Annotated in this window: 52 protein-coding genes, 1 tRNA gene and 1 pseudogene (1 of these 54 running past the window's edge); 15 read left to right on the forward strand and 39 right to left on the reverse strand. The window is 34.2% G+C overall.

The genetic code is table 11. From position 1 onward, the window contains the following. Positions 1–613: 613 nt before the first annotated feature. From ACNQGX_RS02940 to ACNQGX_RS03005, 14 genes and pseudogenes are all read right to left on the reverse strand, one after another. Positions 614–685: transfer RNA gene (locus ACNQGX_RS02940), tRNA-Glu, on the reverse strand. 175 nt (positions 686–860) lie between these two features. Then, entirely contained in the window at positions 861–3,107 is a 2,247-nt protein-coding gene (locus ACNQGX_RS02945; RefSeq protein WP_417973868.1) for a multicopper oxidase domain-containing protein, read from the reverse strand. A 21-nt stretch (positions 3,108–3,128) separates the two neighbouring features. Next, on the reverse strand, positions 3,129–3,347 hold the full coding sequence (locus ACNQGX_RS02950; RefSeq protein WP_417974287.1) for a GDCCVxC domain-containing (seleno)protein: 219 nt from the start codon (positions 3,345–3,347) through the stop codon (positions 3,129–3,131). A gap of 51 nt (positions 3,348–3,398) precedes the next feature. Next, a pseudogene (locus ACNQGX_RS02955) lies at positions 3,399–3,728 on the reverse strand (MerC family mercury resistance protein); the annotation flags it as partial. A 1-nt stretch (position 3,729) separates the two neighbouring features. Then, entirely contained in the window at positions 3,730–6,264 is a 2,535-nt protein-coding gene (locus tag ACNQGX_RS02960; RefSeq protein ID WP_417973870.1) for a heavy metal translocating P-type ATPase, read from the reverse strand. Positions 6,265–6,349: 85 nt separating this feature from the next. After that, positions 6,350–6,913 carry a helix-turn-helix domain-containing protein gene (locus ACNQGX_RS02965; protein ID WP_470303502.1) on the reverse strand — a complete coding sequence of 188 codons (564 nt, stop codon included), beginning with the start codon at positions 6,911–6,913 and terminating at the stop codon, positions 6,350–6,352. A 1-nt stretch (position 6,914) separates the two neighbouring features. Continuing rightward, complete coding sequence (locus tag ACNQGX_RS02970) at positions 6,915–7,646, reverse strand: DUF3347 domain-containing protein (RefSeq protein ID WP_417973874.1); 732 nt, start codon at positions 7,644–7,646, stop codon at positions 6,915–6,917. Between the two features lie 90 nt (positions 7,647–7,736). Continuing rightward, a complete protein-coding gene (locus ACNQGX_RS02975; RefSeq protein ID WP_417973876.1) occupies positions 7,737–8,546 on the reverse strand; it encodes a hypothetical protein in 810 nt (269 codons plus the stop codon). Continuing rightward, the gene (locus ACNQGX_RS02980) at positions 8,546–9,076 is read right to left on the reverse strand and encodes a heavy-metal-associated domain-containing protein (RefSeq protein ID WP_417973878.1); all 531 of its coding nucleotides are present in this window, start codon (positions 9,074–9,076) and stop codon (positions 8,546–8,548) included. Before ACNQGX_RS02980 ends, ACNQGX_RS02975 begins: the two co-directional genes overlap by 1 nt. A gap of 6 nt (positions 9,077–9,082) precedes the next feature. Further along, positions 9,083–9,553 (reverse strand): TlpA family protein disulfide reductase, encoded by a 471-nt coding sequence (locus ACNQGX_RS02985; protein ID WP_417973880.1) that lies wholly within the window; start codon positions 9,551–9,553, stop codon positions 9,083–9,085. Positions 9,554–9,573: 20 nt separating this feature from the next. After that, entirely contained in the window at positions 9,574–10,449 is an 876-nt protein-coding gene (locus tag ACNQGX_RS02990) for a DUF3347 domain-containing protein (protein ID WP_417973882.1), read from the reverse strand. Positions 10,450–10,599: 150 nt separating this feature from the next. Next, complete coding sequence (locus ACNQGX_RS02995; protein WP_417973884.1) at positions 10,600–10,950, reverse strand: hypothetical protein; 351 nt, start codon at positions 10,948–10,950, stop codon at positions 10,600–10,602. A gap of 107 nt (positions 10,951–11,057) precedes the next feature. Further along, the gene (locus ACNQGX_RS03000; RefSeq protein ID WP_417973885.1) at positions 11,058–11,402 is read right to left on the reverse strand and encodes a phage holin family protein; all 345 of its coding nucleotides are present in this window, start codon (positions 11,400–11,402) and stop codon (positions 11,058–11,060) included. 54 nt (positions 11,403–11,456) lie between these two features. Then, complete coding sequence (locus tag ACNQGX_RS03005; protein WP_417973887.1) at positions 11,457–12,215, reverse strand: alpha/beta fold hydrolase; 759 nt, start codon at positions 12,213–12,215, stop codon at positions 11,457–11,459. 246 nt (positions 12,216–12,461) lie between these two features. Here ACNQGX_RS03005 and ACNQGX_RS03010 point away from each other — a divergent pair, with 246 nt between their 5' ends. Then, the gene (locus ACNQGX_RS03010; RefSeq protein ID WP_417973889.1) at positions 12,462–13,742 is read left to right on the forward strand and encodes a hypothetical protein; all 1,281 of its coding nucleotides are present in this window, start codon (positions 12,462–12,464) and stop codon (positions 13,740–13,742) included. 54 nt (positions 13,743–13,796) lie between these two features. Here ACNQGX_RS03010 and ACNQGX_RS03015 read toward each other — a convergent pair whose 3' ends face one another. From ACNQGX_RS03015 to ACNQGX_RS03025, 3 genes are all read right to left on the reverse strand, one after another. Then, the gene (locus ACNQGX_RS03015; protein WP_417973891.1) at positions 13,797–14,651 is read right to left on the reverse strand and encodes a DUF4249 domain-containing protein; all 855 of its coding nucleotides are present in this window, start codon (positions 14,649–14,651) and stop codon (positions 13,797–13,799) included. 3 nt (positions 14,652–14,654) lie between these two features. Next, positions 14,655–16,928, reverse strand: coding sequence for a TonB-dependent receptor plug domain-containing protein (locus ACNQGX_RS03020; RefSeq protein WP_417973893.1), 2,274 nt, complete (start codon positions 16,926–16,928; stop codon positions 14,655–14,657). An 81-nt stretch (positions 16,929–17,009) separates the two neighbouring features. Next, entirely contained in the window at positions 17,010–17,723 is a 714-nt protein-coding gene (locus ACNQGX_RS03025; RefSeq protein WP_417973895.1) for a pyridoxine 5'-phosphate synthase, read from the reverse strand. Between the two features lie 113 nt (positions 17,724–17,836). Here ACNQGX_RS03025 and ACNQGX_RS03030 point away from each other — a divergent pair, with 113 nt between their 5' ends. The 8 genes from ACNQGX_RS03030 to murI all read left to right on the forward strand — a co-directional run bounded on the left by ACNQGX_RS03030 (position 17,837) and on the right by murI (position 26,188). After that, complete coding sequence (locus tag ACNQGX_RS03030) at positions 17,837–18,496, forward strand: CBS domain-containing protein (RefSeq protein WP_417973897.1); 660 nt, start codon at positions 17,837–17,839, stop codon at positions 18,494–18,496. Positions 18,497–18,574: 78 nt separating this feature from the next. Beyond that, positions 18,575–19,459 carry an NAD kinase gene (locus tag ACNQGX_RS03035; RefSeq protein WP_417973899.1) on the forward strand — a complete coding sequence of 295 codons (885 nt, stop codon included), beginning with the start codon at positions 18,575–18,577 and terminating at the stop codon, positions 19,457–19,459. A 168-nt stretch (positions 19,460–19,627) separates the two neighbouring features. Beyond that, positions 19,628–20,311 (forward strand): type IX secretion system protein PorG, encoded by a 684-nt coding sequence (porG, locus tag ACNQGX_RS03040; protein ID WP_417973901.1) that lies wholly within the window; start codon positions 19,628–19,630, stop codon positions 20,309–20,311. Positions 20,312–20,315: 4 nt separating this feature from the next. Further along, positions 20,316–21,056: an isoprenyl transferase gene (locus tag ACNQGX_RS03045; protein ID WP_131915011.1), complete on the forward strand. Its 741-nt coding sequence runs from the start codon at positions 20,316–20,318 to the stop codon at positions 21,054–21,056. After that, complete coding sequence (bamA, locus tag ACNQGX_RS03050) at positions 20,989–23,718, forward strand: outer membrane protein assembly factor BamA (protein WP_417973904.1); 2,730 nt, start codon at positions 20,989–20,991, stop codon at positions 23,716–23,718. Before ACNQGX_RS03045 ends, bamA begins: the two co-directional genes overlap by 68 nt. Before the next feature lie 37 nt (positions 23,719–23,755). Next, positions 23,756–24,775, forward strand: coding sequence for an OmpH/Skp family outer membrane protein (locus ACNQGX_RS03055; protein ID WP_417973906.1), 1,020 nt, complete (start codon positions 23,756–23,758; stop codon positions 24,773–24,775). A gap of 21 nt (positions 24,776–24,796) precedes the next feature. Then, positions 24,797–25,297 (forward strand): OmpH/Skp family outer membrane protein, encoded by a 501-nt coding sequence (locus tag ACNQGX_RS03060; RefSeq protein ID WP_417973908.1) that lies wholly within the window; start codon positions 24,797–24,799, stop codon positions 25,295–25,297. Between the two features lie 111 nt (positions 25,298–25,408). Then, positions 25,409–26,188, forward strand: a complete 780-nt coding sequence (gene murI, locus ACNQGX_RS03065) for a glutamate racemase (RefSeq protein ID WP_417973910.1) — start codon at positions 25,409–25,411, stop codon at positions 26,186–26,188. A gap of 14 nt (positions 26,189–26,202) precedes the next feature. Here the strand turns inward: murI and ACNQGX_RS03070 are convergent, their stop codons facing one another. Next, positions 26,203–26,718 (reverse strand): gamma carbonic anhydrase family protein, encoded by a 516-nt coding sequence (locus ACNQGX_RS03070; RefSeq protein ID WP_417973912.1) that lies wholly within the window; start codon positions 26,716–26,718, stop codon positions 26,203–26,205. A gap of 21 nt (positions 26,719–26,739) precedes the next feature. Then, positions 26,740–27,738, reverse strand: coding sequence for a PorP/SprF family type IX secretion system membrane protein (locus ACNQGX_RS03075; RefSeq protein ID WP_417973914.1), 999 nt, complete (start codon positions 27,736–27,738; stop codon positions 26,740–26,742). A gap of 168 nt (positions 27,739–27,906) precedes the next feature. On the opposite strand from ACNQGX_RS03075, the gene ACNQGX_RS03080 reads away from it, so the two are divergent. The 5 genes from ACNQGX_RS03080 (at position 27,907) to ACNQGX_RS03100 (ending at position 32,743) form a co-directional block, all read left to right on the forward strand. Next, on the forward strand, positions 27,907–28,806 hold the full coding sequence (locus ACNQGX_RS03080) for a NifU family protein (protein WP_131915004.1): 900 nt from the start codon (positions 27,907–27,909) through the stop codon (positions 28,804–28,806). 121 nt (positions 28,807–28,927) lie between these two features. Then, positions 28,928–29,128 (forward strand): dodecin family protein, encoded by a 201-nt coding sequence (locus ACNQGX_RS03085; RefSeq protein WP_417973916.1) that lies wholly within the window; start codon positions 28,928–28,930, stop codon positions 29,126–29,128. Between the two features lie 107 nt (positions 29,129–29,235). After that, complete coding sequence (locus tag ACNQGX_RS03090; RefSeq protein WP_417973918.1) at positions 29,236–31,260, forward strand: thioredoxin domain-containing protein; 2,025 nt, start codon at positions 29,236–29,238, stop codon at positions 31,258–31,260. A 43-nt stretch (positions 31,261–31,303) separates the two neighbouring features. Then, positions 31,304–31,834 carry a YtxH domain-containing protein gene (locus ACNQGX_RS03095; protein WP_417973920.1) on the forward strand — a complete coding sequence of 177 codons (531 nt, stop codon included), beginning with the start codon at positions 31,304–31,306 and terminating at the stop codon, positions 31,832–31,834. 81 nt (positions 31,835–31,915) lie between these two features. Beyond that, positions 31,916–32,743: a mechanosensitive ion channel family protein gene (locus ACNQGX_RS03100; protein ID WP_417973922.1), complete on the forward strand. Its 828-nt coding sequence runs from the start codon at positions 31,916–31,918 to the stop codon at positions 32,741–32,743. Positions 32,744–32,753: 10 nt separating this feature from the next. Here ACNQGX_RS03100 and tsaB read toward each other — a convergent pair whose 3' ends face one another. The 7 genes from tsaB to ACNQGX_RS03135 all read right to left on the reverse strand — a co-directional run bounded on the left by tsaB (position 32,754) and on the right by ACNQGX_RS03135 (position 40,916). Beyond that, positions 32,754–33,422 carry a tRNA (adenosine(37)-N6)-threonylcarbamoyltransferase complex dimerization subunit type 1 TsaB gene (gene tsaB, locus ACNQGX_RS03105; protein WP_417973924.1) on the reverse strand — a complete coding sequence of 223 codons (669 nt, stop codon included), beginning with the start codon at positions 33,420–33,422 and terminating at the stop codon, positions 32,754–32,756. Positions 33,423–33,663: 241 nt separating this feature from the next. Then, on the reverse strand, positions 33,664–34,968 hold the full coding sequence (locus ACNQGX_RS03110; RefSeq protein ID WP_417973926.1) for an efflux RND transporter periplasmic adaptor subunit: 1,305 nt from the start codon (positions 34,966–34,968) through the stop codon (positions 33,664–33,666). Positions 34,969–34,974: 6 nt separating this feature from the next. After that, entirely contained in the window at positions 34,975–36,411 is a 1,437-nt protein-coding gene (locus ACNQGX_RS03115; RefSeq protein WP_417973928.1) for a TolC family protein, read from the reverse strand. An 82-nt stretch (positions 36,412–36,493) separates the two neighbouring features. Further along, positions 36,494–37,609 carry an efflux RND transporter periplasmic adaptor subunit gene (locus ACNQGX_RS03120; protein WP_417973930.1) on the reverse strand — a complete coding sequence of 372 codons (1,116 nt, stop codon included), beginning with the start codon at positions 37,607–37,609 and terminating at the stop codon, positions 36,494–36,496. Positions 37,610–37,652: 43 nt separating this feature from the next. Beyond that, entirely contained in the window at positions 37,653–38,918 is a 1,266-nt protein-coding gene (locus ACNQGX_RS03125; protein ID WP_417973932.1) for an ABC transporter permease, read from the reverse strand. Positions 38,919–38,920: 2 nt separating this feature from the next. Further along, the gene (locus ACNQGX_RS03130) at positions 38,921–40,165 is read right to left on the reverse strand and encodes an ABC transporter permease (protein WP_417973934.1); all 1,245 of its coding nucleotides are present in this window, start codon (positions 40,163–40,165) and stop codon (positions 38,921–38,923) included. Further along, positions 40,158–40,916, reverse strand: coding sequence for an ABC transporter ATP-binding protein (locus ACNQGX_RS03135; RefSeq protein WP_417973936.1), 759 nt, complete (start codon positions 40,914–40,916; stop codon positions 40,158–40,160). The genes ACNQGX_RS03130 and ACNQGX_RS03135 overlap by 8 nt, the downstream gene beginning before the upstream one ends. 173 nt (positions 40,917–41,089) lie before the next feature. Between ACNQGX_RS03135 and ACNQGX_RS03140 the strand changes: the two genes are divergently transcribed. Continuing rightward, entirely contained in the window at positions 41,090–42,499 is a 1,410-nt protein-coding gene (locus tag ACNQGX_RS03140; RefSeq protein ID WP_417973938.1) for a DUF4403 family protein, read from the forward strand. An 89-nt stretch (positions 42,500–42,588) separates the two neighbouring features. On the opposite strand, the gene ACNQGX_RS03145 is transcribed toward ACNQGX_RS03140, so the two are convergent. From ACNQGX_RS03145 to sov, 13 genes are all read right to left on the reverse strand, one after another. Next, entirely contained in the window at positions 42,589–42,909 is a 321-nt protein-coding gene (locus ACNQGX_RS03145; RefSeq protein ID WP_417973940.1) for a hypothetical protein, read from the reverse strand. Beyond that, positions 42,902–43,441, reverse strand: a complete 540-nt coding sequence (locus tag ACNQGX_RS03150) for a DUF420 domain-containing protein (RefSeq protein WP_417973942.1) — start codon at positions 43,439–43,441, stop codon at positions 42,902–42,904. Before ACNQGX_RS03150 ends, ACNQGX_RS03145 begins: the two co-directional genes overlap by 8 nt. A 2-nt stretch (positions 43,442–43,443) precedes the next feature. Next, positions 43,444–44,130, reverse strand: a complete 687-nt coding sequence (locus ACNQGX_RS03155) for an SCO family protein (RefSeq protein ID WP_417973944.1) — start codon at positions 44,128–44,130, stop codon at positions 43,444–43,446. A 6-nt stretch (positions 44,131–44,136) separates the two neighbouring features. Further along, a complete protein-coding gene (locus ACNQGX_RS03160) occupies positions 44,137–44,778 on the reverse strand; it encodes a hypothetical protein (protein ID WP_417973946.1) in 642 nt (213 codons plus the stop codon). A gap of 74 nt (positions 44,779–44,852) precedes the next feature. After that, positions 44,853–45,203: a cytochrome C oxidase subunit IV family protein gene (locus ACNQGX_RS03165; RefSeq protein ID WP_131914990.1), complete on the reverse strand. Its 351-nt coding sequence runs from the start codon at positions 45,201–45,203 to the stop codon at positions 44,853–44,855. 18 nt (positions 45,204–45,221) lie between these two features. Further along, positions 45,222–46,199 carry a cytochrome c oxidase subunit 3 gene (locus ACNQGX_RS03170; protein WP_417973948.1) on the reverse strand — a complete coding sequence of 326 codons (978 nt, stop codon included), beginning with the start codon at positions 46,197–46,199 and terminating at the stop codon, positions 45,222–45,224. 42 nt (positions 46,200–46,241) lie between these two features. Then, a complete protein-coding gene (locus tag ACNQGX_RS03175; protein WP_131914988.1) occupies positions 46,242–46,829 on the reverse strand; it encodes a cytochrome c oxidase subunit 3 in 588 nt (195 codons plus the stop codon). A 2-nt stretch (positions 46,830–46,831) separates the two neighbouring features. Then, positions 46,832–47,734 (reverse strand): heme o synthase, encoded by a 903-nt coding sequence (gene cyoE / locus ACNQGX_RS03180; protein WP_417973951.1) that lies wholly within the window; start codon positions 47,732–47,734, stop codon positions 46,832–46,834. A gap of 82 nt (positions 47,735–47,816) precedes the next feature. Continuing rightward, positions 47,817–49,970, reverse strand: coding sequence for an energy transducer TonB (locus ACNQGX_RS03185; protein WP_417973953.1), 2,154 nt, complete (start codon positions 49,968–49,970; stop codon positions 47,817–47,819). Then, positions 49,960–50,703, reverse strand: a complete 744-nt coding sequence (gene deoC, locus ACNQGX_RS03190; protein ID WP_417973955.1) for a deoxyribose-phosphate aldolase — start codon at positions 50,701–50,703, stop codon at positions 49,960–49,962. The genes ACNQGX_RS03185 and deoC overlap by 11 nt, the downstream gene beginning before the upstream one ends. A 233-nt stretch (positions 50,704–50,936) precedes the next feature. Next, complete coding sequence (locus ACNQGX_RS03195; RefSeq protein WP_417973957.1) at positions 50,937–51,314, reverse strand: VanZ family protein; 378 nt, start codon at positions 51,312–51,314, stop codon at positions 50,937–50,939. After that, positions 51,307–51,687: a glycine cleavage system protein GcvH gene (gcvH, locus tag ACNQGX_RS03200; protein WP_417973959.1), complete on the reverse strand. Its 381-nt coding sequence runs from the start codon at positions 51,685–51,687 to the stop codon at positions 51,307–51,309. Before gcvH ends, ACNQGX_RS03195 begins: the two co-directional genes overlap by 8 nt. Positions 51,688–51,781: 94 nt before the next feature. Next, a protein-coding gene (gene sov / locus ACNQGX_RS03205) for a T9SS outer membrane translocon Sov/SprA (protein ID WP_417973961.1) crosses the window boundary here: on the reverse strand, positions 51,782–57,671 show its 3' portion. The gene runs 1,277 nt beyond the window's last position; only the last 5,890 of its 7,167 coding nucleotides appear in the window; its start codon lies beyond the right edge, outside the window; it ends in the stop codon at positions 51,782–51,784.

Below are 57,671 nucleotides of genomic sequence, written 5' to 3' on the forward strand. Positions count from 1 at the left end.
TTTATCATTATCAGTGTAAAATTCATCTATTAATGTTTGGGAGAGTTTTTTAAAGACTTCTGGTCTTACCTTCATTCGAGCTTGAACAAATGCGCTCTTTGTAAACTTACTACCAATGTTGGGTTTTAGAAAACTTATGAAGTTATCTATTTCCATCGTGAGGCTTTTTCTAAGGAAGTTTAACATAAATAGTAAGATAAAAGGAAAATTCTGTTTTCTATTTCGTGTAAAGTGTTTTTCTGAAACTTTATATTCATTTTTCAATTCTTCACTAAATAATTGTGTTTGTATCTTTTTGAAGATAAAAATAGCTGTTTTTTTTCAAAGTTATAAATGATTGATTATCATATAAATATATGAAAAATTTTACAAATAAAACACATAATAACCTAAAAATCAGCGAGATAAATCCTTAACTTAATGACATTGCGCTCGCGCTAGCGGAGGCGATCTTGAATAGCGCACAATGATTTCATGATACTAATCTATATTTCTGAAAGCTGAAGTATTCTATTAATTCATAAAATTCTCAAAAAGAACAGCCAAATCCAGTATTAAAAAAAGCCTCGAAAAATAATTTTCGAGGCTTTTTAAGTTTTCTGTTTATGAATTGTAGCCCGTAGCGGAATCGAACCGCTCTTACATGGATGAAAACCATGCGTCCTAACCGATAGACGAACGGGCCCTGTTTTGTATTGCGGGTGCAAAAATAGCACTATTTTTGAGATGCACAAAGCCAAAATCAAAAACCTTCAAATAAAAACAGTCTGTATTGAACTTACAAATTGTAATCAATTCAGAATTAATACCTACCAAAAATAAATTTGCTTTTTTTATACAAGCTGAGTTTTTAGAATCAACTAATAATTCAAACTCACTCCAAAACCCATTCCCATATCACTGTCATAATGCGTGGTAATTCCGAAATTTCTCTTGACAATATACCGCAAACCCGCCATGTATTCTTTGTCCGTGTTCCACATTAAATTCATGCGCAATCTTTTGGAAACCGGAATATCCATGCGTTCAAATTGCAATCTGAAATTTCCGTCGGTAAATACTTCGGCTTGAGCTTTGATGAGCATGGGCAAAGTATATTCGACTCCGGCACTGAAAACAGCGCGATTGTCTTTGGTATTGGTTTGACCAAAAAGATTCTCTTCCATTGCTCCCATTTCCATTTTTCGATACCGCCAGTCAAAACCGATGAACGGCATCAGCCATTGCATTTTTCCGATGTATCGCCCAACATGCGTTTCGGTTTCATAACCATGATGATCGTTGTACCCCAAACGCCATTCGGCACCAATGCTCCAACGCGTATTTCCTAGCATCACCATTCCGTCATTTCCATTGGTGGCAAAATCATTTTCAGCCATCACATGAAAGGCTCTGTCATCCGAGAATAATTTGCGTTGGGCTAATTTTGGATTTGGAATCAAAGGATTTGGCTCTTGATTTTCATAACTAAAAACCCGTCCCATTCCAGCCATCATGTGATAGAGAATGTGACAATGAAAAAACCAATCGCCTTTAACATTCGCATTAAACTCAATCGTATCGGTTTCCATCGGCATAATATCGATGATGTTTTTCAGCGGCGCGTATTCTTCTTTTCCGTTGAGCACTCTAAAATCGTGTCCGTGCAAATGCATGGGATGGCGCATCATCGAACCGTTGAAGAGTACAATTCGGACGTTTTCGCCTTTTTTTATTAGAATTTTATCAGCTTCAGAAACCACTTTATTGTCCAGACTCCAAACATACCGATTCATATTTCCTGACAATTCAAACCGCAATTCTTTTACGGGTGCGTCTTTTGGAAGCGTTGTTTTAGTGGGTGATTTCAGCATCGCATAGTTCAACGTAGTAATATCCGAAAGTTCGTTAGAGTCATACTGATTATGATTGGCATGTTCCTCTTCCTTTTGACTTTTGACTTTCGCCTTTTGACTCTTTCCTGTAATTTCAGGATACATCACCACATTCATGTCCATTTGATTCAGTGACATTTGCATGCCCATATCATCTAAATCACCATTCATTTTCATCATGCCGTTCATCATCTTCATGCCCTCAAAATACTTTAATTTAGGCAAAGGCGAAATCAATTGCTTGATGCCATCTCCTAAATACAACGAAGCAGATTTCGTCCTGTCCTCCGAAGTAACTAAAAACTCATACGCCGTTTTATCCGCTGGAATGGTTACGACAACATCATACGTTTCAGAAACAGCAACGATTAATCGATCGACTTCAACAGGTTCCACATCGTTGCCATCACTAGCAACTACTGTAATTTTTCCTCCGGCATAGTTCAACCAAAAATAGGTAGAAGCACCACCATTGGAAATCCGCAATCGAACTTTATCCAACGCCTTAAAAGGTGTTGCCATTGAATTTGGAATTGTCAATTCATTTTTCCCATTGATCAGAAATTTATTGTAATACACATCACTTACGTCCATGGCGTTCATTCGTTTCCATTCGTTGGTGACTTTTGTCTTGAAATGTCCCGCTTTTATGGCTTCAGCATAACTTTGAGTGGTTCCTTTTTGAATCGCAAACCAGTCCGTCGCATTGTGTAACATTCGATGCACATTATTCGGGTTCAGATCCGTCCATTCGCTCAGAATAATTGGAATCGTTGGCAAATCATCAATTCCTTTTCTAAACGTTGGATCATCAGTTTTTTTATTCATAATAAAGGAACCATACATCCCAATTTGCTCCTGCAACCCCGTATGACTGTGATACCAATGCGTTCCGTGCTGAATAATTGGGAACGTATATTTATGCGTGGTATGTGGTTTGATGGGCATTTGAGTCAGATTAGGCACGCCATCTTCTTTATTGGGCAAAAACAATCCGTGCCAATGCAACGAAGTATCTTCATCCAACTCATTATGCACATAAATTTCGGCAATATCGCCTTCGGTAAAGGTGAGTGTTGGCATCGGAATTTGTCCGTTTACCGCAATCGCTCTTTTAGGGGTATCGCCAAAAGTGACTATCGTATCCCGAACATATAAATCATACCGAACCACTTTTTGAGCCTTAGCCTGTAATGCAAAAAGCAAGATTATAATTATGGAGTATCTTTTCATCTTTAATTTCTTTTGTGACTTTTAACAGCATTTATCTCCTGCCTGAATTGGCGGACATTTTACAGTTCCATAACTACAATAAACGCAACAATCTCCCCGTTTAGGTTTTAATACAGTCTTACAATTCTCGCATTCGTAAAAGAATTGACAAGCATCGGTAGGCATTATTTCATCTTTTTTATGTCCACAATTTGGACAGGCTAAAGTTGACTTTAGTTCTACTGACTTCCCGTTATAGATTACACAAGTATTACAAGTACCGTACAATTTATTTCTGTAATAATTAATTCCAGTTGCTAATAACAAACCAAACATCCCTATATAAATAAAATAAGCATTGCTGTTAAAATAGTATTCGTAATAAATTAATACAACCGATGGTATGGCAATTAATAGCGGAAAAACATTCCGATGCTTTTGATAAGAAATAATTAAACCTATAATTGAAATTAAAACCATGAAGAGAAATACCCACATTGTCCAACCGCCAAACAATTCAAAACTGCCTAATCCAAGTGTTGATGCTCCAAATGCAAAAAGCGGAAAACAGCAAGGTGAAAATAGTGCTGTCGTAAAGAGACCCACTGTTCCTAATTTGTCTATATTGTTTATTATTTTCATTTTATAATTTTAAATTTCTCAAACGTAAGGCATTTGCAATTACGGAAACTGAGCTGAAACTCATGGCCAAAGCCGCAATCATTGGCGAAAGCAAAACTCCAAAAAACGGATACAAAACGCCCGCTGCAATTGGAATTCCCAACACATTATAGAAAAAGGCAAAGAATAAATTTTGCTTGATATTTCGCATCACGGCATGACTTAAGTTTTTGGCTTTGACAATGCCTTGTAAATCGCCTTTTACCAACGTTATTTTAGCACTTTCAATAGCCACATCCGTTCCGGTTCCCATTGCAATTCCTATATCGGCTTGCGCCAAAGCCGGAGCATCGTTGATTCCGTCACCTGCCATTGCTACAATTTTCCCTTCGGATTGCAATCGTTTAATTTCCTTGAGTTTGTCTTCGGGTAAACAACTCGCTTTAAACGAACTTAAATTCAATTGTGTCGCCACTGCTTTTGCCGTGTTTTCATTATCTCCGGTAAGCATGATTACTTCAACTCCTTGACGCATTAATTCTTTTATGGCTTCGATACTTGTTGCTTTTATAGCATCAGTGATTGACACAAATCCCACCGCAATTCCGTCAACTGAAATATAAGAAACGGTTTTTCCCTGTTTTTGTTCTGCTATGATTTTGTTTTCAAGTTCCCCCGAAACTGTGGCTCCAACTTGTTCCATTAATTTTTTATTCCCAAGAGCCACTTTTTTATTGGTTACCGTTCCAATTACTCCTTTACCGGAAATCGCTTCAAAATCCTTGACTTCGATTAATGAAATTCCTTTCGCTTTCGCAAAATTGACTACGGCTTGCGCCAAAGGATGTTCGCTGTACTGATTTAAGGAAGCAATACTTTGCAATAAAACGTCTTCTTGATTATTCAAGGAATAAATTTTCTCAACAGAAGGTTTTCCTTCGGTAATTGTTCCTGTTTTATCGGTAATTAGAACATTAACTTTGTTCATATTTTCCAGTGCTTCGGCATTTTTTATCAAAACACCAGATTGCGCGCCTTTCCCAACACCAACCATCACTGACATGGGCGTGGCTAATCCCAAAGCGCACGGACACGCAATAATCAATACCGCAATGGCATTGATAAACCCATAAACCATAGCGGGTTCAGGACCAAATTGTGCCCAAATTACAAAAGTCAATACCGAAACAAAGACCACAATCGGCACAAAATATTTAGCGATTCTATCCGCTAATTTTTGGATTGGTGCTTTAGAACGGCTGGCAGTATTGACCATTTGTATAATTTGCGAAAGCAAGGTTTCCGAACCTACTTTTTCGGCAATCATTACAAAAGATTTATTACCGTTTATAGTTCCTGCTATAACCCCATCATCAATTTTTTTATCAACAGGAATAGGTTCTCCTGAAATCATTGCTTCATCAATAGTACTTTCTCCATTGGTTATTTTTCCATCAACCGGGATTTTATCCCCTGGCTTTACTCGCAATAAATCTCCTTTTTTGATGTCGTGAATCGAGATTACTTTATCAACTCCATCGATAACCAAAGTGGCTTCGGTTGGTGCTAATTTCAAGAGTTCTTTTATCGCTCCACTCGTTTGGCTGTGTGCTCTGGCCTCTAGTAATTGGCCCAATAAAACCAATGTTAGTATGACAGTTGTTGCTTCAAAATAGAGTGAAACCGTTCCGTTATGAGTTTTAAATTCGTCCGGAAAAACAGCTGGAAAAAACATCCCAACTAAACTAAATAAAAACGCCACTCCCGTACCAATTCCAATCAACGTAAACATATTAAGATTCCATGTTACAATCGACTTCCAAGCACGAACAAAAAACATCCAACACGCATAAAAAACAACTGGAAGTGAGAGTATTAATTGCACCCAGTTCCACTTTTCCGCATCCATAATTTTCATTAATGGATTATTCGGAATCATATCTGACATGGCAATAATAAAAATAGGAACCGTACAAACTACCGCTATTTTCATTTTGCGCACCAAGTCATTATACACCTTATTTTCTTCTGTATCGGTGGGTTCCATTGGCACTAAATCCATTCCGCAAATCGGACAAGAACCGGGACCGTCTTTGATTACTTCGGGATGCATGGGACAGGTGTACATTGTTTTTGCCAAACTCAATTCTGGAACTTTTTCCAGATTCATTCCGCACACCGGGCAACTTCCCGGTTTATCATAGACTTTTTCGCCCTCACAATGCATCGGACAATAATATTTGCCTTGCGCATTACTGGGTAAAACTACTATTGGTTTCTCTTGTGATTTATTGGAACTGCAACATGATTTCTCTATGGGCTTCTCAGTCGTTCCATGAGAATCAACCCCATTATTCATTGCAATTGTATAGTTTCCGGCGGCAGTTAAAGCCTCTTGTAGTTGAGTTGTAGGAATGTGTTTATCCATTGTTATTGTTGCCATTGGCGGATCCAAAGTAATTGTCGCTTGAATCCCATCTATAGCATTCAATGTTTTTTCGACTTTGGAACGGCAACCGTCACAACTCATTCCTGTAATGTTATATGTATGTGTCATGATATTGTATATTAAATTATTTATACAAAGTTCCTCCTAAATACAACTTTAACTCTTATACAATTCTGGTTCTCTTTTGTATCTTTTATAGATTATCGAGAGGATGTCGTTTCTGTTCTTTCAAGTTTTTGAAAAAAGTAGGTGTCAAACCTGTTACTTTTTTAAATTGTTTACTTAAGTGTGATGCACTGCTATAATTGAGTTGAAAGGCAATTTCATTCAAACTTAATTCGTCATAAACAATTAATTCTTTGACTCTTTCAATTTTTTGAAGGATATAATATTGCTCAATAGTAGTGATTTCTTGCAACGAAAACAGATTACTGATATAGCTGTAATCTTGCCCAATGGCTGCTACTATATAATCTGACAAATTAGTTTTAAAACGATTGTCTTTGAAATGCACTAATTCTACAATCAGGTTTTTTACCTTTTCTACTACTCGGCTTTTTTTATCATCGATGATTTCAAAACCTAAGGCTACTAATTTCTCATTAAGCTCCTGCTCTTTTCCTTTATTCAAGTCTTCGAGAATTTCCACTTCACCTAATTCAACCGAAATAGCATGAAGCCCAAACTTTTCCAGTTCAGACTTCACTACCATTATACATCGGTTGCAAACCATATTTTTTATATGTAATTTCAAAATCTTATTTTACATTTTCTACAATTCTACCGCAATTCAACATCTCAGAACCGAAATACGGATTTCTAATTTCTTTGGTTTCGCTTATCCAATAACCGTTTTTCCCTTCATTATACATTGGACAATACGCTTGATATAGCTTTTGATCTGTTCCAAAAGTTTTTATTAAATCATTCATATCTTTGCTCAACAGGGCAAAATATTCTCTTTGGTGATCCATTTTTCCTGCGTTATCACCAATATGTTTCACATGCTCCTTTGCTTCAGCAACAATATCATTGTATTTATTTTTCAGTTTTTTATCTAAAATGGTATTAGAATTCACTTTGTTAAAAGTAGCATATAATGCTTTTCCAGCATTGGCAGCCCCTTTAGAATCATCTTTCACCAATGCATTTTTAAGCTTTAAATAGCTGCTTACTATTTCATTAATTGTAAACGAAGATTCAGCAATTGTTTTAGTGGTCACAGCAGTATTTTCTGTTTTAACAGCTGTAGCAATCGGATCATTTTTTTCCGTTTTTGGCATTTGCGTCACTTTCTCCGTTAATTCCATACCACATTCCGGACATTCTGCTCCTTTTTTACCTGTAACCTCAGGATGCATCGGACACGCATACAATTCCGAAGAAGTTTCGGTTGTTTCAGGATTACTAACTTCCGATTCTTTATTTTTCTGGTTACAAGAAACTAACACTAATGCGAATGTGACTATTGATAGGATTGTATTTTTCATTTAAAAAATTTATTAATTGTTGTGACTAATTACGCCCTTTTTGACGACTGCCTTTTTTGAAAACCCATTTGGCACTGATTATCCTTTATTTCATTTTGAAACATTGAAAAAATTATATTCTAAATTCAGATAAAATCCATTTGGCGCAGAACGCAGCATAGAACTGTATAATTCTTGTCTGTAAGCAATATCAATACGCGCTTGGCTGTTTATAATAAATTGAATTGACGGTACAATGTCTAAATACGATTTCCCGTTTTCGTTTAATGTTTGTCCAACAAACTCGACCATTGTATTGATATTTGTTTGTTTAAAATTAGTGTATTTTTTTGGATACATCAATCTTCCAAGCGATAATGTATAATTGGTAGCGTTATCACTTTGTGCTGCCGGATAATTGTAATCCGGCTTATTATCAAACGCTTTTTCAAAACTAACAGAAGCACTTATGGCCAGTTTTTTTATAAGCTGCGTAGCTACAATTCCAGTTTCAAAACCAGTATTGTGTCCCATAATTTCTATTTGTTCCTGATGAATATCCGCATTATTAAAACTATATCTTCCAAATGCTGCCATACGAAAATGACTGTGTAAATCATCCGTGGAAAGGAAACGATATTTAGTATAAAAACCAGCTCCTTCAGTAACCAACTGATTGTCTCTATTGCTTACAAATACGGAGGTTCTAACCATCAAGTTTTTATTGATACCCCAAGTAACTTCGGGCATTAAATGATAACTATACCCTGATTTCATTTGTTCCTTAAAAATGGATTGTCCCAGACGAATGCCTAATGAACCCGCAGGAACATTACTTGCCGGATCAGTGACTACAAAAAGTTCTTGAGCTCTTATTCCTTGAATAAGAAAAAACGCAAATACGATTAAAAATTTTTTCATTAAATTACAGTTTTGATATGGTAATCGTCTTCATTCTCTACTGGATATGACGCAGTTTTTGAAAACGTTTTAAGCAGTTTTTTATGCTCTTTTTGAGTTACATATCCTTTGTCATAAATTTTCAATTTTGTTTCTCCATTATTTTTTTTAATTTCTTCATTCAATAAAACAAAAGTGGATCCGTTTAATGAAATGGTTTTATCCTCTTCAATTTTTAAGTTCTCTGTAGGTACAGTAATTACTAACGAACCGATAAAGAAACCTGCTTTTTCAACACCTTCTTTCAGTACTCTTGGCTTTATTTTACTCTCTTTTTTGAAATAAACCGTGAATGTATTCGTATTCAAATCAGTACTCACGCTATCCACACCAACGGTTGCTTTCAGTTGCTTGTTTATCGCATTGGAACACATCGAACAGGTTAAACCTGTCGCAATTATCTCTGCTTTTGAGATTTGAGAATAGGATTGTATGCTTGTCATTAAAACGAAACAAGCGATACCAATGAATTTTAAATTTATATTTTTCATTTTGCTTTATTTTTTTATTTGTACTATTATTTTTTCCTCCGTTGGATTTATGGCAACTAATTTTCCTGATGCATCAAATAGATACGAATTGGGTAATTCTTCTACGCCAAACAAAATTGCGGATTTAGCATCAAAACCTTTAGAATCGATTAATTGCTCATACGCTAATTTATCTTTTTGAATGGCATTCATCCATTTCGTTTTATCCGTATCCAGCGATATCCCAACGATTTCGAAGTTGTCATTTTTATACTGATTGTATAAAGAAGCCAGCTTTTTATTAGCCAGTCTACAAGGCGCACACCAAGAAGCCCAAAAATCAATTAGGACTGTTTTCCCTTTCAGAGAAGCCAAATTTATTGTTGCCTCTTTATTATTTTTAAGTTGAAAATCCGGTAAACTATCTCCAATTTTCATTTGTGCTGTTGCGCTTGAAATGCTGATTATTAAACTGAATAACAGAATTATTTTTTTCATTTTATATTCCTTTTAAACAATTATTGAATCGTTTCGACCGTTTTTCCGCAAGTCATCATTTGAGAACCGTAATATGGATTTTTAACCGCATTCTCTTTGCTCAACCAGTTTGCGCCTTTACCGCCATTTGCCATAGGACAAAACTGAAGATAAACCGGAGTCTCGTATTTAGCCACTTTTATCAATTTATACATGGATTTTGAAAAAGGAATGAAAAATTCTCTTTGACGTTTGATGTCTTGAGTTTCCGAAATATTCTTGGCACTAGCCATTAAACCGTTCATTTCTTTCATCCAAACGATGTGAACATCCATAGCAAGCTCCTCCATTTTTACTGCATTTAATGCTGTTAAAACGTCTTTTGCTAGTGTTGAAGCTGCTTTTCCGTCTGTTTTTACCAAAGCATCTTTCAAAAGAAAATAGGCATCAAAAACAGCTTTTAATTTAGTATCCACTTGTTGTTTTACAACCGCATTATCAGAGTGATTGGCGTGGTTTGCATGATTTTCTGCAGCAATGGTTTCCGATTTCATTTCAGTTGAAACGGCTACTTTTGCTTCTCTTTCATATTGACAACACCCATGTAATTTCTCGTAAACATCATCCGGAGCAAGAAATTTATCGCTGTCGTAACCTGCTAAAGCAATGCGTTTCAAGATTTCGTCCTGACTGGTTTTAGTGGAATCATACGTAAGTATTGCCATTTTGGTGTCTTTATTCCACTCGACTTTGGCTACTTTTTTAAGATTTCCGGCAGTTTCAATAGTCGTTTTACACATCTCACAGTTTCCGTATATTTTTACCGTTTCTGTTTTAGCATTTTTAATTTGCGCGCTTGCAATTGTGACTGAAAGCAATAGAGTTATTGCCATCAATATTTTTTTTATTGAGTTCATTGTATAATAATTTTGAGGTGAATTAGTCGCAAAAAATATTGAAAACAATAGCCTGTTTCGCTACATTTCAAATTGTATTCGACTAAAATTTAATGATTGTAAAGCATAAATGCTTTGAATTGGACAGTCTTTTGGCTGTCATAAAGGAATTTAGCTTATTTTAGGTGGAAGCCAAATAGAACGAAAATCGGAAGAAATGAAGATTTCTGAGTAATAGTAATTTTGTTTTTCAGTAGAAAAACTGAAGAGTTGATTATTCAATTCGGGATAAAACAATGAAGTCAAACCCAAGTAAACAGTTGAGCTATTGCAAGAAACATCCTTACAAGCTCCATTACAACCTTCATGAGATTTCTCTTTTGAAGACTGTTCTTTTTTACAACATTCTTTTTTCTCCTTTTTAGAAGAAGATTCTTTTTTGCAACATGCCTTCTCCGTTTTTGTTCCACATGCAAAAGCCGCGCTTGGTGTCATAAAGAAACCAAGCACAACTAATAACACTATGTAAAACTTTTTAGACATTGTTTATCTTATATAGATGGCAAAGGTATAAAATTAACAAATACTGTAAATTAATTCATTCACAAATACGTGTTAAAAACAAATTCTTATTTTCCATCCCCTAATATTCCATTCATTATGGACTGTAATACTGACAATATGATACTAAAAAACAAGGCCGTCCAAAACGTATCGACACTAAATCCGCCAACAATTTTTGTACATAACAAAATCATCAGTGCATTAATTACCAATAAAAACAATCCTAAAGTAATAATAGTAACCGGCAATGTAAGTATTACCAATATGGGTTTGATGAATATGTTAAGTAAACCAAGAACTATTGCAACGATTAATGCCGTAGTAAATCCCGCTACATGAACACCCGGCATAAAGTTCGCAATTAGCAATACTAAACCAGAAGTAATAAGGATTTTGATCAGTAAATTCATGAATTTTTGTTTTAAAGTTTTAATAAATATAGTGAAAATTTAAAATTATTGCGTTTATTTCAAAAAAGAACTTACTTTTTGATAAAATTCAGCCGGGTTTTCGGCATGAAGCCAATGCCCTACATTAGCAATCGTTTCGATGCTTGAATCAGGGAAATGCTGTTTTATGTTTTCGAAATCGCTGTCCAAAATATATCTGGAATTTCCGCCTCGAATGAACAACGTTGGTTTCTCGAAAATGAATCCTTCAGGTAACGGAATTCCTATTTCATCCATTTTTCTGTTAAAAACTTCCAGATTAAATCGGAAAGCCAATTGTCCCGGCTCTTGCCAAAACAAATTTTTCATTAAGAATTGTCTGGTTCCAAAATCAGGAATATATTGAGACATGATTGCTTCGACTTCATTTCGGGTTGGTTTTATTGAAAAATCAACGGCATTCAATCCCGCCAGAATATCCTGATGGTGTTGCGGATAAAATTTTGGTCCAATATCAGCCACAATTAATTTATCAACTAATTCCGGATGTTTCGTTGCCAAAAGCATGGCTACTTTTCCGCCCATGGAATGCCCGATGATATTGATGTTTTCTAAATTATGAGCTTGACAATACTCGAAGACATCTTGAACCATCACTTCATAACTGAATTCTTCGGAATGTAAGCTTCGGCCGTGGTTGCGTAAATCCAGCATATGAACTTGAAAATCAGCCGAAAATTGTGTTCCGAGTGTTTTCCAATTATCTGACATTCCCAAGAATCCGTGAAGTATTAAAAGTGGTTGACCTGATCCTTCTATTTTTGAATAAAGCATTTTTTAGGTATTAAGTATTTATTTCTAAGAAATCTTACAAAGATAAATAAACTAATCTCATCCAACGAATATTCTAATGTTAGGTTGTGAATGAATATCACTAAAAGTGGGTATTGTGAGATCATTAAATAACACTAATTTTGGGCAAATATTTAGATTTTTTCTTGTTAAAAAAAACAAAATCTAAACGTAACAATATCAATCAAAAAAATTGATTAAATACATCCCTAACTTAAATCTTTTACGATGATTAAAAAAATCTTCTTGTTTTCAGTAATTATTTCACAACTTACCGTCTCTTGCAGCAGTGACGAACCTGTTAATGCTCCTGAAGGGAGTCTAACGGAGCAAATTGCAAACATTATTAAACAGCCTTATTCAAAATTAACTCCAGCAGAACAAAAAATAAAGTTAGAGGCAGAAGCCAATGTGATGTTAGTTCAAATGGACAAATCCAAAACATCTGGTGCTATTGAAGCCATTCAAAATTTAGGTGATTTATTAAGCATCAGTTCTGTTGATATTTTTGATGGTAAAAATGATAATGACATAGCTGAAATTCTTAATGTTTCTGGCGTGTACGGTATTTACACTTGGAATAATTCAACAAAAATCTGGGTTAAAACAACTTCAACTACTGAATTAAAATTTGTTTTCCCTGCAAAAGCAACTCAAACTGCAAACAACGCATCATTATCTTCTAAAAGCACTTCTTCAAACATAAAAGTAGGATTTGATCTTGATCAAATTTTCTTGCCTAACACTGTAGATGCAATTTTAACTATTGATAATGCACAAGCAGCTAGTTTTGCAACAACTGCAAAATATACCGGTACTGTAGAAACTCCAGATGAATCTAGCTTCAAAATGGTTTTAAATGATGGTTATACTTATGAAATCAGCGGGAGTAAGAAAGCAGCTCAAAACACTGCTAAGTCTTCATTCACTTATAACGGGAAAAATTTAGTTTCATTTACTTCTGGAAGCACTGCTGATATTGATGCTTTAATAGAAGATGATGCGCTTACTCAATACCAAGGCAAAGCAAATGGTTTAGTTCAAATCATGGATAACTTTATCATTGTAGCAGATATGGATATTGCAGGACAAGCTAAAGATGAAGAAGCTTTGGAGAAAAGTTTACTTGAGCCTAATTATAACACTAGCACATATTACTCAAAAATAAACGAATACTACAGAGCAAAATCTGAAGCAGAAGTTAATTCACATAATAAAAATACAAAATTAATCTTAGTCTCTAAAAAAGATGGTACCAAAATCGCTGATGTAATTCAAAGGTCTGAAAAAGGATATAGTAGTATCTATTATTATGTATGGAACTCTGCAAATGGTGGTTATTGGTCTTGGGATTCTAATAGTAAGGGAACAATCATCCAAGAATACGACGAAGTACTTTACCTAAAATTTAACGACAGTACTGAAGTTACTATGAGCTCCTATTTTTCAACAGGATTTGATGATCTTGAAACAAAATTCGAGAATTTCTTGAAAGCTTTTGAAAGATAGAACTATTTTTTAATAATAAATCTAAAGCCAATCTGGGATATTCCTAGATTGGCTTTATTTTTTTGGAGGCGTTCTAACTACTATTGTGTTTTGACCGTAGCCAGCCCAAATACCAACCCCGCCTTTTATATTTGACTTCAGACTTGTGTTAGATGGATAAATAGGATTTCTGCTATTTACAATTTCATTCTGCCAACTATTCCAGAAATCGAATACTTCTTTATTCATAGTTCTTAATTTTACAAAAATTAAATCACCGTCGGTAAAATAGGGTTTGAATTTAGTTTTAGGAAAGAGTAATACGCCTCTATTTACCTGCATTGAAATGGAGTGAGATTTAAATTTCTCATCATCCAGATTACCATAAAAAGCAGGAACAAAAATAGGTTCTTGCTCATCTATCCTTGTAGCAACCTGATAATAATTCTTTTCGTTTATAGGATCATCGAATTTTATAAAAACGTATCCGGTAGTATCCGTGACATCCTTTTTCACATACTCTGCCGTTGCAATCGCTACTGTATTAGGAATGCTTGTAGTGGCTACTACTACTCTATTTAAATACTCAATTTTCAAGGTATAAGTCTTCCCCGATTTCCCAATTATTTCTTTTCCAAAATACACAAACGGCGGAACTCGATTATCATCATTTTTAACACGTAAAACTTCTACCATTTCTCCATCAGAAACCGTTATTTTTGCCGAACGTATTACGTGATCCAAAACATTTGTAGAATCAACAACATCATTTATCGGTATCGTACTGGATAATATTACCTGCGGAACATCTCCTTCTTCAATCCAGCCTTCTACCGCTAATTTTGATTCCAACTTAATTCCATCACTAAAACTGTCATTGTTACAACTACACGCAATAATCATCAAAAGAAATAAACTATACTTTTTCATCATCTAAAATTTAAATCTCCAACTTACGGAAGGAAGTATTCTATACAAAACCTTTTTTTCAGGCTTGACAACTACACTATCTTTATTTTCATTGACAACCACATTCAAAACAACATAAATAGGGTTTTCGATATTGAAAGTATTGTAAACAGAAAAATTCAGCGCACTTTCTTTTTTAGCGTTTTTTATAAAAAAATAATTGAAAGAAAGATCTGTTCGAATATAGTTTGGCATTTGAGCATTGTTATACTCCGAATATTCTTTGACCGGATTGTTATTTATAAAATACCAAGATGTAGGCATTGTAAAACGATTTCCTGAACTAAAAATCTGAGTGACACCCAAATTCCATTTTGAATTTAAATCATACGTTCCAACCAATGACAAATTATGGCGCCTATCGTATTTAGCATAATAAGTATTTCCACTATTGAGCTTTTCAAAATTTCTGTCAGACCAACTCAAAGTGTAACTTAGCCATCCTTTAAACTTACCCTTATTTTTTTTCAGCATCATTTCTAATCCGTATGCTTTTCCCTTCCCTTCCAACAAATCATTTTTCAATGTGGAAATTTCATTAAACTGTGTGACTCCGTAAGGATATTCCAGTAAATGATTCATTGAACGATAAAATGTGCCAAATGAAGATGTAATGCTTTTAGAGATCGTTTGATTTGAGCCTAAAGCAAATTCATTAGAGGATTGCGCGGGAATACCATCTGAGCTTGCAATCCAAAAATCAGTAGGAATCCCTACACTTGAAGTCGTTATTAAATTTAAATACTGATTTTGTCTATTATAAGACGCATAAAACGAAAGATTCCTATTCCTATAATAATTCAGAACAACACGAGGTTGAAAATGCAAATATGATTTTGCCCCTGAATTATAATAGTTAATCCTTAAACCTAATTCTGCCATTAAATTATCAAGCAATTTTGGTTTTGCAGTTGTAAAAACAGCAAATTCGTTAGCTTTAATTAAATTGTTTTGTTCTGTATTATTGGTAGTGCTTAAATTTTCAATTTGGATTCTTTGTGGTTGCAAATTATGATAAACATATTGCAAACCCGACTCGAAAGGAGTTTCTTTAACCAAATAATTAATTGAATTTGCAAATCCGAAATCTTCAACAAATGAGGAAACACCCATTTGAATGGTTGATTGCTCCATATTCAACTCATTTGTATATCGCGTATAATAAATAGCATTCGACATACTTGTTTTAGAAGACAACTTAGTAAATAAAGTAGGAGATATATTTAAATTACTCCATTTCAAACTGGTATGTAAGGCTAAATTGGTGTCTTTTATTTGTAATTTATCAGCACTTGAAAAAGCCGAAACAGTTAACAGGCTATTTTTAGAAATTTCTGTGACAAAAGTTAAATTACCATCCAAGAATCCATATTTCATATCTTGGACATCATTGTTTTTTGATCCAGATTTTAATATTGGAGCAATAATCTCATCAATATATGTTTTTCTTCCAGATATAGTAATCCCAGATTTCCCGCTGATCGGAATGCTCAAAGTAGCCTGAGAAGCCAGTAAACCAATGTTTCCTTGAATTGTAAATTGTGAAGGGATTTTTTTATTAGGAATTAATAAAGTTGTTGAACTTAAACGCCCTCCATATTTAGCATTTGAGCTTGATTTATCAAATTCAACTTCCTGTATATGATCCGTATTATAAAAAGGAAAAACACCCAGCAGATGTGACATTCCATAAATTGGTGTTCCATCATATAATATTGAGTTATGTCCAGGATCACCTCCTCTTACATACAAATAACCATTTGCATCCCCAGAGTTTTGCACTCCTGGTGTAAGCTGCAAAATTTTGATTATATCTGAAGTTCCTAGAACTGTTGGAACTGAAGCTAATTCTTTTAAACTAAAAGATAATTTACCGCCAGATAGATTTGTAATTCCATTTTTCTTATTATTAGATATTACAACTTCTTTTAAAAACGAAACATCCTTTTCTAATATAATAGAAATTATTGTGTCTTTTTTTAAATCAAAACTTAAAATTTTTTCAAGGTAACCAAAATGATTAACTGCAATTTTAACTAATCCTGATGGAAGTTCTTCAGTAAAGCAACCCAAAGTGTCACTTATGGAATAGTAATGCTGATTGTTTATATCAAAAGAAATACGTACTCCTATTAAGTTTTCGTTTTCAAAAGATTTCACATTCCCAACTATTGTAGCCTTGGATTGCGCAAACAAATTAGAAAAACATAATAAACAAAATAAAACAATTGGCTTCAATACTGAATTTTAATAAGAAAAATGCTAAAGTAAACAATTACAACCCAATTGCATCAGGTTATAATTGTTTTAATGTATTTCTTATTTTAATTTTTGCAAATACATATTCACCACATTATCTAATCCCAGATAAATGGCTTCGGAAATCAGTGCGTGGCCAATGGAAACTTCCAGTAATCCTGGAATGTTTTGTTTAAAAAACTGAATGTTATCCAAACTCAAATCGTGACCTGCGTTGATTCCTAATCCAAGTTCATTGGCTAAAATGGCTGATTCTGTGTAAGGCATAATTCCGTATTGATTTCCTAAACCGTATTGATGTGCAAATGCTTCGGTGTACAATTCGATTCTTTCGGTTCCGATTTTTTTCGCGCCTTCAATCATTTCGAGAACAGGATCCACAAAAATAGAAGTTCGAATTCCGTTGCGTTGAAATTCCTGAACGATTTCGGTTAAATATGCCCCATGTTTTATGGTATTCCAACCTGCATTTGAGGTAATGGCATCAACAGCGTCCGGTACCAAAGTCACCTGAGTCGGTTTTATTTCGAGTACCAGATCGATAAATGTTTTCTCTGGATTTCCTTCAATATTATATTCGGTGTAAACGATAGACTTTAGATCTCGGGCATCTTGATAGCGGATGTGTCGCTCATCCGGACGGGGATGAATGGTGATTCCTTCGGCACCAAACTTCTGAATATCGGTGGCTACTTTTAATAAATCGGGAACATTTCCTCCACGAGCATTTCGTAAAGTAGCTATTTTATTGATGTTTACACTTAATTTTGTCATTAGAACACTTTTTGATTTTGATACTAGTATTTATTGGAACAAAAATACAAAGTAAAACTTAGGAGATTTTGCTTATTTTTGATTATTTTGCATGAAATATTCCCGATTGATTTATGACAGAAATTACAGAATATATCACCAATGACTTTAAAGCGATTGACAGCCAAGATTCTATTGCGGCTATTCAAGACTTTTTTAGTGAGTTACACTTTTCGCATTTCCCAATTGTCGAAGAGGGCGTTTATATTGGCAGTATTGCATCCGAAGATATCGAGACTTTTGACAGTGATAAAAAAGCGTCTGATTATCGATTTACTCTTGAAGGATTTTTCACCAGAACCAATACGATGTGGCTGGATGTTTTGGAAGTTTTCGCAAAAAATCACACCAATTTAGTTCCCGTTTTGGACGAAAATAATACATACATGGGGTATTATGAAATAGAGGACATCATGAAATTTTTTCATGAAACACCATTTTTAAAAGAACCAGGCGGAATTATTGTTGTCAAAAAAGGAGTTTTGGATTATTCTATGAGTCAAATTACTCAAATTATAGAAAGCAATAACGGAAAACTTTTAGGGCTGTTCATCTCTGAAGCGGATATTGAGAGCGTTGAAGTAACTTTAAAAATAACTTTGGGTGCGATGAATGAAATAATTCAAACTTTTAGAAGGTACAATTATGAAATCATATCGGAACATCAAGAAGACAATTACATCAATAACTTAAAGGAGCGTTCTGACTATTTAGACAAATACCTTAATATATAGTTTTCGTTTAACCGATTATTTGTTTAATCGATTAAATACCAAAATAAACATATCACCATTAAACGATTAAACAAAAAGATGAAAGTAGCTATCTACGGTCAATATTATCAAAACAGTACAGAACCCATCATAAACGACATCTTTGTTTTTTTTAACAAAAACAATGTAGAGATGATTATCGAGTCTCATTTTTTATTGATGCTTAACGAACGGAAGATTGTAGAAAAAAAATACAAAACGTTCACATCCCATACGGAACTGGATACTAGTTTTGATATGCTGATAAGCATAGGCGGAGACGGAACTATACTAAGAGCTGCAACATTAGTCAGAGATTCCGGCATACCAATTCTAGGTATAAATGCAGGCAGATTAGGTTTCTTAGCTTCTGTACAAAAAGAAAATATTGCTTCATTTATGCAATTTGTTATCGATAAAAAATATACGATTTCTAAAAGAGCATTATTGAGTTTAACGTGCTCGCCTCCGAATGAATCCATTGAAGAAATCAATTTTGCCATGAATGAAATTACGGTCAGCCGAAAAGACACCACTTCGATGATTACGATTGACACGTACTTGAATGATGAATTTTTGAATTCCTATTGGGCTGACGGCTTAATCATTTCAACACCTACAGGATCCACAGGATATTCCCTTAGCTGCGGTGGTCCAATTTTGACCCCTGATGTAAAAAGCTTAGTCATTACTCCTATTGCCCCTCATAACCTTACTGCCAGACCACTTGTAGTCCCGGATGAAACTGAAATCCGATTAAAAGTTTCGGGAAGAGAGGAATACTATTTAGTCTCATTAGACTCCAGAGTTACCTCAATAAAAAACGAATCGATTCTGACTTTAAAGAAAACCCCTTTTCAAATTAATATGGTCGAAATTCCCGAAGAAACATTTTTGAAAACACTTCGCAGCAAATTACTTTGGGGAGAAGACAAGAGGAATTAAATCATTTTAATCAAACGCTATACGATTTTATCAATTTTTCCCGTTTTAGTGAAACAAATATTCATTTAGTGTGCGTTTAGCAGTTAATTATTAAAAAAACACACATTTAACTCAATGGGTATTGAATCGAATCGATAATTATTATATTTGCACGCAATTTTTGATTAAATGAACAAAAAATTTTATTTATTTTTTTGCTTTTTCCCTTTAATGGCTCTCCATTCTCAGATACATGAGGTTGGTGTGTTTTTAGGCGGAAGTAATTTTATAGGAGATGTTGGCCCTACTACTTATGTTTCGCCAAATGAACCTGCTTTTGGATTGCTATACAAGTGGAATAAAAGTGCCAGACACGCTTATCGATTTTCCTATACACAATCAAAAATCGTTTCAAATGATTTAGATTCAAAAGAAGCCAGTAGAAACCAAAGGGGCTATCGTTTTGAAAACGGCATAAAAGAAGTATCTTTAGGCCTTGAATTCAACTTTTTTGATTTTGATCTTCATGATTCAAGTGCTAAAATCACTCCTTATGTGCATTCAGGCATAAGTTATTTTAGACACGATGAATTGTATATATTGAATGGCGAAACTAAAAAAGATAAGAACACAGGTTCATTTGCAGTGCCAATGACACTAGGAATAAAATCAAATATTACTCCTAGTTTAATATTGGCTGCGGAAGTTGGCGCAAGATATACTTTGACGGATAATATAGACGGAAGTAATCCAAAAAATAAAAATTTGGAAACGCTCCGATTTGGAAATATAAATAATAATGATTGGTATGTTTTTTCAGGAGTTACTTTAACGTATACCTTTGGAAATAAACCCTGTTATTGTGCAGAATAAAAAAATGAATTTACTAGAGACGATCAACAAGAATAACTTGCCAAAACATTTGGCCATCATAATGGATGGTAATGGCCGCTGGGCAAAACAACAAGGCCTTTTAAGAGCTTTAGGTCATGAAAGCGGAACAAAATCCGTTAAAGTAATAATTGAAGCCAGTGCCAAGCTCGGCATCGAATTCCTTACTTTATATGCTTTCTCCACAGAAAATTGGAACAGACCAAAACTAGAAGTTGAAACTTTAATGAAAGTGCTCATCAACTCCTTAAAAAAAGAACTTGTAACACTTCAAAAAAACAACATCAAACTTAATGCTATTGGTAATTTAGAAAAATTACCAAAATCAGCACAAAAAGAACTACTTGATGTAATTGATAAAACTAAGGACAACACACAAATGACATTGACCTTGGCGTTAAGCTATGGATCCAGAGAAGAAATTGTCAGTGCAGTCAGAAACATCTGTAATAAAGTTAAAAATAATATAATTTCAATAGACACTATTGACGATTCCATTATTAATGAGCATCTTTACACGCAAAATTTACCTGACGTAGATTTATTAATACGAACAAGTGGAGAACATAGGATAAGTAACTTTTTGTTGTGGCAGATTGCCTATTCAGAATTATATTTTACTGACATATTGTGGCCAGACTTTAAAGAACAAGATTTATATGAGGCTATCATTAGTTATCAAAAAAGAGAACGTAGATTTGGAAAAACAAGTGAACAAATTAAATAATTTTTTAGTGTTAAATAAAAGCATAAAAATAGTCCTTACCGTTTTGATTTTTGGAAGTTTTACACAAGTTAAAGCTCAAGAAAAAATTCCTTTTGATCAGGGAAAAAAATATATTTTAGCTGATGTGGCAGTAGTTGGGGACATCAGTTTCAACAGCCAGACCGTTGTTACTTTTTCAGGCTTACAAAAAGGGCAAGAAATTACAGTTCCCGGGGAGGAAATCAGTGCTGCTATAAAAAAACTGGGAAAACTGGGTCTCTTTGATGAAATTTCATTTTATGTAAATAAAATACAGAATGACAGTATCTATCTTGATCTAAATATTGTAGAGCTACCTAAATTGAACCAGGTAAAATTTGTAGGTATCAAGAAAACCAAAACAGAAGCTTTAATAAAAGACAACAGTCTAAATAAAGGAAAAGTAGTCAATGAAAACCTGATTACCACTACAAAAAACTACATTGAGAACAAATACAAAAAAGATGGTTACTATAATACTAAAGTAAACATAAACACTGTTAAAGACACTTCAACAGTAAACCAAGTAAATATGCTTGTCAATATTGACAAGGGTGAAAAAGTAAAAATTCAAAAGATTGATTTTGTAGGAAACACAAAAATGTCAGACAAAGCTTTGCGAAAAGCAATGAAGGAAACGAAACAAAAAAATCCTATTCGCATTCTAAAAGCATCAAAGTTTATAAAAGATAAATACAAAACTGATTTAGAAAAAGTAGTTTCAGCATATAAGGAAAAGGGATACAGAGATGCCAGAATACTTTCGGATTCTGTAACTTTTGATAAAGAAAAGAATGCATTATCAATTAAAATAAATGTAGAGGAAGGTAATAAATATTACTTTGGAGACATTAAATTTTTAGGAAATACGGTGTATACCGATCAAGGATTAAGCCGAATATTAGGTGTTAAAAAAGGAGAAACTTACAATGGTGTTCTGCTACAAAAAAGAATTGCAGATGCATCAAAACCTGACGGGGAAGACATTGACAACTTATATAAAAATAATGGTTATTTATTTTCTAATATAAATGCCGTTGAGGTAAGAACAGCAAATGACACCATTGATTTTGAAATACGAATCACTGAAGGACCTATTGCTTATTTCAACAAAATTACTGTTGTTGGAAATGACAAAACAAATGACCGTGTAATTTACCGTGAATTAAGAACAAAACCAGGAGAAAAATACAGCAAAGAAGAATTAGTTAGAACCATTCGTGAAATTGGACAACTAGGATTTTTTGATCCGGAAGCGATTGATCCAAAGTTCAAGAATGTAGATTCAGGAGCGGGAACAGTTGATATTGAATACAATCTTGTAGAAAAAGGTTCGAGTCAAATTGAACTTCAAGGAGGTTATGGCGGAGGTGGTTTCATTGGTACTCTTGGACTATCGTTCAACAACTTTTCAGCAAGAAACATGTTAAACAAAGATGCTTATAAGCCACTGCCTATGGGAGATGGTCAAAAAGTTTCCTTACGTTTACAAGCCAGTACTTTCTTTCAAACGTATAGCGTTTCATTTTCAGAACCTTGGTTTGGCGGAAAAAAACCAGTCCAATTTAGCACTTCGTTATCGTACAGTAAACAATTTTTAAATAATTTTGTTACACAAAAAGCGGATAAAACTAAAAGTTTCAATATCATGACATTGTCTGTTGGTTTAGCAAAAAGACTGACTGTTCCAGATGATTTCTTTGTATTGTCACAATCTTTAAGTTACCAACATTATGATTTGAATAATTACAATACCGGATTATTTACATTTGGAAATGGAACATCAAGAAATTTAGCCTACACCATAGGATTAACAAGAAGTAATAAAGGTCTAAATCCAATTTTTCCAACATACGGGTCGGAGTTTAGTATTTCAGCTAAATTAACTCCTCCTTATTCATTGCTAAACGGAACAGATTATGCAACATTAGGCGATAAAGAAGAGTACAAATTAAAAAACACTGTTGACCGTTCGAATGTTCCAGATGACAATGGGAACACTGTTGAAATAGGAGATTATATTGACAGTAAAGGAAACTGGGTAGCAACCTATCAAGAGGCTGCCGCTGACGTATCTAAAGTGGATCAAAAGAAATTTAATTGGTTAGAATATTATAAAATAAAGTTTAAAGCAGATTGGTATACAAAAATTTATGGTAAATTAGTACTTAGAACCTTGACTGAATTTGGATTCCTTGGAGCATACAATCAAGACAGAGGTGTTGTTCCTTTTGAACGATTCTATCTTGGTGGTGACGGACTGGCAAATTATTCAATGGATGGTAGAGAAACAGTACAGTTGAGAGGATATCCTAACAACTCGTTGACACCTGTAAATGAGACAGGAGATCAAATTGGAGCTACTGTTTTTAATAAATTCTCCATGGAATTGCGTTATCCTATAACACTAAAATCATCGGCTTCGATTTATGCATTGGCATTTATGGAAGCGGGATCATCGTTTAAAGATTTCAAAAGCTATAATCCTTTTGCGCTAAATCGTTCTGCAGGAGTTGGATTACGTGTATTTATGCCTGCATTTGGTTTATTGGGAATTGACTTTGGTCACGGTTTTGATACATTGCCAGGACAAGCAAAAGCCAATGGATGGGAAACCCATTTTATCATTGGACAGCAGTTCTAAAAAAAATTGATTTTAAATTTTCTAATACAGTACCGTTATGAGAAAACAATTTTTATATCTATTTTTAGCGTTAGTCGTTGTACAAACAATAGACGCGCAAACCAGAGGAACTAAACTAGGCTACATTGATATGGAATACATTTTACAAAATGTACCCGATTATACGGAAGCAAAGGCTCAATTAGAGCAAAAGGTCGAAAAATGGAAACTGGAGATCGATACTAAGAAAATTGAAATCAATAAATTAAAAGAAGCTTTAAAAGCAGAAAGAGCTTTATTGACAAAAGAGCTCATTGACGAAAGAGAAACAGAAATTAATTTTCTTGAAAACGAGAATTTAGAGTATCAACAAAAGAGATTTGGTGCTAATGGAGATTTGATGATCCAAAAATCCGTTTTGGTAAAACCAATACAAGATCAAGTTTTTACTGCGGTTCAAGATATTGCAGAACGGTTAAAATATGATTTTATCTTTGACAAGACTTCTGACTTGACCATGTTGTTCGCAGCAAAAAGATTTGACATCAGCGATCAAATTTTACGCGTATTGAACCGTACAGAAAAAAGAGAACAGTTGACTAAAAAACAACTAAAAGAAGAGGAAGCAAAAGAAAATAAAGAAGATGCATTGGATGAAAATCCTGCATTAGCGGAGAGACAAAAACTCTTGGATGATAAAAAAGCAACAAGAGATCAAACACTTGCTGACAGAAAATTGCTTCAGGAGCAAAAGAAAAAAGAATTTGATGACAAAAGAAAACAAATTCAAGCCGACAGAGAAGCTAAAAAAAATGGCACGGTTTCTGCAAATGTTAAAATAGACACTACTGAGACAGCAGTTAGCAATGACCCGGACAAGGACAGCGCTAAACAAGCAGTTGAAGAGGCCAAACAAAAACAAGCAGCTGCAAAAGCGAAAACATTAGAAGATCGTAAGAAAGTTTTAGAGGATCGCAAGAAAGCATTAGACGAAAAAAGAAAAAAAATACTGGAAGACAGAGAAGCTATTAGAAAAGCTAAGGAAGAAAAATTAAAAGAAAATACAAACAAAAATTAATTATTAAATATTTTAAAAACGATGAAACAAATTAAAACTCTATTTATTGCTGCCATTTTTATTTTAGGAGCAAATCAAACAATTAATGCACAAGCAAAAACTGCTCATGTTGATGTAAGTGAAATTATGACAAAAATGCCAGCAATGCTAGATGCTCAAAAACAATTGGATAAATTGAGTACTACGTATGATGCTGATTACAAAAAAATGGTTGAAGAATACCAAGGAAAATTAAAAAAATACGAAGCTGAAGCTGCAACTGTTACTGAAGCTATAAATGGTGATCGTTCTAAAGAAGTGCAAGAAATGCAAAAAAGAATCGTTGACTACAGAGACAACGCTCAAAAAGAATTGCAACAAAAAGAATCTGATATTGTAAAACCATTAATGGAAAAAGTAAGAGCTTCTATTCAAAAAGTAGGAAAAGCTAAAGGATTTCAATATGTTCTTGATGGTACATCTCTATTACTTGCAGACGGTCCAAACTTGACTGCTGATGTAAAAAAAGATTTAGGTTTCTAAAAAAAATCGATACTCATACAAAACTGCTCACCCTTATTTTAGGCTTGAGCAGTTTTTTTTGTTTAAAATAAATTTTAGGAAATTCAAATTCCAGCACGTAACTTTGTTTTTATGAATAGCAATAATCAACCTATAGGAATTTTTGACTCAGGGATTGGCGGAACTTCCATTTGGAAAGCAATCCATCAATTACTACCCAATGAAAGAACCATATATCTGGCAGATAGTAAAAATGCCCCTTATGGACAAAAATCAAAAGAAGAGATTATTGCATTGAGCATGAAAAATACTGATTTTCTCCTGGAGATGGAATGCAAATTAATTGTGGTAGCTTGTAATACGGCAACCACTAATGCAATCCAAGAGTTAAGGGCTAAATACGACATTCCGTTTATAGGTATTGAGCCGGCAATAAAACCCGCAGTTACGCATTCTAAAACACAAATAATAGGGATTCTTGCTACACAAGGTACGCTGAACAGTGCGCTTTTCAACAAGACTACAGAAAAGTACCAAGACACAAAAATAATTGAGCAAGTGGGCCACGGATTGGTCCAACTAATTGAAAATGGAGACATCAATTCACCAGAGATGACTAAACTGCTTCACGCCTACCTCACTCCTATGATTGAAGCCAACATCGATTATCTAGTATTAGGGTGTAGCCACTATCCGTATCTGATTCCACAAATCAAAAAAATTCTTCCGGAACACATTCAAATTATAGATTCCGGTGAAGCTGTTGCTAAACAGACACAAAATATATTACGCGAAAAAGTAGGTTTTTCATCGGCAGAAAATAGTGAACCCGTTTTTTACACGAATACAAATCCAAAAGTTTTGAGTGAAATTTTAGAAAATAAATATTCGGTTGAGAAGAAGAATTTCTAAAAAACGATAGCCTATTATTCTTCTTTAAACCAACTCGAGTACATTACGTAATTATTCGAAATACGTTCGATTTCACCCGCAAAATCAGATTGATCAATGTCTTTTACTTTCTTCGCAGGAACTCCTGCCCAGATTGAACCTGATTCCACAACTGTATTTTGAGTAATAACCGCTCCAGCCGCCACAATAGAATTGCTTTCGATCACACAATTGTCCATTACAATCGCTCCCATTCCTATCAATACATTGTCATGAACGACACAACCATGCACAATGGCATTATGACCAATGGAAACGTTATTTCCTATAATAGTTGGGTGTTTTTTATACGTACAATGAATAACTGCTCCATCTTGTATATTTACTTTATTACCAATTTTGATAAAATTTACATCCCCTCTAATTACGGCGTTAAACCAAACACTGCAATTTGTGCCAAAGGTTACATCGCCTACAATAGTTGCATTTTCGGCTACATAACAATCCTCCGGAATTGAAGGTGACTTACCGTTAACAGATTTAATCAGCATGAGTAAAAAGTAAATAGTTAATTAATTAATTGCTGGACAATAACAATCGTATTTCACAGGTTTACAGAACAAGTCGATTCCCAAAGTAATTTGGTGGTAGCCCCCATTATCGAACTTAACAGCTCCCGACAATTGAGAATAGGTATAGGCAAACATAAATCTGTCAAAATTAACTCCTACAATTGGAGTAATATATTGCAGTTTTTGTTTCGAAACAGAATTTCCATCAATATACTCGGCGCCATCAAAACTTCTTCTATAGGACAATCCGCCCCAGAGTTTTCCAAAATCCAGACTTTTATAGACTTTTAAATTGACGTCAATCGATTTTTCTTTCGTTTGATCCACCATTTGAAACAAAAGAGAAGGTTCCCATAATAATTTTTCTCTATTACCAAAGATATAACCGGCACTCAATAAGTACTTTCTTAGATTGTCACTTTCATATTCTGTATAAATATCTCTTCTGGTTTCTATGGCGTTTTTTACCGTAGCATGAGCATAAAAATCCAAATAGTTATAAGATGCTCCAATATCTACATTAAAATAAGAATCTTTTTGTACGACAGTTCCATCAATAATCGGATCCCAATCGCCTGATTGCATAAATTCCGTTTCATCTAATTGGCTTTGGATTAATCCTGCGCTAATACCAAAAGACAATTGGTTCAAATCGACCTCATCTCTTGAAAACATAAGATGATAGGCATAACTAAACTTGACTCCTTTTTGGGAATGATAGCCGTTTTTATCATTAAAAAGTATAATTCCGGCACCCGCTTTTTCACCTACCCTACCATTAAGACTTAATGTTTGAAGTTCCGGAGCATCTTCCTGGTCAAACCATTGTTTACGACCGGTCAACCTGATCTTGGCACAATTTGACGCACCTGCCATTGAAGGATGAATTAAATAATAGTTATCTGAAAGATAATCCGAATAAACAGGAATTCCTTCCTGTGAAAAAGAACAATAGGATATAAAAAAAAGGGACGATAAAAATCTAATTTTATTATACATTTAATTACTTTTTAATAGGAATGAATAATTTTAAATCAATAAAAGTTTTTGGAAACTAAGAAAAACAACTTATCTAAAAATTAAACTAAAGTTAATTTATTCATTAAAAACTCAAATATAGTTATTCGTAGAAAATAACTTTACTAAATTTGTAAAAATTTAAAAGTCATGAACAAAGTTACCATAAAAGAAACACAAAACCCAACCATATTAAAGTTTGAATTTCAAGATTTTATAACACAAAATGAAAGTTTTGAATTCAAAAACATTGACGAAGCTAAAACGTCTCCACTAGCGCAACAATTGTTTTATCTTCCCTTTGTAAAAACAATTTACATCTCTGGAAATTTTATTGCAATCGAGAAATATAGTATTGTAGAATGGGACGATGTCAAAGATGCCGTAGCAGAACAAATGGAAACATTTGTAAACAATGGCGGGACAATCATTACTATAGATGAAAACAAAACCAAAAAACAGCCTGTGACCGTTTATGGAGAGACCACTCCAAATCCAGCAGCATTGAAATTTGTAGTGAGCAAAATGTTGACTAAGAATTCCATCGAATTCAAAAATATCGATCAAACAGGCGCATCTCCATTAGCAAAAGAACTTTTTAAATTTCCTTATGTAAAAGAGATTTTCATTGATGAAAACTACATCTCAGTGACTAAATATGAAATCAATGAATGGCAGGAAATAACATTGGAATTAAGAAGTTTCATTAAGCAATATATCGAAAACGGGGGAACAGTTCTAGATGAAAATTTCATTCAAGCCGTTACAGCAGAAGAGGACACTAAAGCAAAAGAGTTTGATAATCTGGATGTCACTTCCCAACAAATCATCAACATATTAGAGGAATACGTAAAACCTGCCGTACAAGCAGACGGTGGAAATATCGCATTCGATTCCTATAACGAAACAGACAAAACCGTAAAGGTGATATTACAAGGTGCCTGCAGTGGCTGCCCATCATCAACATTTACTTTAAAAAGCGGTATCGAAAACATGCTGAAAAGTATGCTGAATGACGAAGGAATTAAAGTGGAAGCCATAAACGCATAAGCAAAATTAAAAACACACACTTAACTGACAATGTTACAGTTATATAAAAATAATTGCCGTTTTAAATTGAAATTTTAAATAAAATAGGTACATTTAATCCTTAACTTAACAAATAAAAATTATGTCAGTATTAAAAGTAATTGAAGTGCTTTCCAGTTCAGATATAAGTTGGGAAGATGCCACTCGAAAAGGAGTTGCAAAGGCAGCCAAAACCATAAACCACATACGTTCTGTATACGTTAAAGACCAAAGTGCAGCCGTAAGTGGAGGTGAAATCACAGAATACAGAGTAAACTTAAAATTAACTTTCGAACTCGAATAGTGAAATTTAAAAAAAACAAAATTTAAGCGTTTCAAATGAAACGCTTTTTTTATTTTTAAAAGCTATTTCCCTAGATTTCGGGACTATCGGGCTAAAAAACAAAAAATATGAACCTACTTTCACAAGAAACCAGTCCTTATTTATTACAACACGCCAACAATCCTGTTCACTGGAAAGCTTGGAATCCAAAATCATTGACAGAAGCTAAAGAAAACAACAAGCTAATCATCGTAAGCATCGGGTATTCTGCTTGTCATTGGTGCCATGTGATGGAACACGAAAGTTTTGAAAATGTAGCCGTAGCTCAAGTCATGAATGCTAATTTCATCAATATTAAAGTCGATCGAGAAGAACGTCCGGATGTTGATGCCGTTTATATGAAAGCCGTTCAAATCATGACCGGTCGTGGCGGATGGCCTTTAAACGTAGTCACACTACCAGATGGCAGACCAGTTTGGGGCGGAACTTATTTTAGAAAAGACGAGTGGACACAAACCCTTGATGAATTACAAAAAATGTATCAATCAGCGCCGGAAAGAATGATTGATTATGCTGAAAAATTACATCTTGGAATTAAAGCTATCGGAATTGTACAAAACGAAGAATCGGAAACAGAAATAGATCAAAATTTGATTGCCTCTTTAATCGAAAAATGGAAAAAAAGTTTCGATTGGGAATTTGGTGGAATGGCAAGAGCGCCCAAGTTTATGATGCCCAATAATTATCATTTCCTAATGCGTTATGGATATCAAAAGAATGATGCTGGTTTACTGGATTTTGTAAATCTTACTTTAACCAAAATGGCGTATGGAGGGCTTTTTGATACCATTGACGGTGGTTTTTCACGCTATTCAGTAGATATGAAATGGCATGTTCCCCATTTTGAAAAAATGCTTTATGACAATGGACAATTGGTTTCTTTATACAGCGATGCATATAAACTGACTAAAAACCAATTATACAAAGAGGTTATAGAAAAAACACTTCGCTTTGTAGCAAAAGAATTAATGAATCCTGAAGGCGGATTTTATGCTGCGTTGGATGCTGACAGTTTAAACTCAAATAATCATCTGGAAGAAGGTGCTTTTTATGTTTGGAAAATCCCAGAATTAAAGGCAATCATCAAAGAAGATTTTGATTTATTCAGTCAGGTTTTCAATTGCAATAGTTTTGGATTATGGGAAAATGAAAATTATGTTGTCATTCAAAATCAAACTTTAGAAAGTATTGCAAAACAGAATAACATTCCTGTTGCTACACTTGAAAACAAAAAGGAAAACTGGGAAAAACTACTGTATAACGAAAGAGAAAAGCGTTCTAAACCAAGGCTCGATGATAAATGTCTGACTTCCTGGAACGCGATAATGCTAAAAGGATATGTTGATGCCTACAAAGCATTGGAAGACAAAAAATATTTAGAGGCAGCCTTGCAAAATGCTTATTTCATAACTACGAATCTTTGGTCAAGCGAGGGGAATCTATTTCACAATTACAAAAACGGAAAAAGTACCATCAATGGTTATCTGGAAGATTACTGTTTTGTAATTGCAGCCTTTATCGCCTTGTACGAAGTTACTTTTGACGAGAAATGGCTCCATGACGCCAAACAACTGACCGATTATAGTTTGGAACATTTTTATGATGAAAAAAAATCGTTTTTTGCTTTTACATCCAATCTGGATGAAGCTTTAATAACCACACATTATGAAACGGAAGACAATGTCATTCCTGCATCCAATTCAGTGATGGCAAAAAACGTGTATCAATTGAGCATTTATTTTAATAATCCCTATTACGAAAAAGTCAGCCATAACATGTTGCTCGCTATACTTCCGGGTGTCGATTATCCGTCTGCATTCTCAAACTGGATGGATTTGGGGTTGAACTTTTCGGAACAAAACAAAGAATTAGCCATTTGTGGAGAATTGGCTTTAGAGTATTGCGCAAAAATAAACAGCATCTATATTCCCAATATTGTTTTGGCTGGAACCCAAAAAACATCAAGCCTTCCTTTTTTATCGGCACGTTATATAAATAAGGAAACGCTGTTTTATCTGTGCCAAAACAGGACCTGCTTGATGCCAAATACTGATTTTCAGCAAATTATTAATGATTTAATAAAGCAATCGTAGAAAAAATTGTTTAATATTGTAAGACTAATCAAATAAAAATACCATGGGACTATCTTCATTTTTTAAAAATTTATTTGGCTCAGCCAAAGAAACTGCCAGCGAATTAGCTGACAAAGCCGAAACTACTTTTGAACAAGCAAAAGAGACTGCAGCACCCTATCTTGAAAAAGCAGAAACATTTGCAGAAGAAACATTCGATAAAGCAAAAGAAACTGCAAGTCCTTATCTTGAAAAAGCGGAAACTTTTGTAGAAGAAACATTTGAAAAAGTAAAAGAAACTGCTGCTCCAATTATAGATAAAGTAGAAGGTTTTGCTAACCAAGCCAAAGAAACTGTCACTGGGCATTCTGACAAAGCTGGTGATGCTTTAGGAAACGCAGCAGAATCCGTAAAAGAAAAAACTGTCGCAGCCACAGACAAAGTAGAAGAAATAGCAAGTAAAACTAAAACAATCGCTACTGATGCTGCCGAAACTGTTTCTGAAAAAGCAAACGAATTAGCAAATGACGGAGATGCTGACACTATCGAAACTCCTAAAAAAACTACAAATAAAACAGAAGAAGACGCAGATTAATTTATAAGAAAATAATTTATTTGTATTTTTGCGCTTCAAACTTAACCTTCTCTTTTGGGAAGGTTTTTTATTATATAAAAAATGAACTTAAATCCAAATCAGTTAACTGGTTATGCTGACACCTTCATCAAAGAATTAATTGATTATTCCCCAAAAGTAGTTTCTGCCTTTGTTATTTTATTTGTCGGTCTTTACGCCATTCGGCTGATCAATAGATTCATTAGAAAACTAATGATAAAAAGGAATTTAGACCCTACATTGACCGCCTTTTTGGCCGATATTTTACTTTGGGTATTAAGAATATTATTGTTTGTAACTTTCCTCGAAAAATTAGGAGTAGGAATCTCCTCTTTTGTTGCCATTCTTGGCGCCATGGGACTTGCAGTGGGTTTATCACTTCAAGGTTCCTTATCAAATTTTGCAGGCGGTATGCTGATTATTCTCTTTAAGCCTTTTAAGGTAAATGACACTATTGAAGCACAGGGAGTAACCGGAACTGTCCGTGAAATTCAAATATTTGTAACCAAATTAATTACGGCTAATAACCAGACTATTTTTGTACCCAATGGATCTTTATCAAATGGGAACATTATCAACTATTCTTTGCAAAAAATCAGAAGAGCCGATTTGACCATTGCCATTTCCTACGATACGGATATTAAAAAAGTGAAAGAAATAATTACTGCCATTTTAAAAAATAATCCCAAAGTACTTCAAACTCCTGCTGCCGAAGTTTCTGTAAAAAACTTAACTGACAATGCTATTCAACTTGCGGTGAGACCGTGGGCAAATAATGAAGATTATGGTATCGTTTTCTCTGAAACTTTAGAAAGCTGTAAACTGGCATTTGACTCTGCCGGAATAGTTATTCAGCCTTATGTAAGAGAATCATCCCAAGATAATTCTTAATCTAAAGATATTACTTCTTTGAAGCAGTAATCATGAAATCTTTCAAATAATACGGTTCAAAATAAGCGACATCTACAGTGTCGCTTTTTTTGAATTTTTCAAAACTTATCGCACTCATTTCTTTGGCAGAAGGATATACGATTTCGTCAAGAAAAACATAGTTTTCTTTAGTCAAAACTGACTTGCATTTTTCGGCACAATCCCCAACAAAATAAAGTGTTTCCTCCAAATCCTCAAAGGAATTTTCAGTAATTATTTCGGCAAGAACTTCTCTTTTTCGTTCCAAATTTGGAGCAAAAACAGCGCTATACACTTCCATTCTTCGGGCATCAATCATGGGAATGATTAATCCGCTGGAAATGGTTACCTGTGACGCCAGAGACTGTAAAGTATCTACAGCAATTAATGGGATATCCAGCGCATAACACAGTCCTTTGGCAGCCGAAACTCCTATTCGCAATCCTGTATAAGAACCCGGACCTTGACTCACTGCGATGGCGGATAAATCATTAAGCGTAATTCCCGCCTCTTTAATAATTTCCTCAATAAAAACATGCAATCGTTCTGCATGAGAATAGCCTTCTTCGGCAATTTCTTTGCATAAAATTGTTTTACCGTCTTTTGCAAGAGCAACTGAACAGTTTTTCGTAGCGGTTTCGATGTTGAGAATGTAAGACACTTTTTAGATTTTAGATTTTAGATTTTAGATTTTAGATTTTAGATTTTAACTTAAAGAAATCTAGAATAACATGAAATAAAAAACCCAAACAATTCATAAGATTGCAAATTTACACCGAATTTTGAAATATACTTTTATAAAAAAGAAAACACGTCAAGAATATTCTTGACGTGTTTTCTTTTTTATAACTATTAATACAACTTGACCGATTTTTATTGAGCGTATCACTAAAACCCGAATATTATTTCTTATCCGCCAATTCCTCTTTTTTCTTTTCGGTAGTTACTTTATCCCCAGAATTTAAGTCCTTTGAAACGGTAGTATAAGGTCCGGTTATAACAACATCTCCTTTTTTAAGACCTGTTAAAACCTCAATATTTGTATCGTCTTGAATTCCGGTCTTGATAATTCTAATTTTAGCTTTATCGCCTACTTTTACAAATACGCATTCAAATTTCTTGTCACTTTTAGGTGCAGCTCCTTTTTGTTCTTCATTAGGATCTTCCACTTTAATTTCTTTTACAGCTGTCGTATCTGATTTCACCACTACTGAACTAATTGGCACAGACAATACATTCGTTTTTGTTTCTGTAATGATATCAACAGTTGCAGTCATTCCAGGTCTAAAAGGAGAATATGTATCCGGTTTTCCCTCTAATAAATCTTGATACGATTCTTTAAGAATTCTTACTTTAACTTTAAAATTAGTCACCTGATCTGCTGTCAAAGCTGAACTGGCCGAATTAGAAATACTAGTTACAACACCCTTAAATTGTTTTTTTAGATAAGCATCAACTTCAACATTCGCTTCATCTCCCACTTTAATTTTTACAATATCATTTTCATTGACATCTACTTCAACCTCCATATTATTTAAGTTGGCTACTCTCAAAATCTCCGTTCCAGTCATTTGTTGCGTTCCTAAAACACGTTCCCCTAATTCTACGTTTAACATCGAAATAGTTCCATCCGCAGGCGCATAGATTGTAGTACGTCCTAAATTGTCTTTGGCTTCATTTACAGTTGCCGAGGCACTTTGAACATTAAAATAAGCGGTCTGCTTAGCTGCTTTTGCCACTTCATAAGAGGCAACTGCTTTATCCCAATCTGACTTTGAAATAATTCCTTTTTCGAATAATGTTTTATTTCTGTCGTAACTTGATTTAGATTCCTTGAACGAAGCATCTGCCTGACTCAAATTAGCTCTGGTTCCTGATAAATTGGAAACCGAACGATTGTAACCTGAAGTATACAGATCTGGATTTATTTTAACCAATAAATCTCCTTTCTTTACAACTTGTCCTTCTTTTACGTTTAAAGAAATAATCTCTCCTGATACCTCAGATGAAATTTTAACCTCAATTTCTGGTTGAATTTTCCCGGTAGCCGAAACCGTTTCAACAATAGTTACAGGATTAACTTGGGCGATTTCAACTTCAGTCCCCTTGTCCTTATTTCCGATAGCTCCTGATTTTGAAAGCGCTATCAAAGCAGCAATGATTACTACTGCTCCACCTATTAGGATATAAATTGTTTTCTTTGACATGATAAATTAGTTTTTGATAAGAGGAATTCCAAAATAGAATTCCAATATTTTAATTTTAAAAATATAATCGTATTTTGTTCTAAGAACATCTGATTGTGCATTAGTCAGTAAGGTTTGTGACTGATTGAAATCAAAAGAATTCATCAAACCAACCGCGTATTTTTCTTTGGCATAATCATAAGCCCCTTGTCTGGACTCAAGTGCCACAACCGAAGATTCATACGCATTCAAAGCGCCTTTAGCATCTGCAAATGCAGTGAAAACATTTCTTTGCAAATCTAAATCTTGTTGCTCTACAGCAATTTTTGATCTTTCTAAACTTACTTTAGAACGCTCTACATTGTTTCTGGCTGAAAATCCATTAAAGATAGGAATCGATAACTGAGCCCCAAAAGAATGTCCTTTGTTATCACTAAATTGATCAAAGAAAGGCAAAGCTTTTCCTAATACGGGAGAAAAATTATTTTGTAAAACATTTTGATTTGTACCTTCCACATACCCAACTACAGATGTAGGATTTGAAGTATTTGGTTGAAAACCCACAACTCTGTCACTATACCCAACTCTAGAACTAAAACTATAAAAACCTTGCAAAGTAGGTTGAAAAGCTCCTTTGGCAATTGCTACATTTTTTTGGGCAATTTCTAAATTAGTTCTGGCAATTTTCAATTCTGTTCTGCCTTCTTTGGCTTTATCATAAATGGCCGCCGGAGATTGTGCCATAATATTATTTTCATCTTTAACATCGGTATCATCAACAACATCAAAATTTTCAAAGTCTTTCAACTGTAATAATTGAGCCAAACTTAATTTTGAAATTAATAATGCATTTTCAGCAGTAATAACATTTTGATTGTTTGATGCCACAGTAGCTTTTATGTCCAATAAATCCCCACGCGGAATAGATCCTGCTTTCACTAATTCTTCCGAGCGTGCATATTGCTTTTCATTAATTCCCAATTGTTCTTTTTGCACTTTTAAGTTTTCTTTGTTAAAAAGCACCTGTAAAAAAGCATTAGCAACATTCAATGCTACATCTTCCTGCATTTTCAACAATTGATATTTGGCCGCTATTATTGAAAGATTGGCTTTGCGTAGCGTATTTTGATTTTGCATCCCTTTATAAATATCTATTCCAACATTAGCACCGGCAGAGGTAAACTGAGTCGTTTGATTTTGAAGCAAACCCGTGGTAATATCCTGATTCAAACCAATGTTCCAGGAATGAGAAGCACTGGCATTTAATGACGGAAGGAAATTTCCAATCGCTCCTTTTTTATCAATGGCTGCCGTTTTAGTATCTAATTCGGATTGTTTGATTGAGATGTTATTTTGTATGGCATATTTTACGCATTCTTCCAGAGTCCATTTTTTGGATTGTCCCTGAACGGACAAACCAAACAGCACGATAAAAACGAAACTGATACAACTATTTTTTTTCATATATTTTGAATGAAAGTGTAGCAAAGATACTACACATATTTAACATTTTTTTAAAAACTAAAATTCCTTTTTGAGTGTATTTTTAAGGTTTCATTTCTTCATTTTTTAGGCCTTGATTCCATACTTTAATTTTATCCGAAGCTTTAATTCCGCTTTTTATTTCGACATAAATCCCATCACTGACACCCAAGACTAAATTTTTTCTTGTAAACTTTTGTACTCCAGTTTCAACCTCTACATATGGTTTTTGTGTTTTTTTATCAAATTGAATCAATGATTCTTTTACCGCTAAAACTTTATCTGCTTTTTCTAAAATAATTGAAGCATTCGCACTTAAACCTGCTCTGATAAAAGTATTGTCTCTGTTAGTTAAAGATGCTTTTATTTCGAATTGAATCGCTCCATTTTCTGTTTTACCTTTTGGGGCAATATATTGTAGAACGGCATCAAATTTTTTGTTTTCAATAGCGCCAACAGTAATTTCGATTGGTAATTTTTCTTTTATTTTACCTACTTCTGATTCGTCAATTTTTCCAACGAAAATCATACGCCCAACATCAGCAACGCTTGCTATTGTTGTTCCTTCGTTGAAATTATTACTTTCAATTACTTGGTTTCCTACTTTTACCGGAACATCCAGCACCATTCCATTTACTGTCGAACGAATCAAAGTATTGGCATAACTTCCTAGTCCTGAAGTTGTTCCTGTTTTCACAATGTCATATCCTTGTTTAGATGCGCTATAATTCTGCTTCGCTTGTTTATAAGCTAATTGTGCCGCATCAAAATCATTAGCCGAAATAACGCCTTTATCAAACAACGTTTTTTGTCTTAAAAACACTTTCTCTTGATTATCCAAAGCAATTTTAGATGTTTGAACCTGGTTTTGAGAATTACTCAAGTTAGATACATTGGCAACAACTTTAATTTTTGCAATTAAATCACCCGCTTTTATATTCTCCCCAGCTTTAATGTAAACAGCTTCAATAATACCTGAAATATTAGGTTTGATAAGCACCTCTTCATCTGGAACAATATTACCGGTTGCAATCGTATTCTTCACAATCGTTTTTATTTCTGCCTTATCGGTTTCAAAAACAATTGGAGATTCCTGATTCTTGGCATACAAATAATACAAGGCACCAGAGAACACTAGTGCGATCGTAATTAAAATAGTTATGGTTAATCCTTTTTTCATTTTGCTTATTGTTTAATCGATTATATAATTTTTGATTGATACTTTATTCTGTTCTTAATGCGTCTACCGGTTTTACGTTTATGGCAGTTTGAGCCGGAATTAATCCTGCAAATAAGCCGGAACCAATGAGTATGAGTAAAGCAATAAAAACAACTGTCAAATCCACACTTGGATTGGCGAACATCATTCCTTCACTTGGCATGGACTCTAAAACCATATTGATAACTGCTAATAATCCTGTGGCCAATGCAATTCCAAACATTCCTGCGATAATAGTCAGAAAAATAGCTTCTGATAATATTTGGGAACGAATCGCACCTGGCGTTGCTCCTAATGCTCTTCGAATTCCTATTTCCTTTGTGCGTTCTTTAACAACAATCAACATGATATTAGAAATCCCAATTACTCCGGAAAGCAATACCAATGTTCCTACAAAATAAGCAATGAATTTTAGAATAAAAAACAAGCCTTGTATTTTGCTAAACTCCTGAAACAAATCGAAATTCCCAATCGCCCTGTCATCTTGAGGATGTATCGAATGTCTGGATTTCATGAAGTCTAAAATTTTAGGCTTTAACTCTGTAATTGACGCATTATCATTAGCTGTAAGTGCCATCCATCCTACTGTATCCCCATAATTAAAAGCTTGTTGAAAAGTAGTAAATGGCATAAAAATATTTTTTTGAGCGGATTCAGCATCTCCATTATTTCTAGATTTTGAGTTATAAACACCCACTACCATAAAATTAACTCCATTTATCTTGATATAAGTTCCAATAACCTCTTCTGCTTTTTCATACATTTCGTTTATTACACCTTGACCAATAACCGCAACTTTACGCTTCAATACAATATCTTGCTGATTCACAAAACGCCCTTTTATAATATCCATCGATTCTTGCTTAATCAATTCCGGATAATCTCCGTAGATAGTATAAGCTGCCGTTTTTGTCCCTCTGACTACATTATTTGCGCCTTCAAAACCACCCAATTGATTTCTGGGTGAAACGTATAATAAATCCGGAAAATTCTCTTTCAAAGCAGTAACATCGACGTTTTTAAAATCGAATTGTCTGGTTGCAGGCAATCCTTTAAACGGTTTCGAAGTAGTTTGTGACCACATAAACATGGTATTGGTTGCAATTCCGTCAAAACCTTTTTTAACACCATTTTCCAATCCATTTCCTGCGGCGAGTAATATTACCAAAATAAATATTCCCCAAAAAACACCAAACGCCGTAAGAATCGTCCTAAATGTATTCGCAGTTAAAGCCTCTAAAATCTCATTCCATTTATCTCTGTCAAACATAATTATTCGTCTCTAAGTGCTACAATGGGTTTAATTTTGGCCGCTCTGTATGCCGGAAAAAATCCAGCTAAAGCACCAGCAACAACTAATAATATCAAGGTGGTTAAAGCGATACTAAAATCAACTTCGGGATTCAAGAAATAATCACTTGATACTAGCGGACCTACTAATTCCAACAACAACAAACTTGATAAAAGCCCCACAAATCCTGCTATTGTCGTAATGAAAATGGATTCATGCAAAATCATTCCGATGATAGAAATAGGAGATGCACCAAGTGCTTTTCTAATACCAATTTCTTTAGTTCTTTCTTTTACAATAATCAACATAATGTTACTTACCCCAACTACTCCTGCTATTATGGTACAAATTCCAACCCACCAAAAAAACAATCGGATATACAGATTTAAATCATAAAACTGTTTTGCATTTTTTATGGAATTATTAATTCCTATAGCACTTTCATCATCCGGTGCAATTGTATTTTTACTTTTTAACAATTGATCTAATTCCTTTGTAAACTTATTTGATTGCGCTAAAGCTTCTTCATAAGTAGCCTTTTTTGTTAGTGTAAAAGACAAATTGCTAATTCTGTCCCCAATCCCAAAAGCTTTTTGTGTGGTCGTTATTGGCAGATACACTCTCGATTCTTCTCTTTCTCCAGCTGGATCTGTAAAAACACCAACCACTTTAAAATTGATATTGTTAATTACAATTTGCTCTCCAATAGGATTTTTGTCTTTAAATAAATCCAATTTTACTTTTTGTCCAATGGCTGCAACTTTTTCACTGCTTACCAAATCATTATTATTAATGAATCTTCCATTAACGATTGTTGCATTTTCAATGGCTTGATAATCTGGATAAACACCTCTATATTGATAATTCCCAGTTTCTTTACCATAAACAATTACGCCATTCCAAAAACTGTAGGTAGCCGCTTTTTTATCTAATAAATCTCCGAATTTTTGCACTGAAATATCATAATCACTATTGCGAAATTGAATTTGTCTCCCAGGATTCAATCCTTTATATTCTTTGGCAGTGGTTCCTGTCCAAATTTCAATTATACCATCAGCATCACGTTCAAACTGTTTTTCAATCCCGTTTTGAAGTCCTTTGCCCACACCCAAAAGAATAACTAATATGAAAATCCCAGAAGCCACAGAAATTCCCGTGAGAAAAGTTCTCAGTTTGTTCTTGGCAATTGCCTCAAAAATTTCCTGCCAGCGTTCTACATTAAACATAAGCGGATGCTCTTACTTGTTCTACTAATTTATTATCGATAATCAAACCATCTTTATAAGAAGAAGCTCTAACTTGTTCCACTAATTTATCATCAATGATCAAACCATCTTTTAAAACAACATTTCTTTTGCACATGGCAGCAATATCAGGCTCGTGCGTTACAATCAAAATGGTTTTTCCTTCGTCATTAATCCCTTGTATCAACTCCATAACCTCATAAGATGTTTTGGTATCCAAAGCTCCTGTAGGCTCATCGGCCAATAATACTTTGGGATTTGATGCCAGTGCTCTTGCAATGGCAACACGTTGTTTTTGTCCACCGGAAAGTTCATTTGGTAAGTGATGTGAATGCGAGGACAAACCTACTTTCTCCAAAAAGTTCATCGCAATTTCATTGCGTTCTTTCCTTTTTATACCCTGATAATACAATGGCATCGCCACATTATCCAAAGCGCTTTTATAATTAATCAAATTGAAAGATTGAAAAACAAAACCTAAAAATTTGTTGCGATATCTTGAAGCGATTGTCTCGTTGAGATTTTTAATAGGCACACTATCCAAAATATAATTCCCAGAATCAGCTTCATCAAGTATTCCAAGGATATTAAGCAGTGTAGATTTTCCTGAACCGGAAGACCCCATAATAGCCACTAATTCCCCTTCTTTAATGTTGAAATTAATTCCTTTTAACACATGTAATTCGGAACTCCCCATTTTATAGGATTTATGCAAATCTTTAATTTCAATCATAATTATGTTAATTTTAAAACAATATTAATTCTTCTCTAAAAGAAATTGTAATAAGAAAACGTTAATACCTTTATCAGGAATTTAATCATAAGACTTAATTGTTGTGAAAATGTTACACATTAATCCTAAAAAAGAATTGTTTTACTAATTTTGCCTCATCAAACTAAAATAAAATGCATAAATATTTTTCATCCCTACTTATAATTCTGTCTATAGCATTGATTACAAGCTGTTCTACAACCAATAAAATAGCTACTTTAAAACCAGAACCAGACGATGCCATTCCTTTAGTTTACGAAAACACTCCTTCCTTTATCAATTTACCAATCAGCGTAAAACTGAAGGATATCGAAAATCAAACGAACTCACTCCTGAATGGTTTGATCTATGAAGACAACACTATTGAAGATGATGATATTGAAATGAAGATTTGGAAATTAGCGCCAATCACAATCAAAAATGACAACGGAGCTAATAGTCAAAAAATCAGAACGGTCTTACCTTTGAAGGCTATCGTAAAATACAGGATTGGGACAAAGAAAATGGGAGTCGACCTATACAACACTAAAGAATTTAATCTTGATGGCGTGGTAACTTTACTGAGTGATGTAGGTTTGACCAATTGGAAAATGAATACTAAAACGGAACTAAAATCATTGGATTGGAATGAAAGTCCTACGATGACCGTTTTTGGAAAAAATGTGCCTGTAACCTATCTTATCAATCCAGGAATAAAGCTTTTCAAATCAAAAATAGAAAAGAAAATTGATGATGCCATTGCTAAGTCAATGGATTTCAAACCAAATGTTTTGGCTGCATTAGAGAAAATTTGTGTTCCTTTTCAAATGAGTGATACTTATGAAAGCTGGCTTCGAATTGTTCCTATTGAAATTTATTCCACCAATGCCAAACTCAAAAATGACACTTTTGTACTGGAAATGGGAATGAAATGCAACATGGAAACATTAATAGGACAGCAACCCGAATCTAAATTCAATGCCAGCAAAATTATTTTAAAACCTGTCTCCAAAATACCTCAGGAAATCACCGCAAACATTGTTGCAGTTTCTACCTATCTGGAAGCTTCAAAACTGATGACCAAGAATTTTTCCGGACAAGAATTTGGTTCAGGATCCAAGAAAGTAAAAGTTCAGAATGTTGCTATTTGGCACAAAAACGGGAAAATGATAATCGCATTAGATGTATTGGGATCTGTAAATGGAACCATCTATTTAGCCGGTTTTCCACAATACAACGACAAAACCAAAGAAGTCTATTTTGATGAATTAGATTATGCTTTAGACACAAAAAATAAATTAATGCGAACCGCTAATTGGTTAGCGCAAGGACTCATTTTAAGAAAAATAGAGCAAAGTTGTCGCTACTCCATAAAACCAAATCTTGAAGAAGGTCAAAAAAGCATGATGACTTATTTAAAAAACTATTCTCCTATGCAAGGTGTTTTTGTAAATGGAAAAATGGAGGAGATTCAATTTCAAAAAATCCAATTGACAAATCAAGCTATTATTGCCTTTATAAAAGTAAAAGGGACCGTGAATGTATCCGTAGATGGATTGAAATAAAAGTCCCCTCCCCAACCCTCCCCAAAGGGAAGGGAGCCATTCTGATAAAATGGAGTTTGGAGAGATTTGTTTTTTGAAATTTTTAACCCTTAGGATTTCTTCTTTTTCATTCGATAAATGGCATAACCAATTCCTGCGACAAGCAGATATGGAATTACCATTAAGTAAACAATTCCGTCATTTACCGCTGCAGCTTTCGTTGTATTACCTTCACTGGTCAATGCGGCGCGACACATGGCACATTGCGCATTTGCAGATTGCGAAAATAAACAAAGGGCAATAAGCAATAAGCAATGATTAAAAACTCTTTTTGAGCTTTTTACTAATGCGCTATTTCCAATTTGCCAATTGCTTATTTCTAATTGGCCAATTGCCAATTGCCAATTGTTAATTATTTTTCTACTATACATAATATGGTGAAATCATTAAATAAACAACTACTCCGGTTACGGCAACATACAACCAAATTGGAAAAGTAATTTTTGCAATTTTTTTATGGGTATCAAATTTTTGCGACAATGCTCTAACATACGTTATTAAAACCATTGGAATAATGGCAATTGATAAAACAATATGCGTAATTAATATAAAGAAATAAACGTATCGAATTGTTCCTTCACCTCCAAATTTTGTTGAATCAGAAGTCATATGATACGCAACATACATGACAAGAAAAGCAACAGACAAAGCAATCGCCGAAGTCATCAACCTTTCATGAAGTTTTCTTTTACCATTTTTAATAGCTATAACTGCACCGATTAAAATTATCGCTGTAATTCCATTGGTAGTCGCATAGATTGGTGGCAAAAAAGAAAGTGGCTCGACATTATATCCAAAATCTTTTAGTTTTACTCCAAAAAGTATGGCAACCACAACTGGTATTAAAATCGAAACTGCAATGATGAGCTTGCTGAATTTTTGTTCTAACGAAATGTTTTCCATTATTATTCTTCTAATAAAATATTAATATCTTGCTGAATGTTTCTTACCCCTTTTTTATCTAAACCATCATAATATAAAATTGGATTTCCAAAATCATCGTTTCTACATCGGATATTTCCATTTTTATCAATCAAGGCAAACAATCCTGAATGCTCGAAACCACCTGCAACTTTTTTATTTTCACCCGCATAAAGATTAAACCCTTTATTGGCTAAATTAAAAATATAGGCTTTGTCTCCGGTTAAAAAATTCCAATTAGAGGATTTTACTCCCAAAAGATTTGCGTGCTCTTTTAACACTTGTGGAGTGTCGTGTTCCGGATCAATAGTAATAGAGACAATTCCAAAATTAGGATTACCAAAAAAACTCTTTTCTAAAACTAACATACTTTCATTCATTTTTGGACAAATGGTAGGACAGGTAGTAAAGAAAAATTCCAAGACATACACTTTCCCTTTGTAGATTTCATTAGTAATCTTCTTATTGTCTTGATTTATTAATTCGAATTTAGGCGCAGGTCCTATTTTAATTAATTGTCCTTCTTCTGCAATTGCAGGATTAACACTGTCCAGTCTATCCCCTTGAACTACTTTATCGTTTTTAATTCTCTCTACTATTTTTGGAACAGCGTAAATGCCGAAAATCAAAATAATAAAAGAGATTCCTATGTATGATTTATTTTTAAACATAAAACATTAAATTTTTCTGGTGGCGTTATTATTCTTTTTAAGAGCTGCACGATATTCGTAAAGAATGACTTTAAAATCATCAAGCATTTCGTTACTCAACTCCGCTGGATGAAATGTATCATACCCCTCTTTAGTATCTTTCACTAGTTTTCGACCTCGAAGATTTCGTTTTTTATCAATGATGTAGACTTTTGGCGTACCTGAATTCTCATCTAATTTCTCTACCAATTTTAATTGAGCATAATAGGTATTAATATTTTCCGTTGATGCAAATACAAAGCGCCACTGGGCAACATCCGTAAAAGCACCTAAAGCATCGACCACTTTTTTAGCATCTTTTTCAGTTCCAGTTGGACAAATCATCACAAACTGAACATCTTTGAACTCATGATACCTTTGATAAATTTTTTGATTTAAATTGAAAAGATTTCCTCTGTTTTTTAAAAGTTCGGTACCCATAAAACCAAGAATCGTTACTTTGCCATTCAAACTAACTTTTTGACCATCTAAAGATTGCCAATTACCTAAATCAGCGGTATTAGGAGTTATTGTTGGTAATTTAGTAAACCCGTTCACACCCGAAGCAAAAAAAAGGTAGGCAACTATAGGCAAAATAAAAAGAACGAAAAGAACACTATTTTTTTTCATTGTAATAATACTATTAAAGTACAAAAATAAAAAAAGGTACGCAATGCGTACCCTTTTATTGAATTAATATCTTGTTAAAAATTCCATTTAATGGTAGAATTTTTAAAAACCTCATAAATATAATCCCCTTCTGTCAAAAGAATGAAGAGTAAATATAATATCAGAAAAATTACTGGAAAAACAACTGCACTTCTTAAAGAACTTTTTTCACCTTCCATGTGCATAAATGCATATACAATGTAATAGGCTTTAAAAATAGTAAGAGCATAGAATATCCAATTAAGTAAATTCATACTTAAAAAATCATTCATGAAAAGAAAATCCGGTTTCAAAATACCCAAATAAACTTCTACTACTGTAACGGCAGATAATATTCCGAAAACTTTCCAGATTCTACCTATATTAGATACGTGTTCGTGTGACATGATAATTACTTTTGAAAATTAAACTAGATAGAAAACTGTAAATACAAATACCCAAACTAAATCGACAAAGTGCCAATAAAGACCCACTTTTTCTACCATTTCATAACTTTTTCTTTTTTCATAAGTTCCAATTAACACATTGAAAAATATGATAATATTTATGATTACTCCAGAAAAAACGTGGAATCCGTGAAATCCAGTGATAAAGAAAAAGAAGTCAGCAAATAATTTACTTCCGTATTCGTTTCTTACCAAGTTTGCGCCTTCAACAACATAATGCGCTTGGCTCAATCTTGCTTCAGACTCTTGTCTTGAAAGAATTGTTTTTTTCTTCTCTTTGGTTATTACCTCAGTTCTGATTAAAAGTTCAGGATGTGCTTTGAAACCCGCTTGAACTTCGGCAACTGAATAAGAAGGCAAACTTGACTCATCCATAAACCAATTCGCACTACTTCTTGTCAATTGTTCTCTTTCTTCAGGTAAAATAGCCGCAAAATCAGCTAAAGCTACACGGTGTCCGTCTTTATCAACAAACTGAAGTAAACTACCTCCTTTTGTTTCAATAGCACCGTATTCTCCTTTAATAAAGTTTTTCCATTCCCATGCTTGAGATCCTACGAAAATCAAACCACCGATAATGGTTAAGAACATGTAAAGAACTACTTTATTTTTTTTCATTTGATGACCTGCATCAACGGCCAAAACCATTGTTACAGATGAAAAAATCAAAATAAAAGTCATCAATGCCACATAATACATCGGAGCAGATACTCCATGCATAAATGGGAAGTGAGTAAACACTTCATCGGCCAACGGCCAAGTTTCAATAAATTTAAATCGAGAAAAACCATACGCCGCCAGAAATCCAGAGAACGTTAAAGCATCTGATACGATAAAAAACCACATCATTAATTTGCCATAACTTGCTCCCATTGGCTCATTGCCGCCTCCCCAAGTTTTTTCTTCACTATTTGCAGTAGTAACTGTCGCTTCCATAAAAGTTATTCGTTAAAAAGTTCCCAAATTTACGTTTTTTTCTTATTTAAAGAAATATAAAAACAAAAACAAATAAACCCATAATAAGTCAAGAAAGTGCCAGTACATTGCACCTAGTTCAATTCCAAGGGTTTGAGATGAATTGTATTTTTGTTTAAAATGATTATAAATTATAATTAGAAGTGAAATCACGCCACCAGCAAGGTGAATCAAGTGCACAACCGTAACAACGTATAAAAAAGTCGTGGTTATTGAGCTTCCACTTCCCGTGAAATAATACCCATTATCCACTATTTGTCCAAATCCTACGAACTGTAAAATTACAAACAATATTCCCAGAACTAATGTAGTCAAAAGAAAAATTGTCGTTTTACTTTGATCGTTTTTCTGAATCGCTTTTTTAGCCAAATGAAAAGTAACACTACATCCTATTATTGCAACAGTACTGTAATAAAACGCTATTGGTAATTGAAAATCCTTCAACCAGTCTGCTCTGGATTTACTCACTACAAAAGCACTCGTAAGTCCTGCAAACATCATGGTCATACTTACCATTGCAAACAACAAAATCAATTTATAGGATCTTGCCGTTCTGGATTTTTGTTCCTCAGTTGTCATTATCATCTCCATAACTATCTTAAAAATTTATCAAATATATAAACCAATTGTAACAATGTAATATAAGAAACACTAACTAACATTAATGTTCTTGCTGCTTTTGCAGTTCTTAATTTGTATAATCGAACAGCATAAAAAAGCATCCATAAGCCCAGTAAAAATACAACAATTGCAGCAACTGGCGTTATGTACAAACGCCCAGTATAACCCAAAACCGGTAAAAGTGACGCTAAAATTAACCAAACCGTATATAATATAATCTGCAAGGCTGTTCCTTTGTCTTTTTTACCTGTAGGCAACATAAAGAAACCTGCTTTTTCATAATCTTCATACAAAAACCATCCAATAGCCCAAAAATGTGGGAATTGCCAAAAAAACTGGATTAAAAACAAGGTTCCTGCTTCTATTCCAAATTCTCCCGTTGCCGCAACCCAACCCAACATAAAAGGAATTGCTCCAGGAAAAGCTCCGACAAAAACAGACAATGAAGTCATCGTTTTCAAAGGAGTATAAACACTTGTATACAAAAATATCGAAACGGCGCCAAACATAGCGGTTTTTGGATTGATTGTATAAAGCAATGCAATTCCAACAATCGTTAAAAGACTCGCAATAATCAAAGCCATAGCCTGAGACATTCTGCCAGCTGGAACGGGACGATTTTTCGTTCTATCCATCAAAGCATCAAGATCTTTTTCGATAACTTGATTAAAAGCATTTGATGCTCCCACCATACAATAGCCACCAACTGCCAATTTTAATAAAACCATCCAATCTAATGAATGCAAATCATAAATCCCCAGCATAAATCCCGCAATAGACGAAAAGACAACACTAATAGCTAAACGTGCCTTAGTGATCTCTCGGAAATCAATATAAATGGATTTTAATGAAAATGTATTTTGTGTTGCGTTCAATACTAGAGTTTGTTTGTTTTTAAAAACTTTTGCAAAAGTAGTGTATCAAAAGGGATTTGACAAAAAACAATTCACAAAAAGATTAATAATCAAAATACCAATTAAAAATATCAGCTCTCAGTCCTAAAGTAAACCAATTAGTACTTTCAGTGAAAGTTGTCTCGGTGTTTTTTGTAGGATCAAAACTTCTGTAAATATAACTACCAAAAAGCTTCAGATTCGTCGACGGATTCACTAAATAACCACCTTGAAAATCAGCAATAAAAATAGCCGTTTTATTTCCCTGTCCCACTTTTACACCACTATCAAACGGTCTTTTTTCATCGTAATCTTTATAGATATTCCCTCCGTAATTAAAGCTGTCTTCGGCGGTGTCAAAATCCAGTCCTCGAGTCCCCACAGTAACTTTTGCATCAGCAAAAAGCCTTCCTTTATGATAGCGCGCTATAGCAATGAATTCCTTGAAATTTCCTCCCCATTGATGTCCTATACTCTGATTGTTATGGGCATAATTTGTGATTGGCATACTATGGGAATACACATAAGGACGCACGTGATTGTATTCTAATTGTAATAGTAAATTATCTACTTTGAAAGCATTGTAGTACTTAACTCCTAACTGATAACCGTACTTATTTCTCCAACTATTATCTCCTTCTTTGATGTCTCCAAGAGAAAATTCATCCAGAATAAACTGTCCGTAAAAATTAATTTGATTATCCCATTTGTACTTAAAAGTCAATCCTAAAACAGCATTTCCACTTCTTGCCGAAGAAGCGAATTCAACCGAACGATAAAATATAATTGGATTCACAAAATTAACATCAAATCCTCTGTCATTCGTATTGGTCCAAATCACCGATTCGAAGAAACCAAGATTCAGTTTATTCGAAACATTCCAACTCAAATAATGATTTGCCATAAATTTTGTAGCATACGTTCTTTCTAATGTCACCTCAGGACGAACATCTTTGAGCCACATGTACGTATTGGTATATTTAATTTTCCAAAAATTAGTATTCAATTTAAAATAAGGATATGGACTGGCGCCATCATTTTCTAACAAAGAACGGTATCCGTCCCCAATAAAATTTCTGCCATAACCCAATTGCAAATCAATGTATTTACTAGGTGTAAAAGTCAAATTGGCTTCCGCCGAAGGAAAATCATAGGCATCCGTTTTGAAATCTTTTGCAATTCCTATCCCCGGAATAATAGCAGGATTTCCCCCTGCAGGCTTGATAGATGCTGCATAACGATTGAAGTAATCCGCAAAACGTCCCTGACTCTCAAAAACAGTTGTGGTGAAATTCAGCATTTTGCCCAAACCTCCTCTAAAATTGATTCCGCGTGTGTTTACGTATGTATAAGACGCCTCCGTTTTAGAAGCTTTCCCAACCTGCAAATCAAGTATAGGATTTAGTGTAAACCAATATCCTTCGCCCTGGATTTCAACCGTACTCTCATTCCATAATTTTCTTGCCCACCAACCTGAAGCTTTCTTTTTTATCTTTTCATTAACTACATTCAAATCATAATATTTCGAAACTTCAGCATAGGTATATGGTTTAGATGCCGTATGATTATTACTTCCCACTTGATTTAAGGAACCATCAAACTGCGCGTAATAACTATGGGAAAAAGGAATATTCAAATGGCTTTCAAACTCCGGATTAGTAAATTTTTTATATACAATACTATCCAATTCAGTACGTTTAGGTTTATTATTTGAAACAATTTCGGCTTTCGCCAAAGCTTCAGTTTCAAGTTCTTCCCTACTTTTTAAAGGTATCGCAATAGTTATGGTAAATTTGGAGTAGGTTGGTTTTCCGTTATACGTTGACGGTTCTATTTTTGGAAATGTCTCAAAAACCCTTTTTGTTTCTTTTATCAATGCCTCATCAACAGCATCAACATAAATCACTTTAAAAACACCATTGCTGTCTACTTCAAAAAGGACTTTTACATTCCCTTGAAAATTATTTTGTTTTAAATTATCCGGAACTTGAAAATTTTGGAAAACAAAATCCTGAACTTGATTGTAAAAACAGTTTTCTAACACTTTCGATTGTAAATTTACACAATCAGGAAAAACAGGAAATCGCTCCGCCGAATTGCCAGATTGCACCAAACTATTATTTAAATCTTGGGAATAGGCAAAAAAGGAATACGAAAATAAAAAGAAAGCCAACACCCCTTTTTTTATGTTTCTAATTTTTGTGAATTTAATATTCATTATGTGAATTTTGTCCGTTAGCAATACTTTTCGCACCTGAAGTGCCTATTCTTTTTACTCCTAATTGAATCATCTTAACCGCTTCTTCATAAGTTCTTACGCCTCCTGCAGCTTTCACCGGAAGGGGCGATGCGTTTTCAAGCATCATCAGTATCGAGGGAATTGTGGCTCCGTTTGGTAAATTATTTTCTGTTTTATAAAATCCAGTCGAGGACTTCACAAAAACCGAAGCGAAAAGTTCTTGTTTGAAATTAGAAACTATTACATTTTTTATCAAACTTGACAACTGGATAATTTCCTTATCACTTAGAGCCGCCACTTCAATAATCCACTTTACAACCTTATTATTATCTAAACCTAATTGGGTACATTTCAGAATTTCTTCTTTTACCAAGGCTATTTCTCCTCTTTTGAAAGCTTCATAATTGCATACAAAATCTAAATCATCGGCACCATCATGTATCGCCTGAAGAGCTTCGCTACGTTTATTTTCTAACGAAGATTTCCCTTCCGGAAAATCAATTACAGTTCCTATTGACACAACTGAATTTGCTTCAACAATCATTTTTTTCGCCAAAGAAACCATATTAGGACGAATCATAATAAGCTTAAAATGTTCCTCGATTGCTTCTTGGATAAATCCTTTGACTACCAAAGTATTTTCTTTTTCGCTGAGTCCCGCTTGTTCTGCCGTTTTTAAATAGGTAGAATCTAAATATTGCTTAATATTCATGCGCTTTTGATTTCTTAATTGGAGTAGATTATGTCTTACAAAAATACATTTTATATGTACATAAGTTAAATATAAAATTTCACTGTTTTATTTTAAACGCTAAAACTGAAGTTTTTATATGCTTTAAAAAGAAAGACCAACTTAACTATAGATCAGACTAAATAAACATCAGCACTTACGAATGCTATAAAATGAAAAGTCCCACCAAAGTGGGACTCCATTTAAATTGAATTTTATCTGACCTTTGTTTTTAAATCAAATAAAAGAATAAAAGCTACTCCTAAAGTTGCACCAGATAGATTTGCTAAAACATCAAATACATCTGCATGCCTGGTAGTGGTTAATAATTCTTGTGCAATTTCAATACCTATTCCAAAAAAAACGGAAAACAGAAAAGAAACTATTATGGGTTTTAAACTGTTTATATCGTTTGTGCGTTTTTGAAAAAATAAAAAACAAAGTATCGTTAAAACAAAATGAAAAAAGACATGCACCAATTTATCCAGATTTGAAACATTCCCTAGCGGAACATTATTCAACTGTACTAAACAAAAAAAAGCAATAACTCCAGCCCATAATAAAGCCGCAAAAAAAAATATTTGTTTAGGCACCAATAAGCTCTTTGTAAGATTCACTAGACAATAAATCATCTACCTCTGCCATATTTGCCATTTTTATTTTGATCATCCATCCAGCTCCATAAGGATCAGAATTAACACTTTCCGGAGTACTTTCCAAAGCATCGTTGAAGGCAATAATTTCACCTGCTAATGGAAGAAACAAATCAGAAACAGTTTTAACTGCTTCCACTGTACCAAAAACCTCGTCTTTACCCAAAGTCTGGTCTAAAGTTTCTACCTCAACATAAACGATATCTCCTAATTCTTTTTGTGCAAAATCAGTGATTCCTACTGTTGCGATATCGCCCTCAATACTAACCCATTCGTGATCTTTAGTGTACTTTAAATTTACTGGTATGTTCATATAAATTGTAATTGATAATTATTTATTGATAATTTAAATTTTATGGCACAAATGTAATAATCTTCTATTCAAAAATTGTTCCCTTTTCGAAAAATTAATTCCCAAAATTATAACGAAGTGTGATTCCGGAACGAATATTTGTCAACGGAAAAGAAGTTGAAATTACCGCTTTCGAAAAAGAGTGATCATAATAGAAAATAGCCGTTAGATTTTTACTAAACGAATAATCAGCCTTGACTGTTAACGACCAAAGATTCTGGCCTCCGGCTAATTGATTGTTATCATAATCCAAATATCTCACAATCGTCTGATTGTTTCTATAGGATACATCTGCTTTCAAATTGATGTCACTTTTTATTATTCCTGTTGGACTATCAGCCAGTCTGGAAGAGAAAATCACGTCTTTGAAACGATACCCCAATCCTATAACATATTCTATCCCTTTAACTTCAGTCAACAAATTATTATCAAAACTCATTGACAATGCTCTGTCTTTTTTGATTTCGGCCAATACTTTTAACGAACTTTTCAATTCAAAATCCATTCTTAACAATGGGTTAAACTGTTCTACCAAGTTAATATTTGACATTATGGTTTGATTGAAAAAGTTACCACTCACATCCACTCCACCTGGTGCTTTGTCATATTCAAAATTCGATCTAAACGCATTTATCGTATAAGAAGCCCTGTAATTATGTTGCAATGAGAAACGTTTGAAATTCTTTTTAAACAGCCCATAACGCATCAAACCATTGTATTTTATCGACCAGTTTGGCATTGGAAAATTTCTGAAAATTCCCAACGAAACATCTGAAGCATTTCCTCCTGAATAAGCCGCTAAAAATGCCGGTAACAATACTGCTTGATTGTTCTTCCCATACCCTAATGGAAATCCTTCTGGGTCCAAATTACCAGGATTATTAATATCAATCCCACGTTGTGTTGCTAATCTATTTGCTACCGTAAGTCTGTTTATTCTAAAATCATCAAAAGCAACCGATGAATTTTCATCACTAGTCGAAAATGAAGTTTTTATCAACACTGTAGAAATTGAAAAAATACCCGTATTATAAGGAGATCTAGGGTTATACACACCATCCGTTACATCATACTGCTCTGAGAAATTTTCAGAATGAGCGCGGTCTAATGTCAGATCAATCTTTAAATCCGGTAACAAATCTACATTTGCCGTGGCTTTAAATAATTTATTGGTCACTTGAGAAAAATTTTGGTTAAAATCAGGATAGTTAGTTAGCCAACCATTTTTGGCAGCTTCATATCGCACATCATCCTGACTACCAAAAATAAATCCTAATGACGGTCTTGACGATCCAAGAAACCCTACACTTGGCGTGTATCCCGGTAAAACCGTACCGCTGTTATAGGTATAGTTCATCTGAATATTTTTAATACTGGTTAAAATACCTATAAAACCATCTACGAATTCATTGTTTTTTGGTACTTGATTAGCATTTGTATTTACTATTTTCTCACCTGGTTTTGGAGCAGTTGTTTTAGGTTTTGGCACCGTTTTATTCGTGTTTTTTGCCAGTCCTAAATACTTGTACAACATATCCATATTGAAAGTTGCATTCAAATTGCTTGAACTCGCATTTTGAACGGTGTTCCCTAAATTGTAACTATTCCCTTCAATTTCTATTTGAGACAATGCATTAGAAGTACGCTGCCAGCTGTAGTCTCCCGTATAGGAATAATTGGCTTTAACAAAGCTAAATAATGGAATTTTATTAATTGGAATTTCATAATTCACAACCAATTGTTGCATGTGTTGATTTGGATCTCCAATATCCCAATAACTATCCCAAATTGTAAAAGTATCGATAGGTTCATTGTTTTCATTCAAATAATTTTTCACAATATTGCTGGAAGAAGCCGTATAATTTAATTTCAAAGATTTAGTCAAATTATAATTAAATCCATACTGGTAATTGAAAGCGAAATTTCTTCGATACAAAGGATCCAGCCCAATTCCTTCCACATCTACCTGTCTAAATTGTTGACGATTGTATTGTCTGACGATATTAGTATTAAACGATATATTTGAAGGCAAATAATTAAAATTGAAATCACTTAATAATTTCCAATAACTACTTTTTTTCATGAATTTTGTCTTCTTGAAAGGCTCTACTGATTTTGATTTAAAAGTATAGGCATAATCCACCGATGAATTTACTTGTTGGTCTACATAATCTTCAATTTCAAAATCATGTCTTTCCACTTCATTAAAAGACTGGGAAAAAGTAAAGTTCTCCGGATCGTACACACGTTGTTTTTGCTCTGGACCGCGCTCTTTTCTAACCCCTATAAAATTTATGCTTTTGCGTTTTGTATAATCAACAGCTCTATTTTTAATGTTTTTTCTTTCGGCCTCATCAGTGGTATGATCCAATAACTGTTTTAACTTTATATCCTGATTAAAAGGATCGTATTCCGGAGTTATGGTCTCTTCACCAATAGCATAATTAAAAGGCAGGTTAATTTGCCATTTTGGAGGCAATAATTTACCAAGATTTACATTGGTCACAATACTATATTGTTCTGTATCCTCACGGTTTCTTTCGTTTGGCCCTTGTTCTAAAGTACCAAAACCAATGGTGCTTTTTTTACCTGAAGCAGAAACCGTGGCAAAATCTGCGAAATTTGTATCTACATTCAATACAGCTGCCATTCCCCCTTGATTATCCATATCCGCTAAGCGAAGTTCATTGAACCAAACTTCTCCTTTGATATCGTCGCGCAGATCGCTATTTTTCACACCAACCATCAGCGTACGTACTAAACCAAAGTTAGGGTTTCCTCTAATTCCCAGCTTCAAGCCAGTATTACCATCACCATTAGGAAAAATGTCTAAGTGGTCATCCGGATAATACACCCCATCCAATGGCAAAGCATCTTTTGGAACTCTAATCTTCATTTCAGTCAATAAAGCCAATGACAAATCAATCTCATTTTCTTCAGGCCAAACTTCCTCAGCGCTCAATTTACTGCAATCTCCAACAAATTTACTTACCTTTAAAGGAATTTCTATTTGGTAAAAATTCTGGGTAAAGTCATTTCCAAAACGGATGAATCCAACCATTTGATTGTCTTGAAGTACAATTTCATTTGGCAATGATTCTGCATGCAAGAACATTTTTAATTTCTTGAATTGACGCATGTCAATACTCACATTTTTAAAAACGGCTCTGGAGTCTTCCGGTTCTAATCCGTTTCCAGATACTCTCAACGCCAATGACTGCTCATTTTGATTGATAACCGTATTGTTGTTGTATAATTGTTCTTGTTGCACACCTGGAGGAACAATATAATTTACTGGACATCTCTCATTATTTTCCTGAACATTAACAGCCAAAACATCTAGATTAGTATCGTCATCAGTAACATCTGTATCCAAAGGATCAAGCGTATTGGTGTATCTTCTCCATTCTCCCCTTACTAAATCCAGTGCGCCAAAACGAACGGTTACTTCTTCACTAAAGCCCGTCATAAACATCCTCATGAAGCGTATGGATCTAAAATCAGAAATATTTCCTATTGTGTTCTCCGGTTGTGAAACCGGTATTTTAAATTGCAGCCATCTCGCATCAGTAGTCGAACCATCCGGCAAAGTCACTTGCGTATTTCTTATGTCGGTAATATAATTTTGCCCCACATTCATGTTTGGCTGAACCTCAATACTGTATTCGTAATAGGCATTGATGGTATTCATAGTATTGTCTCTGTTGATATCCTCAACATCCGGAACGGTTGACGACCCTCTGTTTGGATCATTAATATCAACTGCCGAATTCCCATCAGTACCGTTATACCTTTTATATCGGTCTAAAATTCCCCCTGAAGCATTCAAATAATAGGTATAATCATCTGCCGCAGGATCTAACTCTGAGGCAAAATTAGTATACACTGATCCTTCAGTGGCATTAACCAAACCATCCAGACCAATATCTTGATTTGTTCTATTTGCTGCATTAGTGTCAAAAGCATAAATCAACGATTGAGAGGCTGGAACATCTCCCCATAGCGGTCGAGGGTTTACCAATACCTGATCTGGCCCAAGTCCATTTTCATATTGCTTTCTTCCATCCTTCAAAACATCTTCAGATATTTCCCCTAAATTAAAATAAATTTTCCCCGTATTGGATTGTGGTATCTGACCGTTTCCTACATAAGGATCTAACACCCAAAACTGGATATACTCTACATTTCCTTGTTCGAAATTAGTCGAATTTAACGACCGCATAATTCCACCAAAATTATCACTTGGATTTGTCGCTGAATTTGAACTGTTATTATAAGGTCCTCTATCAGAAGGATAATAACTTAAATCTAATGTATTAACGACTTGTGATTGCCCTTGAGCAATATCCGTCAAAGGATACAATTCCTCACTGAAAATTCTTCTGGTATTGTTGAACGACAAATCTTCATTTGAAATTCCTGCCGGTTTTTGAGTATAAAATATAGGGTCAATTGAATACCAAGCTAATTTGGCTCTTTTAAACCCATAACTTAAATCATTGGCACCTCCATTGAAATCATACGTGCTCGTGGCGTTTCTTTCCGGTGTTGACGCCAAACTCCAAGCATACGGAGAGCGCATATCAATGGTCGATTGGGAACCTTCAAAATCATCTACATAAATGGTAGACTCCCCCTGAAATTGATCCGCTTTTGGAGAATCTGGTCTCAAAAAAGCAACTTCACCTCTTACGGAAAGATTAGAAGGCACATCGGTATCAACATTTGGCAACTTATTCACCAATCGAGTCAAGAAAGGAACTTCAGTTGAAAAATTAGTATTGAATCCAAAAATAGTATTGTTAACTGATTCCTGACCAAAGCTGGATTTTTGAGTAAATGGTCTTTCGGTCATTTTAAGAAAAGTCCCTCCAACCAAAAAATTATCGGAAATTTTATGTTCCACATTTACGCCCATAAACCTTCTGGTCTGCAGACCAAAAACGGAATTGTTTTCTAAAGACACTTCAATAGGTGTATTGGAGGCTAGAAGTGACGGATCTAAAATCTGTACTCTTCCTAATTGGTAATTTACACTGTAATCAATTCCTTCCACTAAAACTCTACCTGCAGCAGTAACCACAACAGAACCTTGCGGCACATTTAAAGCACCAATTGGTATTCCGTCTCCACCAGATGATTTATATTTTCCTCTTAATAAAAATTTATTTTTATCACTGTCCTGTAAAGCTCCAGATTGTGTATTTCGATACATACTACGAAACACATATTTCTTTTGGTTTTCATTATAAGAACTAACATTGTTATAATTTTCACCTCCATTTGATAATTTAGAAAACAATAATTCTCCAAATGGTTCTTTCGTAGTAAAAATGATTCTTCCGTATTGAGCATCCATCGTTAAGCCCGGAATAAAATCAAAAAAACCATCACCTCCAGCTTGAGGATCATTGTTATAATTTAATTTATCCAAGTTAAACACTTTCAACAAAGGCGTTTCGGCAACTTCATTTTGAGGTAATGGATTCGGCGGAAAAGGACTTCCTGGAACTTCAGTAATATAATTTAAGGGTGAAGGATCCGTGTAAAGAATGTTAAATCTAAAATCTTCTTGTTTTACTTGATAAGCACCCGGAATTTGATAGATGTTTTTCATCATCAAGTTCCAAACAGGGTTTTTAACATTGGTCAAATTACTTTTCAGCATTTTCAAAATCAAACTTTGAGAAATAATGGCTTGATTTGAAGGACTAGTACCCGTTACCACAGTTGCATCTACTCCGTCATTTCCAAATTCACCCACTTGATACACTTGATCTCCGATTGTATATTGGTAGGCAACCGCCAAAACTTCGTCATTAGCCAGTCTCTGTTGTAATGAAATATACCCTAATTGTGGGTTATAGGTATATTCATTTGGATTTAGCTTTCGAGCATTTTCTAATTTAGAATAGTCACTTCCTTCAAAAGCATCATTAGTACTA

The organism is Flavobacterium glycogeni (genome assembly GCF_048286775.1).
In the GTDB taxonomy this organism is placed as follows: Bacteria; Bacteroidota; Bacteroidia; order Flavobacteriales; family Flavobacteriaceae; genus Flavobacterium.

What these genes read in the sequence shown, in the direction of transcription:
- ACNQGX_RS03015 (WP_417973891.1), bottom strand. Translation starts at nt 14,651, where the DNA reads ATGAAAAAGTATAGTTTATTTCTTTTGATGATTATTGCGTGTAGTTGT.
- ACNQGX_RS03120 (WP_417973930.1), bottom strand. Translation starts at nt 37,609, where the DNA reads ATGAAAAAAGGATTAACCATAACTATTTTAATTACGATCGCACTAGTG.
- ACNQGX_RS03000 (WP_417973885.1), bottom strand. Translation starts at nt 11,402, where the DNA reads ATGAATTTACTGATCAAAATCCTTATTACTTCTGGTTTAGTATTGCTA.
- ACNQGX_RS02985 (WP_417973880.1), bottom strand. Translation starts at nt 9,553, where the DNA reads ATGAAAAAAATAATTCTGTTATTCAGTTTAATAATCAGCATTTCAAGC.
- ACNQGX_RS03030 (WP_417973897.1), top strand. Translation starts at nt 17,837, where the DNA reads ATGACAGAAATTACAGAATATATCACCAATGACTTTAAAGCGATTGAC.
- deoC (WP_417973955.1), bottom strand. Translation starts at nt 50,703, where the DNA reads ATGAATATTAAGCAATATTTAGATTCTACCTATTTAAAAACGGCAGAA.
- ACNQGX_RS02975 (WP_417973876.1), bottom strand. Translation starts at nt 8,546, where the DNA reads ATGAAAAAATTTTTAATCGTATTTGCGTTTTTTCTTATTCAAGGAATA.
- ACNQGX_RS02980 (WP_417973878.1), bottom strand. Translation starts at nt 9,076, where the DNA reads ATGAAAAATATAAATTTAAAATTCATTGGTATCGCTTGTTTCGTTTTA.
- ACNQGX_RS03175 (WP_131914988.1), bottom strand. Translation starts at nt 46,829, where the DNA reads ATGGAGATGATAATGACAACTGAGGAACAAAAATCCAGAACGGCAAGA.
- ACNQGX_RS03095 (WP_417973920.1), top strand. Translation starts at nt 31,304, where the DNA reads ATGGGACTATCTTCATTTTTTAAAAATTTATTTGGCTCAGCCAAAGAA.
- ACNQGX_RS02945 (WP_417973868.1), bottom strand. Translation starts at nt 3,107, where the DNA reads ATGAAAAGATACTCCATAATTATAATCTTGCTTTTTGCATTACAGGCT.
- ACNQGX_RS03115 (WP_417973928.1), bottom strand. Translation starts at nt 36,411, where the DNA reads ATGAAAAAAAATAGTTGTATCAGTTTCGTTTTTATCGTGCTGTTTGGT.
- ACNQGX_RS02970 (WP_417973874.1), bottom strand. Translation starts at nt 7,646, where the DNA reads ATGAAAAATACAATCCTATCAATAGTCACATTCGCATTAGTGTTAGTT.
- ACNQGX_RS03150 (WP_417973942.1), bottom strand. Translation starts at nt 43,441, where the DNA reads ATGGAAAACATTTCGTTAGAACAAAAATTCAGCAAGCTCATCATTGCA.
- murI (WP_417973910.1), top strand. Translation starts at nt 25,409, where the DNA reads ATGAATAGCAATAATCAACCTATAGGAATTTTTGACTCAGGGATTGGC.
- ACNQGX_RS03170 (WP_417973948.1), bottom strand. Translation starts at nt 46,199, where the DNA reads ATGGAAGCGACAGTTACTACTGCAAATAGTGAAGAAAAAACTTGGGGA.
- ACNQGX_RS03055 (WP_417973906.1), top strand. Translation starts at nt 23,756, where the DNA reads ATGAGAAAACAATTTTTATATCTATTTTTAGCGTTAGTCGTTGTACAA.
- ACNQGX_RS03085 (WP_417973916.1), top strand. Translation starts at nt 28,928, where the DNA reads ATGTCAGTATTAAAAGTAATTGAAGTGCTTTCCAGTTCAGATATAAGT.
- ACNQGX_RS03075 (WP_417973914.1), bottom strand. Translation starts at nt 27,738, where the DNA reads ATGTATAATAAAATTAGATTTTTATCGTCCCTTTTTTTTATATCCTAT.
- ACNQGX_RS02990 (WP_417973882.1), bottom strand. Translation starts at nt 10,449, where the DNA reads ATGAACTCAATAAAAAAAATATTGATGGCAATAACTCTATTGCTTTCA.
- ACNQGX_RS03160 (WP_417973946.1), bottom strand. Translation starts at nt 44,778, where the DNA reads ATGAAAAAAAATAGTGTTCTTTTCGTTCTTTTTATTTTGCCTATAGTT.
- ACNQGX_RS03005 (WP_417973887.1), bottom strand. Translation starts at nt 12,215, where the DNA reads ATGCTTTATTCAAAAATAGAAGGATCAGGTCAACCACTTTTAATACTT.
- ACNQGX_RS03080 (WP_131915004.1), top strand. Translation starts at nt 27,907, where the DNA reads ATGAACAAAGTTACCATAAAAGAAACACAAAACCCAACCATATTAAAG.
- ACNQGX_RS03060 (WP_417973908.1), top strand. Translation starts at nt 24,797, where the DNA reads ATGAAACAAATTAAAACTCTATTTATTGCTGCCATTTTTATTTTAGGA.
- ACNQGX_RS03125 (WP_417973932.1), bottom strand. Translation starts at nt 38,918, where the DNA reads ATGTTTGACAGAGATAAATGGAATGAGATTTTAGAGGCTTTAACTGCG.
- ACNQGX_RS03130 (WP_417973934.1), bottom strand. Translation starts at nt 40,165, where the DNA reads ATGTTTAATGTAGAACGCTGGCAGGAAATTTTTGAGGCAATTGCCAAG.
- ACNQGX_RS03165 (WP_131914990.1), bottom strand. Translation starts at nt 45,203, where the DNA reads ATGTCACACGAACACGTATCTAATATAGGTAGAATCTGGAAAGTTTTC.
- ACNQGX_RS03140 (WP_417973938.1), top strand. Translation starts at nt 41,090, where the DNA reads ATGCATAAATATTTTTCATCCCTACTTATAATTCTGTCTATAGCATTG.
- ACNQGX_RS03035 (WP_417973899.1), top strand. Translation starts at nt 18,575, where the DNA reads ATGAAAGTAGCTATCTACGGTCAATATTATCAAAACAGTACAGAACCC.
- ACNQGX_RS03135 (WP_417973936.1), bottom strand. Translation starts at nt 40,916, where the DNA reads ATGATTGAAATTAAAGATTTGCATAAATCCTATAAAATGGGGAGTTCC.
- gcvH (WP_417973959.1), bottom strand. Translation starts at nt 51,687, where the DNA reads ATGAACATACCAGTAAATTTAAAGTACACTAAAGATCACGAATGGGTT.
- ACNQGX_RS03185 (WP_417973953.1), bottom strand. Translation starts at nt 49,970, where the DNA reads ATGAATATTAAATTCACAAAAATTAGAAACATAAAAAAAGGGGTGTTG.
- ACNQGX_RS02960 (WP_417973870.1), bottom strand. Translation starts at nt 6,264, where the DNA reads ATGACACATACATATAACATTACAGGAATGAGTTGTGACGGTTGCCGT.
- ACNQGX_RS03010 (WP_417973889.1), top strand. Translation starts at nt 12,462, where the DNA reads ATGATTAAAAAAATCTTCTTGTTTTCAGTAATTATTTCACAACTTACC.
- ACNQGX_RS03090 (WP_417973918.1), top strand. Translation starts at nt 29,236, where the DNA reads ATGAACCTACTTTCACAAGAAACCAGTCCTTATTTATTACAACACGCC.
- porG (WP_417973901.1), top strand. Translation starts at nt 19,628, where the DNA reads ATGAACAAAAAATTTTATTTATTTTTTTGCTTTTTCCCTTTAATGGCT.
- ACNQGX_RS03100 (WP_417973922.1), top strand. Translation starts at nt 31,916, where the DNA reads ATGAACTTAAATCCAAATCAGTTAACTGGTTATGCTGACACCTTCATC.
- ACNQGX_RS03145 (WP_417973940.1), bottom strand. Translation starts at nt 42,909, where the DNA reads ATGTATAGTAGAAAAATAATTAACAATTGGCAATTGGCAATTGGCCAA.
- ACNQGX_RS03045 (WP_131915011.1), top strand. Translation starts at nt 20,316, where the DNA reads ATGAATTTACTAGAGACGATCAACAAGAATAACTTGCCAAAACATTTG.
- bamA (WP_417973904.1), top strand. Translation starts at nt 20,989, where the DNA reads ATGAGGCTATCATTAGTTATCAAAAAAGAGAACGTAGATTTGGAAAAA.
- ACNQGX_RS03155 (WP_417973944.1), bottom strand. Translation starts at nt 44,130, where the DNA reads ATGTTTAAAAATAAATCATACATAGGAATCTCTTTTATTATTTTGATT.
- ACNQGX_RS03070 (WP_417973912.1), bottom strand. Translation starts at nt 26,718, where the DNA reads ATGCTGATTAAATCTGTTAACGGTAAGTCACCTTCAATTCCGGAGGAT.
- ACNQGX_RS03110 (WP_417973926.1), bottom strand. Translation starts at nt 34,968, where the DNA reads ATGTCAAAGAAAACAATTTATATCCTAATAGGTGGAGCAGTAGTAATC.
- ACNQGX_RS03025 (WP_417973895.1), bottom strand. Translation starts at nt 17,723, where the DNA reads ATGACAAAATTAAGTGTAAACATCAATAAAATAGCTACTTTACGAAAT.